The 55,541-nt window shown below is 74.1% G+C and carries 55 protein-coding genes (1 of these 55 running past the window's edge); 28 read left to right on the top strand and 27 right to left on the bottom strand.

Annotation, left to right across the window (positions count from 1 at the left end; all coding sequences use genetic code 11):
* Positions 1-912, top strand: partial view of a cytochrome ubiquinol oxidase subunit I gene (locus AB0J71_RS43625; protein WP_352326394.1) — the 3' portion only. Its footprint begins 462 nt before the window's first position; only the last 912 of its 1,374 coding nucleotides appear in the window; its start codon lies off the left edge, out of view; it ends in the stop codon at positions 910-912.
* Positions 913-919: 7 nt separating this feature from the next.
* Positions 920-1,888, top strand: a complete 969-nt coding sequence (gene cydB / locus AB0J71_RS43620) for a cytochrome d ubiquinol oxidase subunit II (protein ID WP_364420058.1) — start codon at positions 920-922, stop codon at positions 1,886-1,888.
* 50 nt (positions 1,889-1,938) lie between these two features.
* Here cydB and AB0J71_RS43615 read toward each other — a convergent pair whose 3' ends face one another.
* Positions 1,939-2,826 (bottom strand): SGNH/GDSL hydrolase family protein, encoded by an 888-nt coding sequence (locus AB0J71_RS43615; RefSeq protein WP_364420055.1) that lies wholly within the window; start codon positions 2,824-2,826, stop codon positions 1,939-1,941.
* A gap of 257 nt (positions 2,827-3,083) precedes the next feature.
* Here AB0J71_RS43615 and AB0J71_RS43610 point away from each other — a divergent pair, with 257 nt between their 5' ends.
* The 7 genes from AB0J71_RS43610 (at position 3,084) to AB0J71_RS43580 (ending at position 11,254) form a co-directional block, all read left to right on the top strand.
* A complete protein-coding gene (locus AB0J71_RS43610) occupies positions 3,084-4,151 on the top strand; it encodes a LacI family DNA-binding transcriptional regulator (protein ID WP_364420053.1) in 1,068 nt (355 codons plus the stop codon).
* A 108-nt stretch (positions 4,152-4,259) separates the two neighbouring features.
* Positions 4,260-5,522: an extracellular solute-binding protein gene (locus AB0J71_RS43605; protein ID WP_352326389.1), complete on the top strand. Its 1,263-nt coding sequence runs from the start codon at positions 4,260-4,262 to the stop codon at positions 5,520-5,522.
* Between the two features lie 3 nt (positions 5,523-5,525).
* On the top strand, positions 5,526-6,488 hold the full coding sequence (locus AB0J71_RS43600; RefSeq protein ID WP_364420051.1) for a sugar ABC transporter permease: 963 nt from the start codon (positions 5,526-5,528) through the stop codon (positions 6,486-6,488).
* On the top strand, positions 6,485-7,315 hold the full coding sequence (locus tag AB0J71_RS43595; protein WP_364420049.1) for a carbohydrate ABC transporter permease: 831 nt from the start codon (positions 6,485-6,487) through the stop codon (positions 7,313-7,315). Before AB0J71_RS43600 ends, AB0J71_RS43595 begins: the two co-directional genes overlap by 4 nt.
* 32 nt (positions 7,316-7,347) lie before the next feature.
* Positions 7,348-8,553, top strand: a complete 1,206-nt coding sequence (locus AB0J71_RS43590; protein WP_364420047.1) for a family 1 glycosylhydrolase — start codon at positions 7,348-7,350, stop codon at positions 8,551-8,553.
* A complete protein-coding gene (locus AB0J71_RS43585) occupies positions 8,550-9,722 on the top strand; it encodes a GDSL-type esterase/lipase family protein (RefSeq protein WP_364420045.1) in 1,173 nt (390 codons plus the stop codon). Before AB0J71_RS43590 ends, AB0J71_RS43585 begins: the two co-directional genes overlap by 4 nt.
* On the top strand, positions 9,719-11,254 hold the full coding sequence (locus AB0J71_RS43580) for a family 20 glycosylhydrolase (RefSeq protein WP_364420043.1): 1,536 nt from the start codon (positions 9,719-9,721) through the stop codon (positions 11,252-11,254). Before AB0J71_RS43585 ends, AB0J71_RS43580 begins: the two co-directional genes overlap by 4 nt.
* An 84-nt stretch (positions 11,255-11,338) precedes the next feature.
* Here AB0J71_RS43580 and AB0J71_RS43575 read toward each other — a convergent pair whose 3' ends face one another.
* From AB0J71_RS43575 to AB0J71_RS43565, 3 genes are all read right to left on the bottom strand, one after another.
* Positions 11,339-12,250: a hypothetical protein gene (locus tag AB0J71_RS43575; RefSeq protein WP_364420041.1), complete on the bottom strand. Its 912-nt coding sequence runs from the start codon at positions 12,248-12,250 to the stop codon at positions 11,339-11,341.
* Positions 12,251-12,467: 217 nt separating this feature from the next.
* Positions 12,468-13,112, bottom strand: coding sequence for a response regulator transcription factor (locus AB0J71_RS43570; protein WP_352329182.1), 645 nt, complete (start codon positions 13,110-13,112; stop codon positions 12,468-12,470).
* Positions 13,109-14,113, bottom strand: coding sequence for a histidine kinase (locus AB0J71_RS43565; protein ID WP_364420039.1), 1,005 nt, complete (start codon positions 14,111-14,113; stop codon positions 13,109-13,111). The genes AB0J71_RS43570 and AB0J71_RS43565 overlap by 4 nt, the downstream gene beginning before the upstream one ends.
* A gap of 446 nt (positions 14,114-14,559) precedes the next feature.
* Here AB0J71_RS43565 and AB0J71_RS43560 point away from each other — a divergent pair, with 446 nt between their 5' ends.
* The gene (locus tag AB0J71_RS43560) at positions 14,560-15,018 is read left to right on the top strand and encodes a CBS domain-containing protein (protein ID WP_352330979.1); all 459 of its coding nucleotides are present in this window, start codon (positions 14,560-14,562) and stop codon (positions 15,016-15,018) included.
* A 5-nt stretch (positions 15,019-15,023) separates the two neighbouring features.
* Positions 15,024-16,307 (top strand): ArsB/NhaD family transporter, encoded by a 1,284-nt coding sequence (locus tag AB0J71_RS43555; RefSeq protein WP_364393896.1) that lies wholly within the window; start codon positions 15,024-15,026, stop codon positions 16,305-16,307.
* 15 nt (positions 16,308-16,322) lie between these two features.
* On the opposite strand, the gene AB0J71_RS43550 is transcribed toward AB0J71_RS43555, so the two are convergent.
* On the bottom strand, positions 16,323-17,207 hold the full coding sequence (locus AB0J71_RS43550) for a phosphotransferase (protein ID WP_352331462.1): 885 nt from the start codon (positions 17,205-17,207) through the stop codon (positions 16,323-16,325).
* 359 nt (positions 17,208-17,566) lie between these two features.
* The gene (locus AB0J71_RS43545; protein ID WP_364420037.1) at positions 17,567-17,710 is read right to left on the bottom strand and encodes a hypothetical protein; all 144 of its coding nucleotides are present in this window, start codon (positions 17,708-17,710) and stop codon (positions 17,567-17,569) included.
* Between the two features lie 169 nt (positions 17,711-17,879).
* Here AB0J71_RS43545 and AB0J71_RS43540 point away from each other — a divergent pair, with 169 nt between their 5' ends.
* The 5 genes from AB0J71_RS43540 (at position 17,880) to AB0J71_RS43520 (ending at position 23,743) form a co-directional block, all read left to right on the top strand.
* Positions 17,880-18,863: a lysophospholipid acyltransferase family protein gene (locus AB0J71_RS43540; protein ID WP_364420035.1), complete on the top strand. Its 984-nt coding sequence runs from the start codon at positions 17,880-17,882 to the stop codon at positions 18,861-18,863.
* Positions 18,864-19,080: 217 nt separating this feature from the next.
* Positions 19,081-21,324 (top strand): MMPL family transporter, encoded by a 2,244-nt coding sequence (locus AB0J71_RS43535; RefSeq protein ID WP_364393889.1) that lies wholly within the window; start codon positions 19,081-19,083, stop codon positions 21,322-21,324.
* Positions 21,321-22,178, top strand: coding sequence for a lysophospholipid acyltransferase family protein (locus AB0J71_RS43530; RefSeq protein ID WP_364393886.1), 858 nt, complete (start codon positions 21,321-21,323; stop codon positions 22,176-22,178). Before AB0J71_RS43535 ends, AB0J71_RS43530 begins: the two co-directional genes overlap by 4 nt.
* Before the next feature lie 90 nt (positions 22,179-22,268).
* Entirely contained in the window at positions 22,269-22,520 is a 252-nt protein-coding gene (locus tag AB0J71_RS43525) for an acyl carrier protein (RefSeq protein WP_352331127.1), read from the top strand.
* Positions 22,520-23,743, top strand: a complete 1,224-nt coding sequence (locus AB0J71_RS43520) for a beta-ketoacyl-[acyl-carrier-protein] synthase family protein (protein WP_364393882.1) — start codon at positions 22,520-22,522, stop codon at positions 23,741-23,743. The genes AB0J71_RS43525 and AB0J71_RS43520 overlap by 1 nt, the downstream gene beginning before the upstream one ends.
* A gap of 51 nt (positions 23,744-23,794) precedes the next feature.
* Here AB0J71_RS43520 and AB0J71_RS43515 read toward each other — a convergent pair whose 3' ends face one another.
* Both AB0J71_RS43515 and AB0J71_RS43510 read right to left on the bottom strand, forming a co-directional pair.
* Positions 23,795-24,232, bottom strand: a complete 438-nt coding sequence (locus AB0J71_RS43515; protein WP_364420033.1) for a VOC family protein — start codon at positions 24,230-24,232, stop codon at positions 23,795-23,797.
* A gap of 72 nt (positions 24,233-24,304) precedes the next feature.
* Positions 24,305-25,492: a cytochrome P450 gene (locus tag AB0J71_RS43510; protein ID WP_352328649.1), complete on the bottom strand. Its 1,188-nt coding sequence runs from the start codon at positions 25,490-25,492 to the stop codon at positions 24,305-24,307.
* A 74-nt stretch (positions 25,493-25,566) separates the two neighbouring features.
* Here AB0J71_RS43510 and AB0J71_RS43505 point away from each other — a divergent pair, with 74 nt between their 5' ends.
* Positions 25,567-26,175, top strand: coding sequence for a TetR/AcrR family transcriptional regulator (locus tag AB0J71_RS43505; protein ID WP_364420030.1), 609 nt, complete (start codon positions 25,567-25,569; stop codon positions 26,173-26,175).
* A gap of 76 nt (positions 26,176-26,251) precedes the next feature.
* Here the strand turns inward: AB0J71_RS43505 and AB0J71_RS43500 are convergent, their stop codons facing one another.
* Positions 26,252-26,854: an ABATE domain-containing protein gene (locus AB0J71_RS43500; protein WP_364420028.1), complete on the bottom strand. Its 603-nt coding sequence runs from the start codon at positions 26,852-26,854 to the stop codon at positions 26,252-26,254.
* Between the two features lie 68 nt (positions 26,855-26,922).
* Here AB0J71_RS43500 and AB0J71_RS43495 point away from each other — a divergent pair, with 68 nt between their 5' ends.
* Together AB0J71_RS43495 and AB0J71_RS43490 are read left to right on the top strand one after the other, a co-directional pair.
* Positions 26,923-27,312, top strand: coding sequence for a RidA family protein (locus tag AB0J71_RS43495; protein ID WP_352328644.1), 390 nt, complete (start codon positions 26,923-26,925; stop codon positions 27,310-27,312).
* 32 nt (positions 27,313-27,344) lie between these two features.
* The gene (locus AB0J71_RS43490) at positions 27,345-28,757 is read left to right on the top strand and encodes an MFS transporter (protein ID WP_364420026.1); all 1,413 of its coding nucleotides are present in this window, start codon (positions 27,345-27,347) and stop codon (positions 28,755-28,757) included.
* Positions 28,758-28,842: 85 nt separating this feature from the next.
* Here the strand turns inward: AB0J71_RS43490 and AB0J71_RS43485 are convergent, their stop codons facing one another.
* The 3 genes from AB0J71_RS43485 to cseB all read right to left on the bottom strand — a co-directional run bounded on the left by AB0J71_RS43485 (position 28,843) and on the right by cseB (position 31,693).
* Positions 28,843-29,706 (bottom strand): serine hydrolase, encoded by an 864-nt coding sequence (locus tag AB0J71_RS43485; protein WP_364420023.1) that lies wholly within the window; start codon positions 29,704-29,706, stop codon positions 28,843-28,845.
* 104 nt (positions 29,707-29,810) lie between these two features.
* A complete protein-coding gene (locus AB0J71_RS43480) occupies positions 29,811-31,010 on the bottom strand; it encodes a HAMP domain-containing sensor histidine kinase (protein WP_364420021.1) in 1,200 nt (399 codons plus the stop codon).
* Positions 31,007-31,693, bottom strand: a complete 687-nt coding sequence (cseB, locus tag AB0J71_RS43475; RefSeq protein WP_352328635.1) for a two-component system response regulator CseB — start codon at positions 31,691-31,693, stop codon at positions 31,007-31,009. The genes AB0J71_RS43480 and cseB overlap by 4 nt, the downstream gene beginning before the upstream one ends.
* 370 nt (positions 31,694-32,063) lie before the next feature.
* On the opposite strand from cseB, the gene AB0J71_RS43470 reads away from it, so the two are divergent.
* Entirely contained in the window at positions 32,064-32,615 is a 552-nt protein-coding gene (locus AB0J71_RS43470) for an AAA family ATPase (RefSeq protein WP_364420019.1), read from the top strand.
* Here AB0J71_RS43470 and AB0J71_RS43465 read toward each other — a convergent pair.
* From AB0J71_RS43465 to AB0J71_RS43455, 3 genes are all read right to left on the bottom strand, one after another.
* The gene (locus AB0J71_RS43465) at positions 32,593-33,093 is read right to left on the bottom strand and encodes an anthrone oxygenase family protein (RefSeq protein ID WP_364420017.1); all 501 of its coding nucleotides are present in this window, start codon (positions 33,091-33,093) and stop codon (positions 32,593-32,595) included. The genes AB0J71_RS43470 and AB0J71_RS43465 overlap by 23 nt on opposite strands.
* A 130-nt stretch (positions 33,094-33,223) precedes the next feature.
* Positions 33,224-33,973 (bottom strand): methyltransferase domain-containing protein, encoded by a 750-nt coding sequence (locus AB0J71_RS43460; protein ID WP_364420015.1) that lies wholly within the window; start codon positions 33,971-33,973, stop codon positions 33,224-33,226.
* An 82-nt stretch (positions 33,974-34,055) separates the two neighbouring features.
* Entirely contained in the window at positions 34,056-34,925 is an 870-nt protein-coding gene (locus AB0J71_RS43455) for a LysR family transcriptional regulator (protein WP_364420014.1), read from the bottom strand.
* Positions 34,926-35,001: 76 nt separating this feature from the next.
* Here AB0J71_RS43455 and AB0J71_RS43450 point away from each other — a divergent pair, with 76 nt between their 5' ends.
* Entirely contained in the window at positions 35,002-35,151 is a 150-nt protein-coding gene (locus tag AB0J71_RS43450; RefSeq protein ID WP_352328775.1) for a hypothetical protein, read from the top strand.
* A 7-nt stretch (positions 35,152-35,158) separates the two neighbouring features.
* Here AB0J71_RS43450 and AB0J71_RS43445 read toward each other — a convergent pair whose 3' ends face one another.
* Positions 35,159-37,282: a SpoIIE family protein phosphatase gene (locus tag AB0J71_RS43445; RefSeq protein ID WP_364420011.1), complete on the bottom strand. Its 2,124-nt coding sequence runs from the start codon at positions 37,280-37,282 to the stop codon at positions 35,159-35,161.
* A gap of 423 nt (positions 37,283-37,705) precedes the next feature.
* On the opposite strand from AB0J71_RS43445, the gene AB0J71_RS43440 reads away from it, so the two are divergent.
* Both AB0J71_RS43440 and AB0J71_RS43435 read left to right on the top strand, forming a co-directional pair.
* Positions 37,706-40,999: a S8 family serine peptidase gene (locus AB0J71_RS43440; protein WP_364420009.1), complete on the top strand. Its 3,294-nt coding sequence runs from the start codon at positions 37,706-37,708 to the stop codon at positions 40,997-40,999.
* A gap of 112 nt (positions 41,000-41,111) precedes the next feature.
* Positions 41,112-41,465 carry a hypothetical protein gene (locus AB0J71_RS43435; protein ID WP_364420007.1) on the top strand — a complete coding sequence of 118 codons (354 nt, stop codon included), beginning with the start codon at positions 41,112-41,114 and terminating at the stop codon, positions 41,463-41,465.
* 6 nt (positions 41,466-41,471) lie between these two features.
* Here AB0J71_RS43435 and AB0J71_RS43430 read toward each other — a convergent pair whose 3' ends face one another.
* Positions 41,472-41,813 carry an Lsr2 family protein gene (locus AB0J71_RS43430; RefSeq protein WP_352330153.1) on the bottom strand — a complete coding sequence of 114 codons (342 nt, stop codon included), beginning with the start codon at positions 41,811-41,813 and terminating at the stop codon, positions 41,472-41,474.
* Between the two features lie 531 nt (positions 41,814-42,344).
* Positions 42,345-43,205, bottom strand: coding sequence for a hypothetical protein (locus AB0J71_RS43425; protein WP_364420005.1), 861 nt, complete (start codon positions 43,203-43,205; stop codon positions 42,345-42,347).
* A 140-nt stretch (positions 43,206-43,345) separates the two neighbouring features.
* On the opposite strand from AB0J71_RS43425, the gene AB0J71_RS43420 reads away from it, so the two are divergent.
* The gene (locus AB0J71_RS43420; protein ID WP_364420003.1) at positions 43,346-43,939 is read left to right on the top strand and encodes a hypothetical protein; all 594 of its coding nucleotides are present in this window, start codon (positions 43,346-43,348) and stop codon (positions 43,937-43,939) included.
* Between the two features lie 6 nt (positions 43,940-43,945).
* Here the strand turns inward: AB0J71_RS43420 and AB0J71_RS43415 are convergent, their stop codons facing one another.
* The 3 genes from AB0J71_RS43415 to AB0J71_RS43405 form a co-directional block, all read right to left on the bottom strand.
* Complete coding sequence (locus AB0J71_RS43415) at positions 43,946-45,160, bottom strand: sigma-70 family RNA polymerase sigma factor (RefSeq protein WP_364420001.1); 1,215 nt, start codon at positions 45,158-45,160, stop codon at positions 43,946-43,948.
* Complete coding sequence (locus AB0J71_RS43410; protein WP_364419999.1) at positions 45,157-45,525, bottom strand: YciI family protein; 369 nt, start codon at positions 45,523-45,525, stop codon at positions 45,157-45,159. Before AB0J71_RS43410 ends, AB0J71_RS43415 begins: the two co-directional genes overlap by 4 nt.
* A gap of 68 nt (positions 45,526-45,593) precedes the next feature.
* Complete coding sequence (locus AB0J71_RS43405; RefSeq protein ID WP_364393854.1) at positions 45,594-46,022, bottom strand: ATP-binding protein; 429 nt, start codon at positions 46,020-46,022, stop codon at positions 45,594-45,596.
* A 188-nt stretch (positions 46,023-46,210) separates the two neighbouring features.
* Between AB0J71_RS43405 and AB0J71_RS43400 the strand changes: the two genes are divergently transcribed.
* Positions 46,211-46,552 carry a hypothetical protein gene (locus tag AB0J71_RS43400; protein WP_352330404.1) on the top strand — a complete coding sequence of 114 codons (342 nt, stop codon included), beginning with the start codon at positions 46,211-46,213 and terminating at the stop codon, positions 46,550-46,552.
* A gap of 97 nt (positions 46,553-46,649) precedes the next feature.
* Here AB0J71_RS43400 and AB0J71_RS43395 read toward each other — a convergent pair whose 3' ends face one another.
* The 3 genes from AB0J71_RS43395 to AB0J71_RS43385 form a co-directional block, all read right to left on the bottom strand.
* Complete coding sequence (locus tag AB0J71_RS43395) at positions 46,650-46,967, bottom strand: transcriptional regulator (protein WP_364419996.1); 318 nt, start codon at positions 46,965-46,967, stop codon at positions 46,650-46,652.
* Positions 46,964-47,182: a hypothetical protein gene (locus AB0J71_RS43390; RefSeq protein ID WP_352330407.1), complete on the bottom strand. Its 219-nt coding sequence runs from the start codon at positions 47,180-47,182 to the stop codon at positions 46,964-46,966. The genes AB0J71_RS43395 and AB0J71_RS43390 overlap by 4 nt, the downstream gene beginning before the upstream one ends.
* A gap of 120 nt (positions 47,183-47,302) precedes the next feature.
* Complete coding sequence (locus tag AB0J71_RS43385; protein ID WP_352330409.1) at positions 47,303-47,872, bottom strand: helix-turn-helix transcriptional regulator; 570 nt, start codon at positions 47,870-47,872, stop codon at positions 47,303-47,305.
* A 47-nt stretch (positions 47,873-47,919) separates the two neighbouring features.
* On the opposite strand from AB0J71_RS43385, the gene AB0J71_RS43380 reads away from it, so the two are divergent.
* A complete protein-coding gene (locus AB0J71_RS43380) occupies positions 47,920-48,753 on the top strand; it encodes a class I SAM-dependent methyltransferase (RefSeq protein WP_364419994.1) in 834 nt (277 codons plus the stop codon).
* 44 nt (positions 48,754-48,797) lie between these two features.
* Positions 48,798-49,976: an acyltransferase gene (locus AB0J71_RS43375; protein WP_364419992.1), complete on the top strand. Its 1,179-nt coding sequence runs from the start codon at positions 48,798-48,800 to the stop codon at positions 49,974-49,976.
* 6 nt (positions 49,977-49,982) lie between these two features.
* Here the strand turns inward: AB0J71_RS43375 and AB0J71_RS43370 are convergent, their stop codons facing one another.
* On the bottom strand, positions 49,983-50,936 hold the full coding sequence (locus tag AB0J71_RS43370) for a zinc-binding dehydrogenase (protein WP_364393847.1): 954 nt from the start codon (positions 50,934-50,936) through the stop codon (positions 49,983-49,985).
* Positions 50,937-51,014: 78 nt separating this feature from the next.
* Between AB0J71_RS43370 and AB0J71_RS43365 the strand changes: the two genes are divergently transcribed.
* Complete coding sequence (locus tag AB0J71_RS43365; RefSeq protein ID WP_352331009.1) at positions 51,015-51,608, top strand: helix-turn-helix domain-containing protein; 594 nt, start codon at positions 51,015-51,017, stop codon at positions 51,606-51,608.
* A gap of 62 nt (positions 51,609-51,670) precedes the next feature.
* Here the strand turns inward: AB0J71_RS43365 and AB0J71_RS43360 are convergent, their stop codons facing one another.
* Together AB0J71_RS43360 and AB0J71_RS43355 are read right to left on the bottom strand one after the other, a co-directional pair.
* Entirely contained in the window at positions 51,671-53,932 is a 2,262-nt protein-coding gene (locus tag AB0J71_RS43360; RefSeq protein WP_364393843.1) for a SpoIIE family protein phosphatase, read from the bottom strand.
* 19 nt (positions 53,933-53,951) lie between these two features.
* The coding region (locus AB0J71_RS43355) for a response regulator (RefSeq protein ID WP_364419990.1) at positions 53,952-55,541 on the bottom strand (1,590 nt) is incomplete at its 5' end.

Here is a 55,541-nt window from a genome sequence, read left to right as displayed (position 1 = left end):
GGCTACCGGATCAACAACGGCCGCGCCGAGCTGACCGACATCTGGGCCGTCCTGACCAACTCGACCACGCTGGTCACCTTCCCGCACGTCCTGTTCGGCGCGTTCCTGACCGCGGCCGCGTTCGTGCTGGGCGTCAGCGCCTGGTTCCTGCTGCGCAAGCGGGACGTCTCCCTCTTCCGCACCTCGGCCCGGCTGGCGCTGGCCGTCAGCCTCGTCTCGGCGGTCGGGGTGTCGTTCTCCGGCCACTGGCAGGCCCAGATCATGACCGAGCAGCAGCCGATGAAGATGGCCGCCGCCGAAGCCCTGTGGGAGGACGAGACCTCCGCCGGCTTCTCCCTGTTCGCCATCGGCGACGTCGAGAACGGCCGCAACCACGTCAACCTGCAGATCCCGTACGGCCTGAGCCTGCTGTCCACCAACACCCTGGACGGCGAGGTCGAGGGCATCAACGACATCCAGGCCCGCTACCAGGCCCTGTACGGCCCCGGCGACTACCGGCCGATCGTCGGCCTGGCCTACTGGTCCTTCCGGCTGATGATCGGGTTCGGCATGTTGTCGGCGCTGCTCGCCCTGGCCGGGCTCTGGCTGACCAGGCGCGGCCGGCTGCCCGCGGGCCGCTGGGCCTACCGGCTGGCCATCGCCGGCATCGGCCTGCCGTTCCTGGCCAACAGCATGGGCTGGATCTTCACCGAGATGGGCCGCCAGCCGTGGACCGTCTTCGGCCTGATGCGCACCGCCTACGCCGTCTCGCCGACGGCGGACGTCCCCTCGGTGGCCATCACGCTGGTCGGCTTCACCCTGGCCTACGCCGTGCTCGCGATCATCGAGATCCGGCTGCTGGTCAAGTTCATCCGGATCGGGCCGAACGAGCAGGACGAGCCCGAGACCGCCGTCCCCGCGCTGAGCTACTGAGGAAATCATGGAAAACGTCTGGTTCGTACTGATCGCCGTGCTGTGGACCGGCTACTTCCTGCTGGAGGGCTTCGACTTCGGCGTCGGCATCCTGATGCCCGTCCTGAGCCGCGAGGAGGCCGACCGGCGGGCCGTCCTGCGGACGATCGGCCCGGTGTGGGACGGCAACGAGGTGTGGCTGCTGGTGGCCGGCGGCGCGACCTTCGCCGCCTTCCCCGAGTGGTACGCCACCCTGTTCAGCGGCTTCTACCTGCCGCTGTTCCTCATCCTGCTGGCGCTCATCGCCCGCGGCGTGGCCCTGGAGTACCGCAGCAAGAGCGACAGCACCCGCGGCTGGGACCGGGCGCTGTTCTGGGGCTCCCTCGTCCCTGCCTTCCTGTGGGGGGTGACGTTCGCCAACATCGTGCGCGGTGTGCCGCTGAACGCCGAGCACGAGTACACCGGCACGCTGCTGACCCTGCTCAACCCGTTCGCGCTGCTCGGCGGGGCGGCCACGCTGCTGCTGTTCACCCTGCACGGCGCGGTCTTCCTGGCCCTGCGCACCACCGGCGACCTGCGGCTGGCCGCCGGGCGGATGGCCAAGAGCATCTCCCCGGCGGCGTTCCTGGTGGTGATGGCGTTCCTGCTGCTCTCCGGCGGCGGCGGCGCGCTGCGGTGGGCCGCCGTGGCGCGGGTCGCGCTCGGCCTGGCCGGCGCGGTGGCCGCGACCGTGCGCGCCCGCGACGGGTGGGCCTTCACCGCCAGCGCGGTCGCCGTGGTCGCCCTGGTGGCCGCCATCTTCAGCGGCCTGTTCCCGAACGTCATGCCCGCCCTGGACCCGGCCAACAGCCTCACCGTGACCAACGCGGCCTCCAGCCCGTACACGCTGACCGTGATGACCTGGGTCGCGGCCATTTTCACGCCCCTGGTGCTGGCCTACCAGGCCTGGACGTACTGGGTGTTCCGCCGCCGCCTCACCGGCGCCGTCCGGACCTGACGGCCGGCCGGATCGTCGGCCGGATCGTCGGCGGGGTCCGCGCGGCGGCGTCAGCGCCGGGCGGCGTCCACCGCGGCCAGCACGGCGGCGGACATGGCCTGGTGGCCCGAGGCGTTCGGGTGGAGTCCCACCGAGTCCACGCCCTCCATCGGCTCCATCCACCGGACGCCGAGGGGCTTGCACAGGTCGTGGCCCACCGAACCGGTGTAGGTGTCGACGAATCGGGCGCCGCCCGCCGCGGCGCGGGTGGCGAGCATGGTGTTGAGGCGCTTCTCCACGTCCCGCAGCCAGGGGGCGTCGCCCTTGGCGATGGGGACGGTCGCATAGCAGTTGCTCCCGTCGTCCGGCATGATGACCGGATATCCGACGACGAGGACGTCCGCGCCGGGGGAGCGCCGCCTGATCTCCTGGAGCACGGCGTCGACCTTGTCGCCGGTGGCGGCGATGCGCCCGGCGAGCTGGTCGATGCCGGCCAGGGTGTAGCTGGCCTTGCACGGCGAACCGCCGGGGTTGAGCTTGCCGAGGATGACGCAGCGGCCGATGATGCCGCTGACGTTGATGTCGTTGCCGCCGATCCCCAGCGTGACCAGGTCCGTCTCCGGGCGGAGCGCGTCCAGCTGGGGCGGGGCGGCGCCCTGTGCGCCGGTCATGTTCTCCGTGGTCGCGCCGGCGCAGCTGACGTCCGTGAAGGTGGCGACGGCCCGCGCGGCCGCGGTCAGGGTCGGGTAGTTGCGGTCGGAACGGCCGCAGTCGGCGTCCGTCTGGGTCGGGATTCCCGGGCCCGCGGTGTAGGAGTCGCCGAGGGCCACGTAGTGGCCGACGGCGGTGTCGCTGACGGTGTCGCTGGTGGAGCCGTGCGCGGCCGGCGTCGCCAGGAGCGAGGAGACGGCCGCCGTGACGACCACCGCTGAGAACGTGAGGGACTTCTTCCCGAACATGGTCACCTTCTCTGGAGGGGGGTGAGGGCAGGGGCCGGCGCGGCGGCGGAGGCGAACGCCGCGCACGCAGGGCGAACCCGCGGGCGCGCAGCCATTTCCTACCAGGTGGTTAGTTTTGCCGGGGCGCGGGCGTCCCGTCAAGATCCGGGTCGTGGTTCGGGCGGGGTGATCATGGGCCGGGCGCGGCGCGTAGGGTGGTGACCCGAGCGGATACGATCCGTTCGCAGGCGACGCCGGGAAGGGCGGGTGATGGTCCGGTGGCGCAGAGGGCGACCGTCTACGACGTCGCTGAGCGGGCAGGCGTCTCCATCGCGACGGTCTCGCACACCTTCCGGCAGCCGGAGAAGGTCCGCCCGGAGACGCGCGAGCTGGTCCTGCAGGCCGCGCGGGCCCTCGGCTACGTGCCCAGCGGCAGCGCGCGTGGCCTCGCGAAGGGCCGCTCCCAGGCGCTCGGCCTGTACGCCTTCGACATGTTCCTGCCCTCCGACCTCGGCGCCCCGGACCTCGACGCGATGGTGGCGCGGGAGCTCGACGGCCTCGGTGACGTGCGGCGATTCCCGCTCTACGTCGACGAGATCCAGCGCGGGTTCGAGCTGGAGGCGCAGCGGCTGGGCCGCCCGGTGATGCTCGGGTCGGGGGCCAGCCGCGACTCGCTGGGCAGCTTCGACCTGGCCGGCAGCGTCGACGGCCTGGCGATCTTCCCGGGCGGCGCGGCGCGCGACCTGCTGGAGCACGTGGGGCGCGGCGTGCCCGTGGTGATCTTCAGCAGCCCGCCCATGCACGACCCGCTGCACCACATCACGGTGGCCAACGAGAGCGCCGTGCGCGAGCTCGTCGATCACCTGGTCGAGCGGCACGGCCGCCGGTCTCCGGCGTTCCTCGGCGAGCCGGCCGCGCCCGACATCGCCGCCCGGTTCGCCGGGTTCCAGGCCGCGCTGGCCGCGCACGGGCTGCCGGTCCCCGAGGAGCCGTTCGACGCCACCGCGCTGGCCCAGGACAGCCTGCGCTCGTTGCGGGCCGCCATCGCGGCCGGCGACGTGCCGGACGCCCTGGTCTGCGCCACCGACCAGCTCGCGCTCACCGTGATGGACCTCCTGGCCCGGCACGGCGTCCGGGTGCCGGACGACGTCGCGGTCACCGGCTTCGACGGGATCGTCGCCGGGCGGCTCTCGAACCCGACGCTGACCACGGTCCGCCAGCCGTTCGCCTCGATGGGCCGGCTCGCGGTGCGCATCCTGACCGACACCGCGTCGGGGGTGTCCCACCCCAGGTCGTACGTGCTGCCGACCCGCATGGTGCTCGGCCGCAGCTGCGGCTGCCCCTGACGAAGTTTTATCTCGATTGCGCAATGGGGCTGGATTTCTGGCGAGTTAAGCGCATAAATTCTCAGCCGTTCGGGGGAGGGAACACAGGCCGACAGGAAGGAACTGGCCGTGCGACACAGATCTACAGTGGCGGCCCTGGTCGCGATCGCTGCCGCGACGGCGCTCACCGCGTGCGGCCGGGCCGACGAGGGCGCCGGACGGGCTCAGCCGTCCTCCAGCGTCGCGGCCAAGGCCGCCGGCGCGATCACGATGTGGGCGATGGGCAATGAGGGCGAGCTGCTGCCCGAGTTCTTGAAGAAGTTCGAGGCCGCCAACCCGGGGGTCAAGGTCGACGTGACCGCCATCCCCTGGGACTCGGCCTACCAGAAGTTCCAGACCGCCATCGCCGCCGGGAACGTTCCAGACCTGGCCATGATGCCCGGCCTGCCGGTGTTCAAGGACGCCTTCGCGCCCGTGCCCGGCACCATCGACACGGCGGGCATGTACCCGGGAGCCGTCTCGACGGGAACGATCGGCGGCCGGCTCCTGGAGGTGCCCTGGTACGTCGACGTCCGCGCGCTCTACTACCGCACGGACCTCGCGCGCAAGGCCGGCTGGGACAAGCCGCCGGCCACCTGGGACGAGCTGCGGCGGATGGCGGCCGACCTGCAGCGCAAGGCCGGTGCGAAGTGGGGCATCCGGCTGCCCGCGGGCAGCACCGGATCGTTCCTGTCCTCGCTCTGGATGCCGTGGTCCAACGGCGCGGAGCTGATGAACGCCGACCAGTCCTCGTGGACACTCGACACCCCGCAGTTCGCCTCGGCGTACGAGTACCTGGCGTCGTACTTCAAGCAGCGCATCGCCGACCCGAACGCCGACACGGCGCCCGCCGCCGCGGTGAAGGACTTCCTGACCGGCACGACGCCGATGCTCGTCGCCGGCCCCTTCCTGCGCGGCGCCATCTCCCAGGCCGGCGGGGACGCGTTCGCGGGCAAGTACGCGACCGCGCCGCTTCCGGCGGGGAAGAGCTCGACCTCGTTCGTCGGCGGCGCGAACCTCGTGGTCTTCAAGGCCGCCAAGAACCCCGGCTCCGCCTGGAAGCTCGTCCAGTGGCTCAGCGAGCCGCAGACCCAGGCGGCCTGGTACAAGGTCAGCGGCGACCTGCCGGCGACCCAGAGCGCGTGGCAGGATCCGGCGCTGGTCGCCGACCCGACGCTCGCCGCGTTCGCCGAGCAGCTCAAGACGGCCAAGGCGCCGCCGCAGCTGGTCGCGTTCGACAAGGTCGGCGCGGCGGGCGACTCGGCGATCGAGCAGATCATCAAGGGCGGCCTGCCGGTGGCGGACGCGCTGCGCAAACTCCAGCAGCAGGCCGACGGCATCGGGGTGTCCTGAGCGGTGTCGAACCCCATGTCACCCGCCGCCCCCGGACGGGCGCGCGCCTCCCGTGACGCGCGCGCCCCCCGGGCCGCGGGAGCCAACTCCGAACGCCGGCGCCGGCAGACGACGATCGCCTGGCTGTTCGCCGCGCCGTTCGTCGTCGTCTTCGCGGTGTTCATGGTCCTGCCGATCGCCGCTTCGATCGGCTTCTCCTTCACGGACCTGACCGCGCAGGACATCCAGTCGCCCTTCAACGTGGACTTCGTCGGCCTGCAGCAGTACGCGGAGGTCCTCACGGATCCGGAGTTCCAGAACGCCGCCGGGGTGACGGCGCTGTTCGTCCTCGTCGGCATCCCCGCCACGGTGGCGCTCGGGCTGGGGCTGGCGCTGGCGCTCAACTCGGGCGTCCGCCGGCTCAGGCCGGTCTACCGCGTCGCCTTCTACGCGCCGGTGGTCACGAGCGTCGTCGCGGTCTCGGTCATCTGGCGCCACATCCTCGCCCGCGACGGGCTGCTCAACATGGTCCTCGCCCTGGTCGGCGTCGACGGGCCGGACTGGCTGAACAGCACCACCTGGGCCCTGCCCTCGCTGATCCTGATGGCCGTCTGGCGCAACACCGGGACCCTCATGGTGATCTTCCTGGCCGGGCTGCAGGCCGTCCCGGCCGACGTCAACGAGGCGGCGGCGATGGACGGCGCCGGGCCCTGGCGCCGCCTGCGCAGCATCACGCTCCCGCTGCTGCGCCCCACGATCCTGCTGGGCTGCGTGCTCATCTCGGTCGGCTACCTGCAGTTCTTCGAGGAGGCATTCGTGATGACGCAGGGCGGGCCGCTCGGCTCCACGCTGTCCATGACGTACTACACGTTCAACGCCTTCGGCTTCGGCGACTTCGCCAAGGCGTCGGCGGCGAGCTACATCATGTTCGTCGTCATCGCGGCGGTCGGCGTGCTGCAGTTCCGCCTGCTCAGGAGGGCCGCATGAGCCGGCCGGGAGGCCTGACGGCGCGCTCGCTCAGCTACGTGGTGCTGACCGCGGGCGTGGTGGTGTGGCTCGCGCCGTTCGCCTGGATGGTGCTGGGCGCGTTCAAGACGCAGGACGAGATCTTCGCCGACCCCCCGACGTGGTGGCCGCACTCGCCCACCGGCGGGAACTTCGCCCGCTGGCTCACCGAGCTGCACTTCGGCACCTTCTTCGGCAACAGCCTCCTCGTCGCCGTGCTCACCGTGCTCGGCAACCTGCTGTTCTGCTCGATGGTCGGCTACGCGCTGGCCAAGATGGACTTCGCCGGGAAACGCGTCCTGCTCGGCGTGGTGCTGGTGACCATCATGGTGCCCGGCGTGGTGACCTTCGTCCCGCTCTTCGTGATCGTCGCGAAGATGGGCATCCTCGACACGTACGGGGCCCTGGTGCTGCCGTTCCTCACACAGCCCGTGGGCGTCTTCCTGATGCGCCAGTTCATGCTGGACATCCCCGACTCGCTGCTGGAGGCCGCGCGCATCGACGGCGCCTCCGAGGCGAGGATCTTCACCCGGGTCGTGCTGCCGCTGTGCGGCCCGGCGCTGGCCACCCTCGGCATCCTCACCTTCCTGGGCTCGTGGAACAACTTCCTGTGGCCGCTCGTGGCGAGCCAGACCGAGTCGATGTACACGCTGCCGGTGGCGCTCTCGCTCTACTCCACCGGCCAGTACGCGACCGACTACGGCACGCTGCTCGCCGGCGCCGTTCTGATCATCACGCCGATCCTCGCGCTGTTCGTGTCCCTGCAGCGCTACTTCGTGCAGGGCATCGCCACCATGGGCCTCAAATGACCACACCTCCGACACCCAAGACAGGATCCAACATGGCGACTTCGCAGCCGCTGACCTTTCCCGACGGTTTCCTGTGGGGCGCGTCGACGGCGGCCCACCAGGTGGAGGGGAACAACGTCGGAAGCGACTTCTGGCAGGCCGAGCACGACGGGAGCCCGGGACTGCCCGAACGCTCGGGGGACGCCTGCGACAGCTTCCACCGGTGGCCCGAGGACCTGGACATCGCCCGCGACCTCGGTCTGAACGCCTACCGGTTCAGCGTCGAATGGGCCCGCGTGGTCCCCGCGCCCGGTCACCCGTCGCCGGCCATGCTGGACCACTACCGCCGGATCATCGAAGGCTGCGGGCAGCGCGGGCTGACCCCGGTCGTCACCCTCCACCACTTCACCAGCCCCGCGTGGCTGAGCGCCGTCGGCGGATGGACCTCGGGGGAGGCGATCGCGCACTTCGCCGACTACGTCCGCGCGGTGCTGCCGATCCTCGACGGCGTGCCCTGGGTGTGCACGATCAACGAGCCCAACATGGTCGCCCTGGTGGCCGCGCGCCGCAGGTACGGCGCCGGCGAGCCCGTCCCGTCCTTCGTCCCGCCGGACCCCGCCGTGACCGCCGCGCTGGCCCGCGCGCACGAGCAGGCCCGCGACCTGCTCGCCGCCGTGCCCGGACTGCGGTCGGGATGGACGGTGGCCAACCAGAACGTGCAGGACCACGGCGCCGGCCCCGACCGCACCGCCGAGCTGTCCTACCTGGTCGACGACCAGTACATCGACCTGGCGAAGGACGACGACTTCATCGGCGTGCAGGCCTACAGCCGCCTGCGCGCGGGCGGGGAAGGCGTCATCGCCCCAGGCCCGGACGACAGGCGCACGATGATGGGCTGGGAGTACTACCCCCTCGCCCTGGAGGACGCGGTCCGGCACACCGCCGCCCGGCTCGGCGGATCGACCCCGCTGCTCGTGACCGAGAACGGCATCGCGACCGGCGACGACGACGAACGCGTCGCGTACACGACCGAGGCCGTCAGGGGCCTGGCCCGCGCCATGGCCGACGGCGTCGACGTGCGCGGTTACCTGCACTGGTCACTCCTGGACAACTACGAGTGGGGGTCGTGGACGCCCACCTTCGGCCTCGTCGCGGTCGACCGGACCACCTTCCGGCGCACGGTCAAACCCAGCGCCCGCTGGTTCGGACGGCTCGTCCAGGACCCGGCGGCCGTCCTGGGCGGGAAGGCCGCGTCGTGACGGACCTTCTGGACGTGACCCTGGACGCCGCCGACCTGGCCCCCCTCGTCGACGGCGCGGCCGTCCTCGACCCGGGAGCCCACGGCGGCCTGCGCCCGCGCCGGCTGCCGCCATGGGCCCGCGCACAACACGACGATCCCTGGTTCGACCTCATGGAACAGGCGCCCACCGGCGTCTCCCTCCGCTTCGCCACCAGCGCGGCCCTGCTGCGGCTGCGCCTGCACACCCGGTCGATCCGGCCGGCCGGCGCCGGGACCGCCAGGCCGCACAGCCTCGCCGTCGTCGTCGACGGCGCGCTGGCGGACCACGTCGCCATCCCCGAAGGGGACGTCGTGGTCATCGGCGCCGACCGGCAGGTCACCGGCCGGGAACAGCGCGATCCGTCCGAGGTGACGGTGGCCCTCGTGCCCGGCGGCGGGGAGAAGCAGGTCGAGATCATGTTGCCGCACGACTGCGCGGTCGAGGTCATCGGCCTGGCCGCCGACGCCCCGATCTCGCCGCCGTCCGCCGGCGGTTTCCCGCGCTGGACGCATCACGGCAGCTCCATCAGCCATGGGCTGCAGGCCGCCACGCCCGACGGCACCTGGCCGGCGCGGGTCGCCCTGGGCACCGGCTGGCGCCTGCGCAACCTGTCGTTCGGCGGGAACGCGCAGCTCGACCCGTTCGTCGCCCGCATGATCAGGGACACCCCCGCGGACCTGATCACCCTGAAGGTGGGCATCAACCTCGTGAACGCCGACTCGATGCGGGCCAGGACGATGCTGCCCGCCGTGCACGGCTTCCTCGACCTGATCCGCGAGGGCCATCCGACCACGCCGGTGGTCCTCATCACCGCCATCGCCTGCCCGGCGCACGAGCACACGCCGGGACCGACCGTCGACCGCGGCGGCACGGCCGCCGGGGCGGACCGGGCCCTGGAGGCCGACGAGGGCGCCCTCACGTTGGCCGCCACCCGCCGGATCATCGAGCGCGTCCACGCCGGGCGCGCGGCCGACGACCCCCACCTGCACCTGGTGGACGGCCGTACCCTGCTGGGCGAGCAGGACGCGCGCCTGCTGGGCGACGGGCTCCACCCCACGGAGGAGGGGCTGGACCTCATCGCGCGGCGCTTCCAGGACACGGTGGCCGGCATGCCGGCCCTGGCGGGGCTGCTCGGAGGCCGGCGATGAGGGCCGCGCTGGTGCCGTGGCCGCACGCGGTCGCGCTCGACCACGCGACGACGATCGTCCTGCATCCCGGCCGCGTCGAGATCCGGGCGGACGATCGTCTGGACGACGCCCGCGCGTGGCTCGAAGGCGAGTTCGCCCGCCTTCCCGCCACCCCCGCGGCGGGCGACCCGCCCCCGTCGCGCGTCGTCCTGCTGATCGGGGAGGCTCCCGGCGACGTGCCGCCGGCCGGCGGCGTCGCGCCGGAACAGCTGCCCCCGGACGAGCGGCACACCGTGACGATCGCCCCGGGGGAGATCACGATCACCGGCCCGAGCCCGCACGCGGTCCTGCGGGGCGCCGCGACGCTGGTGCAGCTGGCGGAGTCGGCGGCGGGCCGGCTGCCGGTCGGGCGCATCACCGACGGCCCCGCCCTGGCGTGGCGGGGCCTGATGCTCGACGTCGTCCGGCATCCGTTCCGCCCGGACGAGATCCGCCGCGTCGTCGACCTGCTGACGCGATACAAGCTGAACGTGCTGCACCTCCACCTCACCGACTCCGGCGGCTGGCGGCTGCAGTCGGCGGCCCGTCCCGCGCTGGACGCGACCTCGCCCGGCGAGCTGATCACGCGGCGCGAGCTGGCGGAGCTGACGGCGTACGCCGCGGCGCGCGGGGTGACGATCGTGCCCGAGATCGACCTTCCCGGGCACGCCCACGCCGCGATCCGCGCCTACCCGGAGCTCGCCGGCGACGGGACCGCCACCCGCCTGGGCTACGTCGATCCGGCCATGCCCGGGGCCGAGTCCTTCATCGCGGAGACCGTCACCGAGTTCGCGCAGGCGTCCCGTGCCCGGTTCGTGCACGTCGGGGGGGATGAGCCGTTCGGGATGCCCGTCACGGCGTACACGCGCGCGGTCGGCGTGGCCGTCCGCGCGGCCCACCGCGCCGGCAGCCGGGTCGTGGCCTGGCAGGAGACCGTACGCGCCGGGGCGCTCGGCGACGGCGACCTCGTGCAGCTGTGGATCGGCGCGGAGACGAGCATCGACGCCGACGCCAAGAAGGCGGAGCTGCCGGAGTCCGCGCACCCGTTCGTCGACCAGATGGTGGCCTTGTTCGCCCTCGCGCCGTCCGACGGGCCCGCCGCGGCGGCCGCCGGGCTGCCGGTGCTGCTGTCCTCCAGCGACGTGCTGTACTACGACCGCCCGTACGCTGAGCCCGCCGCGGACGCCGAGGGGGAGGCGCGCCGGGCCCGGCTCGGGTTCCGCGACTATCCGGCCAAGACGCTCCGGCAGATGTTCGACTGGACCCCGCGGTCGTTGGTGGCGGGGCTCGACGTCCGCGTCGCCGGGGTGGAGGCTGCGATCTGGTCGGAGACGATCACGTCCTTCGACGATCTGGCGTTCCTGCTGCTCCCTCGTCTTCCGGCCGCGGCCGAACGATCCTGGACGCGCGAGCCGGCGACCTGGGAGGACCACCGGGCACGCCTGCGACCGCACGCCGCCACGTGGGAGGCGACGGGATGGGGAGCGGCGTACCGGCCCGCGGCGGAGCCGTGACCCCGCCGCGGCCCCGGAAGCTCGCCGCGATCCCAGGGCTCGTGGCGGGCGCGGAGCCCGTCGCGGTCCGGGGGCTCGTCGTGGTCAGGCTTGCACGGGCGATCCGCCGAGCTCGGTCACCGTCAGGGCGCGCAGCAGGTGCGGGTGCAGGCTCTCGGCCCGCGTGCGGGACAGGCCGGCGGCGAGCGCGGCGTCGGTGAGCGCGGCCCGCGTCCAGGCCAGGTCGACCCGCCGGCCCGCCTCGCCGGTGAGCAGCGGGTGGTCGGCGGGCCGGTCGCCGCACAGGCGGCGCAGCGGGCGGCGCAGGTAGGGGGCGAGCGGGAAGGCGACGATGTCGCCCCGCCCGTCGTGCAGGGTGATCAGCACAGGGTCGCCGGCGCCCACCAGGTGCACGTCGCACGGGGTCAGCCGGGCCAGCGCGTCGACGGACGCGCCCGTGGACTCCAGCAGCCCGACGGCCACGGCCTCGGCTAAGCGCCCTTCCTCGGCCAGCAGGGCGACCCCGCCGCGCAGCAGCCGCCGCTCGGCCGGGGTGGGCGGGTGCGCGACCGGCGCCGGGAGAGCCGGCCCGTGCCGTCCGGCGAAGGCGTAGAACGAGGCCAGCACCGCCCGCCGGCGGATCACCGTCGCGCGGGCCAGCGGCCGGCCGGACGGCGCGAGGCCGGCGGTGAGCGCGGCCAGGCAGTAGGCGTCGACCTGCGACCCGGCCCCCAGCACGTCGCCGCCGGGATCCTGCCCGCGCAGCCACCGCAGGTAGGAGGCCAGCACCCGCAGCCGCGTCCGCCGCAGGGCCGGGGAGGGCCGCTCGCGCAGCCAGGCCGCCGCCACGCCGGCCGCCGCCGGAGCCAGCCCCTCGACGACGTCGACGTCGGCCGCGGGGACCTCGCCGCCGTCGCCGGGACCGCGCCGCGGACGCAGCCCCTCGATGCGGGAGACGAGGCCGCGGGCCTCCTGACCGGTGAACGCGCCCCGGGACGCGACGGTGTCCTCGGCCATGCTCAGCACACGACCGGCACGGCGACGGGATCGGCGGCAGGGTCGGCGGCGGCCCGTGCCGGGACACAACAGGACGAAAGGGAGGCGTGGAGGACATCGCTGCTCGCGCCCAACGGACCCATCATGATCTCGATCGTCTCATGGAACTGCGCCCGCGCACTCCATCCGGCCGGGCCGCCGGGGCCGCGGGAGCCAGGGGCGCGGCCGTCCGCCGAGGTCAGGGTTCGATCAGGCCGGCGCGGATGGCGTAGCGGGTCAGGTCGAGCCGGTCGTTGAGGCCGAGCTTGGCCAGGATGTTGCTGCGGTGGCGGTCGACGGTCTTGGGGCTGATGACCAGGGTGTCGGCGATGGCCTTGGTGGAGTGGCCCTCGGCGATGAGCTTGACGATCTCCTCCTCGCGGGCGGTCAGCAGGGTGTCGGGCAGCGGGTCGCCGTGCCGGTGGCGGTGGAGGTAGTCGCGGATCAGCGCGGTGACCGCCCCGGGGTACAGGAACGGCTCGCCGCGCATCGCCGCCCGGCACGCCTCGATGAGGTCGCGGTCGGCCACCGACTTCAGCACGTAGCCGCAGGCCCCGGCCTTGAGCGCGGCGAAGAAGTACTGCTCGTTGTCGTACATCGACAACATCAGCAGCCGGATGCCGGGCCGGCGGCGGGAGATCTCGCGCGCGGCCTGCAGGCCGGTCATGCGCGGCATGGCGATGTCCAGGACGACCAGGTCGATGTCGTGGGTGCGGACGGCCTCGACCGCCTCGGCCCCGTCGGCCGCCTCGGCGACCACGGTCAGGTCGGGCTCGGCGTCGAGGATCAGGCGGACGCCCTGGCGGACGAGCGCGTGGTCGTCGGCGAGCAGGATGCGGGTCATCGGGCGTTCTCCTTGGCCGCGCCGGGGACGGTGAGGACGATCTCGGTGCCGCCGCCGGGCGGCGAGTGCACGCTCAGCCGGGCCCCGATGAGCAGGGCCCGCTCGTGCATGCCGCGGATGCCGGCGCCCGGCTCGCCGATGCCGCCCCGGCCGTCGTCGGTGACGCGCAGGACCAGGTCGCCGTCGTCGGGCGTCAGCGTGAGCGTCGCCCTGGTCGCCTGGGCGTGGCGGGCGACGTTGGTCAGGCTCTCCTGGGCGATGCGGTAGAGCACCAGCTCGACCTCGGAGCTGAGCGGCGGCAGCCCCGGAGCCAGTCTACGCGTGACCTCGACCGTGCCGGTCTGCGACAGGTCGGTGGCCAGCGCGGTGAGGGCGCTGGTCAGCCCGAGGTCCTCCAGGACGCCGGGACGCAGCCGGTGGGCGACCTGGCGCACCTCGTCCAGGCTGGTCCTGATCGCCTCCTGGGCGTGGCCGAGCTCGTCGGCCAGCTCCGCGGGCGCCCGGTCGCGCACCCGCTTGAGCGCCAGGAGCGCGACGGTGAGGCTCTGGCCGATCTCGTCGTGCAGCTCGCGGGCGATGCGGCCGCGTTCGGCCTCCTGGGCGGCCAGGGCCTGGGCGCTGGCCACGCTGCGCTCCTCCTCCAGCCGGTCGAGCATCTGGTTGAAGGTGTCGGTGACGCCGCGCAGGTCCCGGTTGCCGGCGGGCAGCCGGTCGTGGGTGTGCAGCAGGTCCACCCGCCGCATGAGGGCGGTCAGGGAGGTCAGCGGGGCCAGGCTGGCCCGCACCAGGAACGCGTTCGCCGCCAGGATCAGCGCCAGGCCGATGAGCAGCACCGGGATCTCGGTCAGCAGCACCGGTGAGGAGACCGTCGCGGGGGACAGCGCCAGCACGAACGTGCCCGCGGCGAAGACCAGCGCGTTGATGACGAACAGGCGGCGGAACAACGCCTGGGCCGGGGTGCGGCCAGGCGGCTCCGGCGCGGTGGCGACGGCGTCTCTCATGCCCTTAGCCTGGGCGTTCGCCGCCCGCGCTGTCCACTGACCCGGCCCGGATACGGCCCCGCCCCCACCCGATATGGGGGCTGGACCCGATGGGCGCGGCCCCCCGCGCGGTGATGGCATGGTCTCCCCGGAAAACAGGGACGGACCGTAAGGAGGTGGGCGATGCGTGGCACGGACCTTCTCCGAGCCGCGGCGGCAGGACCGCTTCTCCTCCTGCCCGCCCGCGGGTCGCGGTCCGTCCCCCGGGGCCATCTGACGCGCGGGCCGCGCCGGGGGCCGGCCGCCGTCCCGTGGCCGGGGCAGAGCGCCTGAGCCGTCCTGGCCGCCTTTGTGACCTTCGCCCATGCCCCCGCTGGAGGCTCCCCATCAAGATCCGTCATACGACCGCGCCCCGAACCGGCGCGAACCGTCGTCTTCCCACCACTCCGACCACCGTGGACGGTGCCATGCGAGCACAGGACATCGCCGTCACCCTGCCGACCGTGACGGCCCGAGACTCCGTGGGACGCGCCGTGCGCCTGATGGTGGTCAACCGGCTGCCCGGGCTCATCGTGGTCGACGAGCGGGGCAGGCCGGCGACCGTGCTGCCGGGCACGCAGGTGCTGCGGCTGGCCATCCCCGGCTCGTACCAGGAGGACCAGGCCCTGGCCCGCACCCTCGACGAGAGCGACGCCGAGCTGTTCTGGCAGGAGCTCGCCCACCTGACGGTCGGCGACTGCCTGCCCAGGCCGCCCGCGCGGCCCGTCACCGTGCCGCCGGACGCGACCCTGCTGGAGGTGGCGGCGCTGATGGCCCGCACGCGTAGCCCGCTCGTCGCCGTCCTCGGCCCGGACGCCACCCTCACGGGGGCGATCACGCTGGAACGCCTGCTGACCAGCCTGGCCATCACGAGCCTTCCGGACTGATCCGCATGAGCGCGATCCTGGCCCTATCCATCTTCGTGGTGGCGTTCTTCTTCATCGCCACCGAGAAGGCCGACAAGGTCAAGGTCGTCCTGGTGGCGGCCGGCCTGATGACCGTGCTGGGGCTGACACCGGGGGAGGAGGTGTTCTCCTCGGGGCACGCGGGCATCGACTGGAACGTCATCTTCCTGCTGCTCGGCATGATGATCATCGTGGGGGTGATCAAGCAGACCGGGCTGTTCGACTACCTGGCGATCTGGGCGGCCAAACGCTCGCGGGGACGGCCGTACCGGCTGATGGCGATGCTGATGGCCATCACCGCCGTGGCCTCGCCGTTCCTGGACAACGTCACGACGATCATGCTGGTCGCGCCGGTGACGGTGATGGTGTGCGGACGGCTGCGCATCCCGGCGCAGCCGTACCTGATCGCCGAGGTGCTGGCCTCCAACATCGGCGGGGCCGCGACGCTGATCGGCGACCCGCCGAACATCATCATCGGCAGCCGGGCGGGGCTGACGTTCAACGACTTCCTCGTCCACATGGCGCCCGCGGTCGTGGTGATCTTCGCGGTGTTCGTGCTGCTCACCTACCCGCTGTTCCGCCGGTCGTTCCACTACAACGCCGAGCACGTCGCCAAGGTGATGGCGCTGCAGGAGCGGCGGGCCATCACCGACCCCGCACTGCTGGCGCGGTCGATGACGGTGCTGGCCGCGGTGGTGACGGCGTTCGCGCTGCACTCCGTCCTGCACCTGGCGCCCTCGATCATCGCCCTGGTCGGCGCGGGGGTCATGCTGCTGGTCTGCCGGGTCGAGCTCGGGGACGTGCTGCGCGAGGTCGAATGGCCCACGCTGGTGTTCTTCGCCGGGCTGTTCGTCATGGTCGCCGGCCTGGTGCACACCGGCATGATGGAGACCATCGGCCGCGCCACCATCGACCTGTTCGGCGACAACTACTTCGCCGCGGCCACCTCGCTGCTGTTCGGCTCCAGCGTGCTGGGGGCCTTCTTCGACAACATCCCGTACGTGGCGACGATGGCGCCGGTGGTCGAGGAACTGGCCGCCGCCGCACCGGACGCGTCCACCGGGCAGGCGCTGTGGTGGGCCTTCGCCTTCGGCGCCGACTTCGGCGGCAACGGCACCGCGGTCGCCGCCAGCGCCAACGTCGTGGCCCTCGGGATCGCCGCCCGCACCGGGAACCCGATCTCCTTCTGGCAGTTCACCCGGTACGGCATCGTCGTCACCCTGGGCAGCACGGCCCTGGCCTGGGTGTACGTCTGGCTGCGTTACTTCTGACCCGGGCCGCCCGGGTCAGGGGCGCAGCCGGTGGAACAGCTCGACCCGGGCCCGGTGGTAGTCGAGGTCCTCCTCGTCGTGCGGCACGCCCGCCGCGGCGGCCTTGCGGAAGTAGGCGTGCTCCCTGCGCAGCTTGTGCCGTACGAGCTGGGCGAGCGACTCGTCGTCGAGGGGGGCCGCCGTGCCGCCCTCCTCGTGGTAGGCCGCCACGAACTCCTTGCTGGGCCCGGTCAGGTCGTCGCCCCACTCCAGCGCGGCGGCGGCCAGCTCCAGCTCGGGGGCGCCGACGAAGGTCTCGTCCCAGTCGAGGACGGCGACGATGCGGCCGTCCCTGGCCAGGGTGTTGCCGGTGTAGTAGTCGCCGTGCAGCGGGTGGCGTACGGGATGCCCGGCGTGGAAGGCCGCCAGCCAGCGGTCGAGGACCGGGTCGTGCAGGTCGGCGGCGTCCGGGGGCGGGTCGCCGTACAGGCCGGACTCCTGGAAGGCGGGCACGGGACGCGGGCCGGGACGCAGACCGGCCAGCGCGCGGTGGAGCCTGGCCAGCAGCCGCGCGCCCGCCTCCCGCTGGGCGGGGACGTCGGAGTCGGGCCACTCGCCCTCGACGTAGGGCCAGCAGGAGACCGCCCGCCCCGCCACGACGACCACCGTCGCGCCGCCCGCGGTGGCCAGCGGGGCGACGGCCTCGGGGAGCGTGGTGGCGGCGTGCCGGGCGACGGCGTGGCACCACTCCGACTCGGCCACGCCGCGCGCGGCCGGCCCCACCCGGACGACGTGGTCGCCGAGGCGGTAGGCGGCCGACTCCTCCCCGCCGTGCAGCCGCTCGCCCTCTCCTTCGGCGCCCCAGGCCCGGGAGACGGCGGCACGGATCTCGGGGGTGAGGGGCGTCTTCGCGTAGATCACCTTGTCAGGTTATGGGGTTCAGGTCATGAGCCGGGACGGCTTGTGGAGTGTTCTGCCAAGGTCGGGCGACACGTGGCGCAAATTCGGCGCTCTCCGCCGGATGGCGCTTAACCTGCACTAACAGGATCATCATCCGCTTGTCACCCTGCCGTCAGGGCCGCCGGTGCCGAGCCCGCTCCGAATTCGGGACGCTCATGATCGTGCAGTCGCAACAAGTCGCACAAAGCTCACATCCGCCCGATACCCGCCCGTCCCGGCGACGAGGCACCCGCACGCCACCCGGCACCGCACGCCGCGCCCTGGGGCCGGCCGTCACCGTCCCGCTCGGCCTGCGGCGGGTTGTCGCCGTCCCGCTCGGCTCACGGCGGGTTGTCGCCGTCCCGGTCGGCCCGCGGCAGGCTGTCGTGGTCCCTGTCGGCCCGCGGCGGGCCGTTGCCGTCGGGGCCGGCTCGTGGGCCGTGGGGCAGTTGGCTGATGGCGTCGTGCCCGGTCAGGGGCAGCACATCGTCCGGGCCGCGTCCGTGTGCCGGGCCTTCCCGGGCCGGCTGCGCGCACGCCTTGGAACGGTCCAGAGTCAGGGGCCGGTCCGGTGCGACCTGCCGCCCGCCGTCGTCCCGCGCTGCCGTTAGCGCCGCTCGGGCCGGCCCGCCGATCACCGTCTGGGAGTCCCGCGTGTCCCATCCGACTCCGCCCGCAGTGCCCACTGCTGTGCCGTCCGCCACGCTGCCCGTGGTGCCGTCCGTGGTCCCGTCCGTCGTGCCGTCCGTCGTGCCACCCGTAGGGGCGGGGCGGGGGCGGGCGACGTGGCGGCACGTCGCCGGCTCCGGCCGGCGCGTGGAGATCAACCCGTGGCTGGCGCGGGCGCCGTGCTCGGTGCGCGCGTGCCTGCCGGAGGAGGCCGTCGCCGCCGGGCGGGCGCGCCGCGCGGCCCGGCTGTGCGCCGCCCTGCTGGTGCTGCTGGCCGCGTTGCCCGCCTTCCTCGTCGTGGGAGCCGGGCCGAGGCGCTGGCGGGCCAGGACCGCGCAGGCCGCGGCCCGGCTGCTGCTGCGCGTGCTCGGCGTCCGGGTCGAGGTCGCCGGTCCGGCGGACCTCGCGGGGGAGGGGGCCGGGGTGCTCGTCGTGGCCAACCACGTCTCGCTGCTCGACCCGCTGGTCATGCTGGCCGCGCTGCCCTGCCGCCTGCTGGCCAAGCGGGAGGTGCGCCGGTGGCCGCTCATCGGCACGCTCGGCGCGGCCTGCGGGGCGCTGTTCATCGACAGGGAACGCCTGTCCACGCTGCCCGCCGCGGTGGGCCTGGTCCGCGACGCCCTGCTGGCCGGGGAGGCGGTCGCCGTCTTCCCCGAGGGCACCACGTCCTGCGGGCGCGAGGTCGGCACGTTCCGGCCCGCGGTCTTCCAGGCGGCGATCGACGCGGGGGCGGCGGTGTGCCCGGCCGTCCTGCGCTACTACGAGGGCCCGAGCCCGTCGAGCCGGGGGAGCTGGGTGGGCGAGGACTCGGTGACCGGGTCCGTCGTCCGGGTGGCCGGGACGCGGCGGCTGCGGGCCGAGGTGCGGCTCACCCCGCTCCTGCCGCCGCCCGCGCCCGCCCGCGGGCCGCGCGGACGGGCCGCCCTGGCCCGCGCCGCCGAGGAACGCGTACGCGCCGGCCTCGACTGAATGCCCAAGCCAACCGCACAGGCCCGACCGCACAAGGCCCGACCGCACAAGGCCCGACCGCACAGGGACCGACCGCACAGGGACCGACCGCACAGGCGCGCGCCGCGGGGGAGCGCGTGCGCGGCGGCCTCGACCGACCGTTACTCGACGTAAGGATTCACCGATGTGGGGCAATTCGCCGCCGTCCGGCCGTGGGCGGAGGTGGCCGCGACGGGTCGTGCTCTGGGGCGCGGCCGTCACGTTCGCCGTCTCGCTCATGGCCGGCCTGGACGTGCACGACCGGCTCGTGCTGGGCGACATCGTGCCGCTCGGATCGCAGTCCCTGCGCGCGGACGACATCCTCCAGGACGCCTTCCACGCGGGCAACGCCGACCTGGTCCTGATCGCCCGCGCCGCGCGCCCGGTCGACGACCCCGAGATCGACGCCGCCGGGACGCGGCTCACCGAACGCGTCTCGGCCGACCCGGGCGTGTGGCGGGTCACCTCGTACTGGCGCGGCCACGAGCCCAGGCTGCGCGGCGGTGACGGGCGCGCGGCGGTCGTCCTGGCCCACCTGCGCGGCGACAACGCCGCCCGCAACGCCGCCGCCCGCCGGATCGTGGAGTCCCTGCACGGCCGCTACGGCCCCCTGTCGCTGACCGCCACGGGCGAGGCCCAGGTGCGCGTCGAGGCGCAGGACCGCAGCGAGACCGACCTGCGCACCGCCGAGCTGATCGCCGCGCCGCTGACCCTGGCCATCCTGTGCGTGGTGTTCGGCAGCCTGGTCGCCGCCCTGCTGCCGGTGCTGATCGGCGCGCTGGCGGTGATCGCGACCATGGCGGTGCTGCGCCTGCTCACCGAGGTCATGGAGATCTCGGTGTTCGCGTTGAGCATCTCCAGCGCGCTCGGCTTCGCCCTGGCCGTCGACTTCAGCCTGTTCATCGTCACCCGCTTCCGCGAACAGCTCGCCCAGGGCCAGGACGCCGCCCAGGCGGTCGCCGTCACCATGCGCACCACCGGCCGGGCCATGGCCTGTTCGGCGGCCACCGTGGCGCTGTCCATGTCGGCGCTGCTGCTGTTCCCGTTCACCATCCTGCGCTCGCTGGCCGTCGGCGGGATGACGATCAGCCTGACGGCGGCCGCGGCCAGCCTCGTGGTGCTCCCGGCCGTGCTCACCCTGCTCGGCGACCGGGTCAACCGGCTTCCCGTGCCCGGCCCGTGGAACGCCGCCCGCCGGTCCGCGCCGCCGGTGGAGGACGGGCCCTGGTACCGCCTGGCGGTCGCCGTCATGCGCCGCCCGCTGGCGGTCGCCGTGCCGACCACCGCGCTGCTGCTGGCCATGGGCGCGCCGTTCCTGGGCGCCCGCTTCGGCACCCTGGACGACCGCATCCTGCCGCCCGACGCGCCCGCCGCCCGGGCGGCGCAGGCGCTGCGCGCGGAGTTCGGCGGGCAGCAGGTCGTCGGCGGCACCATGATCGTGCTGCCGGACCTGCGGATGACCGGGCAGAGCTCCGCCGGCCCGCTGGACGGCTACGCCAGGCGCCTGGCCGCGACCGACGGCGTGCTCCGGGTGGACACGGCCGGCGGCTCCTACAGCCGGGCCGCCGCCGTCCCGGGGCCGGGCCGCCGGTTCACCGGCGAGGCGGGCACCTGGCTGCTCGTCACCACCGCGCACGAGCCGTACTCGGTGGCCAACAGCGAGCTCGTCCGGCGCCTGCGCGCGATCCCGGCCCCGGGCCAGGCGCTGTTCGCCGGGCCGGGCGCCGAGCTCGACGACATCAGGCAGAGCATCGCCGGCACGCTGCCCACGGCCCTGGCGCTGATCGCGCTGGCCACCCTGGCCATGGTGACGCTGCTGACCCGCAGCGTCGTGCTGGCCGTCAAGGCCCTGGTGATGAACGTGCTCAGCCTCACCGCCACCTTCGGCGCCCTGGTGCACGTCTTCCAGGACGGCCACCTGCGCGGGCTGGTCGGCGACTTCACCGCCACCGGCAGCATCGACGCCCTCATGCCCACGCTGATCTTCTGCGTCGCCTTCGGCCTGTCCATGGACTACGAGATCTTCCTGCTGTCCCGGATCACCGAGGAGTACCGCGACCGCGGCGACACCGCCACCGCGGTCGCCACCGGGCTGCAGCACACCGGACGGCTGTTCACCTCGGCCGCCGTCATCTTCGCCGTCGTCATGGCCGCCGTGGCGACCTCCGGCCTGGCCGTGCTCAAGATGATCGGGGTGGGCATCGCGCTGGCCGTCCTGGTCGACTGCACGCTGATCCGCACGCTGCTCGTGCCCGCCGTGATGCGCCTGGCCGGACCCGTCAACTGGTGGACGCCCCGGCTCCTGCGCGGCAGGCGGGGCAGCGGCGGCGGCTCTCCCGGCGACCCGCCGCGCGTCCCCGTCGGCGCGGCGGCAGGCGGGCCGCCCGGGCCGGGCGGTCCGGACGGGACGGAGCCCGCGGCACCGCCGGCGGGCACACCATGACGACCACCCGCGACCAGGACCACCGCCACGAGCGGCCGCCGTCCGGGCCGGGGCTGTCGCCGTGCACGCCGGACGCGTGCGTGCGCCCGCCGGTCGCCGCCGCCGGGCCGGTCCGCCGGGCCGCCCGCCTCCTGGGCTGCGCGCTGGCCCTGGCGGTCGCCCTGACGCTGTCGGCGGCGCCCGCCCGCCGCGCCGGGGCCCTGCGCGCACGCCTGGCCCGCAGGGCCATGGGCCTGATCGTGCGCACGCTCGGCATCACGGTACGGGTCCCCGGCGGCGTCCCGGTCCTGGACGGCCACGGCACCCTGCTGGTGAGCAACCACATCTCGTGGGCCGACCCGCTGATCATGGCGGCCCTCACGCCGGCCCGCCAGCTCGCCAAGCGGGACATCGGCCGGTGGCCGCTGGTCCGGTCGCTGGCCGCGGCCCACCGCACGCTGTTCATCGACAAGGACCGCCCGGCCGGGCTGCCCGCCGCGATCACGGCCGTCGCCGCCGCGCTGCGCGACGGGGACGCCGTGCTGGCCTACCCCGAGGGCACCACCTGGTGCGGGCAGGCCATGGGAGCCTTCCACCCGGCCCTGTTCCAGGCCGCCGTCGAGGCGGGCGCGACCGTCCGGCCGGTGGCGCTGCGCTACCGCGAAGCCGGCATGCCCTCCACCCGCGCCGCCTGGATCGGCGCGGACTCCCTGCCGCTCTCGCTGCTGCGCGTGGTCGCGACCCGGAACCTGGTGGCCGAGGTGACGTTCCTGCCCCCCGTACGCCCCGCCCCCACCGGACGGCCGCGCGCGGACCGGGCGGCGCTGGCCGCGCTGACCGAGTCGCGGGTCAGGGACGCTCTGGGCCCGGCTTGATGGACATTTGAGGTGTCATACCCGGACCCGCCCGCGCTCCTGGAGCACACTCGGACACGCCCCCCATCCGCCGAGAGAACGGACGGCACCATGACCGACGACCAGATAACAGACACGCTCCGCGGCCACTGCGCGCGGGTCCTGGGCGTCAGCCCGGCCCAGATCGGCCCGCACACCGACCTGCGCGAGGAACTGGACGCCGACAGCCTGGACTTCGCCGAGCTGTACGCCGTGGTCGAGGACGAATGGGGCACCTTCGCCGACGACCGGCTCCAGCGGGTGCGGACCGTCGCCGACATGGCCGCCGTCATCCGCCGCCACCTGACGGCGGTGGGCGGCTGATGCGACCCCGCGTCGCGGTGACCGGGCTCGGCCTGCGCACGCCCGCCGGCTCCGGTCCCAAGGAGCTGTGGAACGCGCTGCTCGGCGGGCGCTCGACGGCACGGGCCATCACGTCCTTCGACACGTCCGCGCTCGCGGTGCGCTTCGCCTGCCAGGTGCCGGAGCTGGACGTCTCGGCGTACCTGACCGACCGGCAGGCGCGGCGGCTGGACCGGGCGTCGCTGCTGGCGGTGTGCGCGGCGGGCGACGCGCTGGCCGACGCCGGTCATCCGCGGGTGCCGCCCGAGCGGCGGGCCGTGGTGGCGGGCAGCTCGTTCTGCGGCACCGAGACCTACGAGTCGGCGCTGCTCGACACGCCCGGTCCGGCCGCGCTGCGGCTGTCGCCGATCTTCATCCCGAAGATCATGCCCAACGCCGGCGCCGCCGCCATCGCCATGCGGTACGAGATCCGCGGGCCGAGCATGTCCGTGGTCACCGCCTGCGCCTCCGGCGCGCACGCCATCGGCGAGGGCGTCCGGCTGATCCGCGACGGCTCGGCCGACCTGGTCGTGGCCGGGGCCGGGGACGCCAACGTCACCCCCGGCATGCTGCACGGCTTCAGCCGGTGCCGGGCCCTGTCGGTGCGCAACGACGACCCCGAGGCCGCCTGCCGCCCCTTCGAGGCCGACCGCGACGGGTTCGTGCTGGCCGAGGGGGCCGCGTTCCTCGTCCTGGAACGCCTGGACGACGCCGTGCGCCGCGGGGCGCGCGTGCACGCCGAGGTGTCCGGCTACGGCCGCACCAGCGACGCCCACGACCTGACGGCCCCCGCGCCCGGCGGCGAGGGCGCCCGGCGGTGCATGGACGCCGCGCTCGCCGACGCGGGCCTGGCGCCCGAGGACATCGTGCACGTCAACGCCCACGGCACCGGGACCGAGCTGAACGACCTGGCCGAGGCGCAGGCGATCGGCCGCGTCTTCGGGCCCGCCGCCGTGCCCGTGAGCTCCACCAAGGGGGTGACCGGGCACGCCCTCGGCGCGTCCGGGGCGATCGAGGCCGTGGCGTGCGTGCTGGCGATGGCCGAGTGCACCGCCCCGCCGACCGCCAACCTGGACCGGCTCGACCCGCGCTGCGACATCGACGCGGCGCCCGTGCCGCGCCCGATCGCCAGAGGGCCGGTGATGTCGAACTCGTTCGGGTTCGGCGGCCACAACGCCACGCTGGTCTTCTCGCCGGCGCGCTGACCGCTCCCGCCGGACGGCCAGCCCCGCCGGACGGCCAGCCCCGCTGGACGGTCAGTCCCGCCGGGAGACGAACACGCAGAACGGGTGCCCGGCCGGGTCGGCGTAGACCCGCAGGGGCTCCTCCTCGTCGTCGATCCGGTCCAGCAGCAGCCGGCCGCCCAGGCGCAGAACGCGTTCGTGCTGCTCCAGCAGGCTCTCGACCGAGGAGACGGTCAGGTCGAGGTGGAGTTGCTGGGGCACCCCGGGCTCCGGCCAGGTCGCCTCAGGAAGCGTCTCGACCTGCTGGAAGGCGAGCTGCGGCGCGCCGTCCCTGGTGCGCAGCACGAGCCAGTCGCGGCCGCGTTCGTCGTCGGCCCCCGCCTGCGGCGGCTCGTCGCCGGGCCGGTAGACCAGGTCCAGCAGGGACCGGTAGAACTCCGCCAGCGCCCTGGCGTCGGTGCAGTCGAGCACCACCTGACACAACCTGATCCTGCCGTCCGTACCGGTCATGCGCGCCTCCGTGGTCGTCCTTCGTCCGTCATGCTCTCTGCACGGCCGGAGGGCACGTCAAACGCGGCGGCCTCACCAGGTGACCGGCAGGGACGCCAGGCCGTAGATCGTGGCGCGCGGGCGCAGCGGCACCTCCTCGGCGGGCACGGCCAGCCGCAGCCCGGGGAAGCGGCGCAGCAGCGCGGGGAAGGCCAGCCGCATCTCCAGGCGGGCGAGCTGCTGGCCCAGGCACTGGTGGATGCCGTGGCCGAAGCCGAGCTGCGGCCCGGCCTCGCGGGTGACGTCGAAGCGGTGGGGGTCGGGGAAGCGGGCCGGGTCGCGGTTGACGGCCGGCAGGGAGAGCGTCACGGTCTCCCCGGCGCTGATCGTCCGCCCGGCGAGCGGCACGTCGGCCCGCGCGACCCGGATCGGGCCGATGTGCACGATGCTGAGGTAGCGCATCAGCTCCTCGACGGCGGTCGCCGCGACGCCGGGATCGGTGCGCACCAGCTCCGCCTGCTCCGGACGGCTCAGCAGCAGGAACGCGCCGAGGGCCAGCATGTTCGCGGTCGTCTCGTGGCCGGCGGTCAGCAGCAGGGTGGCCACCCCGGTCAGCTCCTCGTGGTTCAGCTCGCCGCCGGAGACCAGCTCGCCGAGCAGGTCCTGGGCGGGCTCGGCCCGCTTGCGGGTGACCAGCTCGGACAGGTAGCCCATCAGCTCCGCGCCCGCCGCCCCGCGCTGCTCGGCGGAGTTGTCCAGGTTCACCGCGCGCGCGGTGGTGTCCTGGAAGCGCGCGCGCTCGTCGTACGGGACGCCGAGCAGTTCGCAGATCACCAGCGACGGGATCGGCAGCGCGAACGCGCCGACCAGGTCGGCGGGCGCCCCGGCCGTGGCCATCTCGTCGAGCCGGCCGTCGACGATCTCCTGGATCCTCGGCTCCAGGAGCCGCATCCTGCGCATGCTGAAGCGGCCGGTGAGCAGCCGCCGGTAGCGGGAGTGCTCGGGGTCGTCCATGGCGATGAAGAAGCCCGGCGGGATCACCAGGTCGGCCAGGCCCTCGGGCGGCGCCAGCTCCTTGATCGGGGGCGCGGCGCCCTGGGAGGTGTTGCTGAAGCGCGGGTCGTCGAGCACCGCGCGGGCCTCGGCGTGGCCGGTGACCAGCCAGCCGGGACGGCCGTCGGCGTAGATCATGCGATGCAGCGGGCCGTGCAGCCGGGCGAGCTCCGCGGGCGGCTCGAACGGGTTCTCCCGGTCGAGCGGCAGGCTCTGAAGGATGTCCATGCGTCCCAGAAAACCGCAGAGACTGCGAATTTGCAACCTATGCATAAAAGCAGGGCATGCAGTAGGGTGGCGCCGTGGAAGGTCATCGCGAACGCAAGAAGGCCCGCACCCGCCGCGCGCTGCTGGAGGCCGCCGTCCGGCTGTTCGCCGAGCGGGGGTACGAGCAGACCACCGTCGCCGACATCGCCGCGGCGGCCGACGTCGCGCCCCGCACCTTCTTCGCCTACTTCGCGAGCAAGGAGGACGTGCTCTTCCTCCAGGCCGGCGACCGCGAGCGGGTGATGCTGGAGGCGATCGCCGGGCGGCGGCCCGGAGAGCCGCTGGGGGAGCTGCTGAGCCGCATGTTCGAGGCCATGGTGCGCAGCCTGGCCGAGGACGACGAGCTCGGCTTCGCGCTGTCGCCGCTGCGGGCGCGGCTGATGGCCGCCGAGCCCGTGCTGCGCGCCCGCGGCCTGACGCTCATGATGGAGACCCAGCCCCGGCTGGCCAGGGCGTTGTGCGAGGTCTATCCGGGGCTCGACCCGGTGTCGGCGGGGGCGGCGGTCGGGAGCTTCATGGGCGCGCTGGCCGTGGCCGGGATGGTCGCCCAGGAGCAGGGCGGCTCCGAGGACGACGTCCTGGCCGCCGGGCGGCGCGGGATCGAGATCGCGGTCAACGGCCTGTCGATCCTCGACCGGCCTTAGCCCGCGCGGGGCCGCCCCGCGTCCACTCGCCGGGCGTCACGGCTCCAGGCCGCCGTCACGGCTCCAGGGCAGGCTGTCACGGCTCCAGGGCCTGGCGGGCGCGCAGAGCGCGGAGTTTGTGGCGGTTGCCGCAGCGTTCCATCGCGCACCAGCGGCGGGCGCCGGGCCGCGAGGTGTCGACGAACACCAGCGGGCAGTTGTCGCTCGCGCACTCGCGGATACGCTCGGCGAACGGCCCGGACAGCAGTTCGATCATCTCCCGCGCCATGGCGGACAGTGCCTGAACGGCCCGCACCGGTGACGCCCATCCCGCCGTGACGCCGTCGGCGCCGAGTTCGGGCGCCAGGGGCGCGGCCGTCGCGGCCCGGTTGATGGCCGTGATCGCCTCGGCGGGCAGGGGGCGGCGCGCCGCCCGGGCGTGAGCCGCGTCCCAGATCGCCCGGCGCAGGGCCTTGGCGTCGGTGAGCTCGCCGGCGGTCACGGGGACCGTCATGACCGCCGTCAGGGGTGGCTGGGCGAGCCATTCGGCCAGGTCGGCCGGCTCGTGGAGGGTCTCGAAGATCGCGTACTGGCCTTCGCCGCCGGTGTGGGCGAAGTCGAGGCAGAGGGCGCCGGCGTCGAACCGGAACGACCCGCCCTTGGGATCGTGCAGCACCCGTCCGGTTGCGTTCACTCGCATGACACCACTATAACTGGTGTCGCACCAAAACCCCTTTAACTGGTTTCAGAACACGAGGAGAGAACACCATGGCCGTACGGCACATCAACCCCGAGGGACTTCACCGCAGCCCGGCCTTCAGCCAGGCCGTCGTGGTCGAGCAGCCGGCCAAGACGATCTACATCGGCGGCCAGAACGGCGTCGGCCCCGACGGCAAGGTCGTCGGCCCCACGGTGGGGGACCAGGCCAGGCAGGTGTTCCGCAATCTCAGGACGATCCTGGAGAGCGAGGGAGCGACCCTGGCGAACGTCGTGCACTGGCGCATCGCCGTGCTGGAGGGCCACACGTTCGACGAGGGAGTGGCCGCCTTCCAGGAGGTGTGGAACCGGGCCGACGCCCCGCCGGCCATCACGGTGCACGTCGTGGCCGGCCTGAACCCGGGTTGCCTCGTCGAGGTCGACGCCGTCGCGGTCGTGTGACCACGCGGGGACCGTCGACGACATCTCGGATCATGACGAACACCGCGGACGCGCCACCGGCCGGGCGGAGCACCGCCCGGCCGCCCGCCCCCCTCTGGCCGATCGTCGCCCTGGTCTGCCTGGCGCAGTTCATGACGGTCCTCGACGTGTCGATCGTGAACGTCGCGCTGCCCGCCATGGACTCCGACCTCCGCCTGGGCGCCGAGGGGCTGCAATGGGTGGTCAACGCCTACCTCCTCACCTTCGCCGGGTTCCTGCTGCTGGGCGGCCGGGCGGCCGACCTCTACGGCCGCAGGCGCACGTTCGTCGCGGGCCTGACCGTGTTCGCGGTCGCCGGCCTGGCCGGCGGGCTCGCCACCACGCCGGAGCTGCTGATCGCCGCGCGGGCGTGCCAGGGGCTCGGCGCGGCCGTGGTCGCCCCGGCCACGCTGACGATCCTCACCACCACGATCCCCGCCGGGCCGGCGCGGGCCAGGGCCGTCGCCACCTGGGGTGCGGTCGGGGCCGTCGGCGGGGCGGCGGGCTCGCTCGCCGGCGGGCTGCTCACCGACTACCTGTCCTGGCGCTGGATCCTGCTGATCAACGCGCCGATCGGGGTGGTCGCGGTCGTCGCCGCGCTGCGCCTGCTCGCCGAGAGCCGCGACGCCGGCGCCCGCGGGCTCGACCTGGCCGGCGCGATCACCGTGACGGCCGGGCTGTCGGCGCTGGAACTGGGCATGCTGCAGACCCCCGCGTACGGCTGGGGTTCGCCGCGCGCGCTGGTCCCGATGGGCGTGGGCGTGCTGGCGCTGGCCGCGTTCGTCCTGGTGCAGGCCCGGTTCGCGCGGGCGCCGCTGATGCCGCTGCGGATCTTCCTGGCCCGCTCGGTGTCCGGCGCGCTGCTCGTGCAGTTCCTGCTGGGCGCCGCGGGGTTCGCGCTCTGGTACTTCCTGTCGCTGCACATGCAGCAGGTGCTGCGCTACAGCGCGTTCCAGGCGGGCCTGGCGTTCCTGCCGCACACCCTCGCCGTCGTCGTCGCCGCCAAGGCCACGCCGTGGCTGGCCGGCCGGGTCGGGCTGCGTCCGCTGCTGGCCACGGGCGCGCTGATCGCGGCGGCGGGTTTCGCCTGGCAGGCCACCGTCACGCCGGAGAGCGGCCTGCTCGCCGGGATCGTGCTGCCGGGCGTGCTCATCACCGGCGGACTGGGGCTCACCTCGGCCCCGATCGCGCTGACCGCCACGGCCGGCGTCGGCCCCGGCGAGGCGGGGCTGGTCTCCGGCATACTCAACTCCTCCCGCCAGGTCGGCGGCTCCCTCGGGCTGGCCGCGCTGACCACGCTGGCCGCGGCCCCCACCGGCGCGCCGCCCGCCGGGTACGCCCTGGCGTTCTGGGCCTGCGCCGGCGTCGTGACCGCCGGGGCGGTGGCCGTGCTCGCTCTCCCCAGAGTCTCGCGCGAACGTCCGTGACAGGCGATCGCGTCCGCGGTCGTCAACCCGACACCCCAGCTGGGCATTGTCAGCGGACTTGACTGCTGATCCCCGCCCGGTCGCCTCATCGCGACCGGTCGAGCAGCCACTGCTCGACCGCCGCGCTCATCCGCCCGCCCGCCTCCAGCGCCGCCGCCTTGGCGGCGGCCGGGTCGGTGTGCGCGGCCTGGCCGAGGATGACGCCGAGCACCAGGTGACCTCGTACGCGCGAGGCCCACATCAGGTTGCCGCCCGCGGCCGTGCCCGAGCCGGTCTTGATGCCGATGACGCCGTGCCTGTTCAGCAGCGTGTTGGTGTTGTGCAGCCGCCTGGCGTCCCCCGGGACGGACGTGTCGGTCTGCGCCACCACCGCCCGCAGCACCGGGTCGCCCATCGCCGCCCTGGCCAGCCTGAGCTGGTCGGCGGCGGTGCTGACGGTGGTGTCCTCGTTGCCGCTGGCCCCCGTGTACGTGCTGTCCGCCATGCCGAGGCGTCGTGCGGCGGCGTTCATCCGGGCCACGAAACGCTCCTGGGAGCCGGCGTCCCAGCGGGCCAGGAGCCGGGCCACGTTGTTGCCCGAGGGCACCATCATCAGCTCCAGCAGCCGCCGCAGCCGCACCGTCCGGCCCTGGACGAGCGGGACGGTCGACTCCAGCCGCGACAACGACTCCTCGGCCGCCGCGCGGTCCACGGTGATCAGCGGGCCCTCGTCGCCGGGCCGCAGCGGGTGGCGGCGCAGGATCACGTACGCGGTCATCACCTTCGTCACGCTGGCGATCGGCACCGGCCGCAGGTCGCCGCTGACGCCCAGGCTGCCCACGCCCGCCACCTCGACCGCCGCCTGCCCCTCCCGCGGCCACGGCAGGGACGCCTCCCCGGTGACCTTGGGAGCTCCGGCACAGCCCGACAGAACGCCAGCCAGCAGCAGAAACATCAAGGAACGTCGCATACCGGCCAGGTTGCGCGACCGGCGTGTCCGTGCGGCCGTGGCCGGGCATCCACCCGCGCTCAGCCGTGTATCAGCCCCGCATCAACCCGGGCGTCAACCCGGCGTCAACCCGGCGGGAGGCGCAGGACCACGACCGCGCCGCCGTCCGGAGCGTTGGCAAGGGTCAGCTCGGCGCCGATGACCCGGGCCTGGCCCAGCGCGATCGTCAGCCCCAGGCCGTGGCCGTGGCCCCGCTCGGCGGCGCCCGTGCGGAACCGGCGCGGCCCGTCGGCCAGCAGCTCCGGCGGGAACCCCGGCCCCCGGTCGCGCACCTCGACCACGTGGTCGCCGACCGCGATCTCCACCGGCGCCGCGCCGTGCCGATGGGCGTTGAGCACGAGGTTGGCCAGGATCCGGTCCAACCGCCGCGGATCGGTCTCGGCCACCGGGTCCCCGTCGGCCAGCACCCGCGCCTCGGCCCCCACCCGGGCCGCCGACTCCGCGGCCAGCGCGGCCAGCGGCACGCGCACCCGCTCGGCGACCTCGGCCCCGGCGTCCAGCCGGGACACCTCCAGCAGGTCCTCCACCAGCGTGCGCAGCACCCGCACCCGGTCCCGCACCAGGTCGGCGACCTCGCCCTCGTCCAGCAGCTCGACCACGGCGACCAGGCCCATCAGCGGGGTGCGCAGGTCGTGCGCGACGTCGGCGGTGAACCGCTGCTCGGCCAGCAGCCGGTGCTGCAGGCTCGCCGCCATCGAGTCCACGGCGGCGGAGATGCGGGCGATCTCGTCCCGGCCGCGGGCGTTCGTCCGGGCCGCCAGGTCGCCCCCGGCGATGCTGCGGGCGGTGCGCGCGACCCGCCGCAGCCGCCGGTTGGGCAGCTCGGCCGCCAGCACCGACAGCGGCACCACCCCGGCCAGGGCGAGCAGCCCGGCCTTGGCCATGTTCCGGTCGAGCGCCTGGAGGCCCAGCAGTTCGGAGCCCATCGCGATCTGCACGCTCGTCGCCTCCTCGCCGCCGTCGCCGGACGGCTGGACCGCCCACATCCACGGCTCGTCCCGGTGGTCGAGCCCGTACCAGACCACCCGCCGGCCGGGCCGCAGCCGGTCGGCCAGGGCATCGGGAAGCTCGGCGACGGGCACGACGTCCTCGGCGGTCCCGGCGGCCAGCGACCTGTCCAGGGCCGCCTCGGCCCGCGCCTGGCCGAGGTCGAGCGCCCGCTGCCAGGTCGCCCGGTGCACCAGCAGCCCCACCACGGCGGCGACGACGGTCGCGGCGAGCGTGACGAGTGCGGCGATCTTCCAGCGCAGCGAGGCCAGGTTCACGTGACGGCCAGCTTGTAGCCGAACCCGCGCACGGTCTCGACGCGCTCGGCGCCGATCTTCCTGCGCAGCCGCTGCACGCACAGGTCGACCACGCGGCTGTCGCCGTCCCATCCGTAGTCCCACACGTTGCGCAGCAACGTCGCCCGTTCCAGGACGATGCCGGGATGGGCGGCGAACTCCAGCAGCAGCCGCAGCTCGGTCGGCGACAGCTCGACGCGCCGGCCGGCCCGCCGCACCTCCAGCGCGCCGGTGTCGACGCTCAGGTCCCCGAACTCCAGCACGGCCGCCCCCGCCTCGGGCCCGGCGGCCGGCGTCCTGGTGAAGGTGGCCCGGCGCAGCAGCGACCGGATCCTGGCCACCAGCACCGGCAGGTCCACCGGCTTGACCACGTAGTCGTCGGCGCCGCCCTCCAGCCCGGCCACGATGTCCAGCCCGTCGCCGCGGGCCGACATCATCAGGATCGGCACCTGGCTGGTCTCCCTGATGCTGCGGCACACGCTGATGCCGTCGAGGCCGGGCAGCATCACGTCCAGCAGCAGCAGGTCGTGATCGCCTGTACGGGCGGCCTCCAGCCCGTCGAGCCCGTCGGCCGCCGTGGTCACCCGGTAGCCGTACCGTTCCAGGGCCATGCCCAGCGACGTGCGGATCACGGTGTCGTCCTCGACGAGCAGCAGGGATGTCATGAAATCGCACCATACCTAGCGAAGTGCACTGACCGGCCCGGGCTCGGTTAGGCTCGGGGTGGACGATCGCGGCCAGGACGCCGAAGCCGTTCCTGCTCCGCTCGGCCCTCATCGCCTGATAGTCGGCCGGGTCGGCTGTCCCGCCGGAGCCCCTCCGCAGCCGGTCAGCACCCCCGGACCGCGCATCAGCGCACGCATCAAGGGCTCCTTCGCCGTGGGGACGCGCCGCCGTCCGCGACGCCTCGGCCAGTCTTGGGCCCTCTTCCGTCCGCCCGGCCTCGGCCGGGTGTCACCGGGCGCTCGGCCGTGTATCAGCCGCGTATCAGCGCCCGTAGCCCGTCATCTATCCCCACCGAAATGGAGAACAACCGTGCCGAACCACGTTCTCACCGGCACGCCGGGCGCCGGGAAGACGGCCGTCCTGCGGCTGCTGGAGGTCCGCGGGTACAGCGTCGTCGAAGAGGCGGCGACGGACGTCATCGCCCTCGGCCAGGCGCTCGGCCGCGCGGAGCCCTGGCGCGAGCCCGCCTTCGCCGAGGAGGTGGTCAGGCTCCAGCGGCGGCGCCAGGAGGCCGCGCCCGCGGGCGGCGAGGCCCCCGTCTTCTTCGACCGCTCGCCGGTCTGCACGCTGGCGCTGAGCCGCTTCCTCGGGCATCCCGCCTCACGCCTGCTCGCCCGCGAGGTCGAGCGGGTGGTGGAGCGGGGGACCTACGACGGGAAGGTGTTCTTCGTCCGCAACCAGGGGTTCGTCCGCGCCACCTCGGCCAGGCGGATCGGCTACGAGGAGGCGCTGGACTTCGAGCGCCTGCACGAGCGGACCTACCGCGACCTCGGGTTCGAGCTCGTCGAGGTGCCCGCCGGGCCGCTGGCCGGCCGCGTCGCGCTGGTCGAGCGCGCCGTCAGGCCACCCGGCCGCTCTTGACCAGCGCCCAGCACAGCGAGGCGAACGCGCCGGTGGTGGTGATCGTGCGGACGAGGTTGTAGCCGGCCCACTTGGCCTCGTCGAACGCGCGGCGCACCGCGGCCAGGTCGGCGATCCGGTCCGGGTCGCCGGCCGCCTTGAGAGCGTCGTTGAGCGGCACGTTCACGGCCACCGTGAGCACGAAGGCGACCAGGTAGAGCACCAGCGCGACGATGATCCAGGGCAGCACCGCGCGCACGTCCTGGCCGAGGTGCAGCGCCGCCGCCAGGCCCGTGAAGGCCAGCGCGCCGACGAAGCTGAGCATGAACCAGGGGTTGAGTATCGCCCGGTCCACGGCCTGGAACGCTCCGACGAACGTGCGGTCGTCGGTCGCGCCCAGACCGCGCATGATGGTGTGCGAGTACAGTCCGAAGACGCCCGCCGCGAGCCCGGTCGCCATGGTCGCCGCGATGAGCACGACGGTGCGCAGAACCGACATCAGTGTGTCCCCCTGTTCGTCCCGCGCCCGACGTCCCGGACGCGCGAGGACAAGTCAACGCGACACCGGGGGAGCGCGGCCATGGCCGAGACGCTCCCGCGCATACGCCGGACTCCAGGGGACGCCGTGGTCAGGGCGCGGGCGGGTTCCGGCGCGCGGTGACCAGCGCGAAGGACAGGTATTCCCCCTGGTCGGCTTCGAGCATGGCGATCGTCGCGGTCTCCTGCCGGGCGCGGGCCCACAGCAGCCAGTCGTGCCATCCGCCGTCCTGCAGCCGCGCGGACGTCACCGTGACCAGCTCGGTGATCTCCCACTGGAAGCGCCACCACCCGGGAGTGTGCCAGGCGATGGCCTCCCAGCCGACCAGGGCCTTGACGTGCGCGGGGATGTGCCCGAGCTCGCGGACCTCGCGGGTCATGCCGGGCGTGGCGACGCCGAGCTGCCCGCCGGGCCGCAGGAAGCGGGCCAGGTAGGGCAGGTAGGAGTCGGCCGTGCCGAAGTACTCGAAGGCGTCCACGCTGACGATCGCGTCGAAGGACTCCGGCTCGAACGGCAGCGCGTGCGCCTCGGCCCGTACGGCCCGGACGCGGTCCGTCACGCCCGCCGCGGCGAAGACGGCCGCGGCCTTCTCCGGCGCGACCCACAGGTCGGCGGCCACCACCTCCACCCCGAACTCGCGGGCCAGGAATACCGAGGTCGCCCCCAGGCCCGAGCCCAGGTCGAGCACCCGCATGCCGGGCCGCAGGTCGAGGTCGCGGGCCAGGTCCTCCAGCAGCCACAGCGGATGGGGGCCCATGTCCAGCCCGAGCACCCATTCCGGGTCGTATGTGGAGGACAGCGGATAGACGTCGGGGCGCACGAGATCCTGGATCGCTGACACAGCGGGCCATCCCACCACGAAGCCCCCGCCCGTTCAACCGGTTATCTGCCGCCGGGGCCGGGCCCCGCAGGTGCGATCCGGGTCACCGGGTCAGGTGCGCCAGCAGGGCGGCGGCGGCCGGGTTGGCGGGAACGGGCGCCCGGCCGGCCGGCACGACCGTCCTGGCCGGATCGGGCTGGCGGATGCGCACGGTCGGCAGCCCCTCCCGCTCGGCCACCCGCCGGGGGACGATCGCCACCCCGATCCCGGCGCGCACGAGGTCGACCAGCAGCCGGATCTGGGTGACCTCGCAGGTGATCTGCCGGTGCAGCCCGCACCCGGCGGCCAGCCGGCGCACCGCGGTCTCCAGCCCGGTGCCGGCCTTGAAGTCCACGAACGGCTCCTCCGTCAGCTCCGACAGCAGGGCCCGCTCGGCGCCGGCCAGCCGGTGCTCGGGCGAGGTCATCAGCACCAGCTCCTCCTCCCAGGAGTCGAACACGGCCAGCCCCGCCGGCAGCTCGGCGCCGTCGAGCGCCAGGTAGGCCAGGTCGAGCTCGCGGGCGAGCAGCGCGTCGAGCAGCCCCGCCACCGGCGCGTCGCGGACCGAGATCTGGATGCCCGGCCGCCGGCGGTGGAAGGCGGCCAGCTCGGCCGGCAGGTCGACGCTGGTGAGGGTCTGGATGGTGCCGATCGCCACCCGGCCGGTGGCCAGTCCGGACACCGCGGACACGGCGTCGGCGGCCGCCGCGGCGTCGGCCAGCAGCGCCCGCGCGGCCGGCAGGAAGGCGTGCCCGGCCGGGGTGAGCACCGGCCGCCGCCCGGTGCGCTCGAACAGGTCGGCGCCGAGCTCCCGTTCGAGCTTGCGGATGGACGTGCTGAGCGCCGACTGCACGATCAGCTCGGCCCGCGCGGCGGCGGTGAAGCTGCCATGGGTGGTGACGGCGACGAAGTGGCGGAGCTGACGCAGTTCCATCCATCTACGATAGCGATGGCAGCCAGCGAGACGATGTGTTGGATCGATCAGTGCCTGCCAGGACATCCTGGTCCGCATGGAACGACACGTCCCCGTCCTGTGGACGGCCGCCTACTGCTCCCGCCGTCCCGCCCCGGTCCGGCTCGCCGGGCGGGGGCTGCTCAAGCTCCTCGACTTCGTCCGGGCGCTCGCCCTGGCCGACCACCGCACGTTCGTCTCGCACTGAACGGGTCTCAGCCCGTGTTCTCGCGGTGCCGCAGCAGCAGCAGCGCGATGTCGTCGGTGTGCGGGGCGTGGTCGAGCAGCGTCCCGGCGACCTGCTGGAGCTGCTCGCGCGGGGCGCTGGTCAGGTACGCCGCCAGCGTCCCGATGGCCTCGTCCAGGTCCACGCCCGGCGCCTCGACCAGCCCGTCGGTGTAGAGGGCCAGGACGGCGCCCGGCGGGAACGGCACCTCCACCGTGGCGTACTCGGCGTCGGCGTCGATGCCGAGCAGCAGGCCCGCCGGGATGTCGATGATCTCGGCCGGCATGTTGGGCGGGCGCAGCAGCGGCAGCGGATGACCGGCGTTGGCCGCCCGCAGCGTGCGCAGGCGCAGGTCGAAGTAGATGAGCAGGCAGCTGGTGAACAGGTCGGTGTCCAGGTCCATGAGCAGCCGGTTGGTGTGCTGGAGCACGTCCCCGGGGCTGGCCCCGACGGCGGCGTGGGCGTGGATGGCGGTGCGCACCTGGCCCATGAGCGCCGCGGCCGTCATGTTGTGCCCCTGGACGTCCCCGATGACGGCCGCGGCGGTGGTCTCGTTGAGCCGGATCAGGTCGTAGAAGTCGCCGCCGATGCCGACGCCGCGGGTCGCGGGCACGTACCGGGCGGCCACTTCCAGGCCCGGCATGTCGGGCAGGCTGCCGGGCAGCAGCGAGGTCTGCAGGCTGTGGGCCAGCCGGTCCTTGGTGTCGTAGAGCAGCGCCCGGTCCAGGGCCTGGCCCATCAGCCCGGCCAGCGTGGTCAGCGTCGCGCACTGCTCGGCGGTGAACGGCCGCGGGTGGTCGAAGGCCAGCAGGCAGACGCCGAAGGTGTCGTCGGAGACGGTCAGCGGCAGGAAGGCCCAGGCGGCCATCCCGTCGTCCTGGGCGACGTCGGGGAAGGCCCGGTTCAGCTCGGCCCGGTCGGCGAAGAAGGCGGCCTCGCCGGTGCGGACGACCTGCTCGGCGGGGCTGGGCGCGGCCAGCGTCTGGCCGTCGAACCGCTCCAGCACCTCGGGGACGTAGCCGTGCGACCCGACGATCCGCATCCGGCCGCTCTCCGCCCTCATGATCGCCATGGCCTGCGCCCTGAACACCGGCATGACGTGCTCGGCGATGAGATCGACGACCTCCCGGACGTTCAGCGCCCGGGTCATCGCCGAGGCCATGTGCAGGAAGTTGTAGAAGACGTCGGCCCGCGGCAGCCCCGCGTTGTCCGGCATGAAGGCGCGCGCGGGCCGCTGCGCGCACAGGTCGGCGCCCGAGGGGGTGATGCGCAGGCTCAGGCCCGTCGGGTCCGGGTGCAGGACGAACTCCAGCTCGTGGCCGTCCGGCCGGCGGGCCGAGCAGGAGGCGACCCGCTGGCCGACCACCGCCGCCCGGCAGCGGTCCTGGAAGGCCGGGTCCTTCAGCCACGTCGCCGTCTCCCACAGCGGCGTGCCCAGCAGCTCCGAGACGGTGGTGCCGAGCAGGTCGGCGGCGGCGGGGCTGGCGAAGGTGACGACGCCGTCCAGGTCGAGCGCGACGGAGCCGTCCCGCAGCCGGTCCAGGTAGCCGGCCGCGGCCACGGCCTCGTACGGGTCGGGCATCGGCGGCGGCACCGGGGTCAGCACCCGCGGCTCGCCGCCGGGACGCAGCGGACATCCGCTGTCGGCGGCCTGCTCCAGGACGGCCGCCAGGCGCTCGCTCGTGGCGGCGATGACGTCCTGCTCCGGCCCGCTCAGCTCGGCCGGCCGCCCGTCCGGCCAGAGCAGGATCCACGAGCCCCACATGCGGGAGTCGCTGTGCAGGGGCGCGGCGGCCGAGGCGAAGGCGTACGGGAAGGCCAGGGCCGTGCCGGGGAAGCGGCGGGCCAGCTCCTGCGCGGTCGGCACCCACACCAGCCGCCCCTGGCGGACGGCGGCGGCCACGGGCGCCCCGCCGTCCAGCCGGACGGTGGTCCACGGCCTGACGAGCTGCGCGGGCAGCCCGATCTCCGTCTCCATCACCAGGACCTGCGGGGAGCCGGTCAGCAGGTACACCGCGCCGATGTGCGCGCCGGTGTCACGGGCGGCCTGGGCGAGCTGCTCGTCCAGCGCCGAGGTGTACGGCAGGGTCCCCTCGTCGGCGTGGCCGCCCACGGACTACCTCGTTCCGTGCTGCGCTGACGTCGGCGCCGCGTCCCGTTGATCGCCCATAGGACAACTGTAGATATCCGTATTGGGGGTGAAGCTCACCGTTGCCGGAATCTGGGGAAGAGGAGGGACGAATATGAGCTTTGCGGCGGGCGACGGTCGGGTGGGGCCAATTGGCCGGAACGTGACAAAGCGACGGGGTTCTCGGCCCGTTGATCGCTGTCTACACTCCGGTTCGGACGCCAACCCACCCCGCCCACGGGGAGGGGAGGCGGTCCAGCTCGTCACCCGCCGGGGAGGGTCATCGATCTCTCCGGCATGCGCGCGTGGGGGTGACATGACGTCCTCGGCCGGGGCGGCGGGTTCGTGCAGCTCCTCGGCCAGGAGGTCTTTGTGTTGTCCCGTTCGTTCTCATCCCGTTTACGCCGGTTGACATCGTTAGCCGTCGGGCTCGGCGTCGTGCTGACCATGAGCCCGGCCGTGGCGCGGGCCACGCCGGCCCCGCCCGGCAAATGGCGGTCGGTGCCGCTCACCGGCGCCGAGGTGGTCGAAGGCGCCAAGTCCTCCACCGGCAAGCTCGCCAGGAGCGACGCGGCGCTGCTGAAGGTCACCTCACCCGCGCCGGTCAACGTCATGGTCAAGCTGGACTACGACTCGCTGGCCGCCTACCAGGGCGGGCTGGCCGGACTGCCGGCCACCAGCCCCGCCGTCACCGGCAAGGCCCTCGACACCAGAAGCGCCGAGGCCAGGAAGTACGGCACCCACATCCAGGACGTCGAGAACGCCTTCCTGGGCGAGCTGGCCAAGAAGGTCCCCGGAGCCGTCGTCGGCCAGCGGGTCAGGACCGTCTACGGCGGCATCGCCCTGCGCGTCCCGGGCAACAAGGTGGCCGACGTGCTGCGCCTGCCCGGCGCGGTCGCCGTCCAGGAGGACAAGCCCCAGCAGCTGCTGACCGACTCCAGCCCCGAGTTCATCGGCGCCGACACCATCTACGGCAAGCTCGGCGGCAGCTCCTCCGCGGGCAAGGGCGTGATCGTCGGCGTGCTCGACACCGGCGCCTGGCCCGAGCACCCGTCGTTCGCCGCCGCCCCCGGCCTGCCCGCCCCCGGGCCCACCAAGGACGGCACGCCGCGCGTGTGCAACTTCGGCGACAACCCGCTGACCCCCGCCAGCGACCCGTTCACCTGCAACAACAAGCTGATCGGCGGGCAGCCGTTCATGGAGACCTACAACGCCGTCTACGGCGGCGAGGTCTACGGCGACAGCGCCCGCGACTCCAACGGGCACGGCACCCACACCGCCAGCACCTCCGCGGGCGGCCCGGTCGCCGACGCGAACCCGCTGGGCATCAGCCGCGGCCCGATCCACGGCATCGCCCCGGCCGCCGAGGTGTCGGTCTACAAGGTGTGCGGCGCGCAGGGCTGCTTCCCCTCCGACTCGGCGCAGGCCGTGGCGCGGGCCGTGCTGGACGGCGTACGCGTGATCAACTTCTCGGTCTCCGGCGGCAGCGACCCCTACAGCGACCCGGTCGAGCTGGCCTTCCTCGACGCCTACGCGGCCGGCGTGCTGGTCTCGGCCTCGGCCGGCAACTCCGGCCCCGGCGCCGGCACCACCGACCACCGCGGCCCCTGGGTGACCACGGTGGCCGCCTCCTCGCAGTCCAGGACGTTCCAGTCCACGGTCACGCTGTCCGGCGGCGGCGCCACGGCGACGATCAAGGGCGCGTCCATCACCGCGGGCCTGGCCTCGCCGCTGCCCGTCGTCCTGGCCTCCGCGCCGCCGTACTCGCGGCCGGCGTGCGACGTCCCGGCCCCTCCCGGGCTGTTCAGCGGCAAGATCGTCGCCTGTGAGCGCACCCCCAACCGCGTGCTGAAGAGCTTCAACGTCAGGCAGGGCGGCGCGGCCGGGATGATCCTCTACAACACCTTCCCGTTCGACGTCTTCACCGACGCCCACTGGCTGCCGTCCGTGCACGTGGACAAGCCCGAGGCCGACACCCTGCTGGCCTTCCTCGCCGCCCACCCCGGCGCCACCGCCTCCTTCACGCAGGGCGCCAAGTCCACCTGGCAGGGCGACGCGATGGCGCACTTCTCCTCGCGCGGCCCCGGCGGCGACTTCCTCAAGCCGGACGTCACCGCACCCGGCCAGCACATCATGGCGGGCATGACGCCGACCCCCGAGTCGCCGCTGGAAGGCCCGCCCGGCAACCTCTACCAGGTCATCTCCGGCACCTCGATGTCCGCGCCGCACGTGACCGGCTCGGCGGCGCTGGTGTTCGCCCTGCACCCCACCTGGACGCCCGGCCAGGTCAAGTCGGCCCTGGAGACCACGGCCAGGACCGCGGTCACCAAGCAGGACAGGACCACCGCGGCCGACCCGTTCGACATGGGCGGCGGGCGCATCGACCTGACCAAGGCCGGTGACCCCGGACTGACCCTGGACCAGGACGCCGCCGGCTTCGTCGCCTCGGCCACCGACCCCATCAACCGGATCGACCTCAACCTGCCCTCGGTGAACGCGCCCACCATGCCCGGCGTCATCACCGCCAAGCGCACCGTCACCAACACCACCGGCTCGTCGCTCACCTTCACCGCCTCCGGCACCACCGTGAGCGGAGCCGCCGTCGCCGTGCTGCCGCCGCTGTTCACCGTCGCGCCCGGCAAGAGCGCCAAGCTGAGCGTCGTCGTCACCGCGCCGGAACTGCCCGAGGGCCAGTACTTCGGCCAGGTCAACCTCAAGCAGGTCGGCGGCTCGCGCGCGCTGCACCTGCCGGTGGCGTTCTACCGCAAGCAGGGCGCGGTGCCGGTCGAGCAGACCTGCGCCCCGGACACCATCGCCAGGAACACCGGCGAGTCGACCTGCACCGTCACCGTACGCAACACCACCTACGAGGACGCCGAGGTGACCGCGCTCAGCACCCTGGACGCCCGCCTGCGCCTCAACAGCGTCACGGACGCGACCAAGGTCGGCACCCAGGTCGCCACCACCAAGGCGACGCTGGCCGCCACCCAGCCCGCCCGGCCGGCCATCGCGCCCGGCGCCGGACCGGCCGGCTACATCCCGCTGGACGCCTTCGGCGTCACGCCCACCCCGATCGGCGACGAGCAGGCGCTCAACTTCACCGTGCCCGCCTTCCAGTTCGCCGGACGAAGTTACACCCGGCTAGGCGTCACCTCCGACGGCTACAGCGTCGCGGGCGGGGCCACCGGCGACGACGTCTCAGCGACGCCGCAGACGCTGCCCGACCCGCCGCGGCCCAACGGCGTGCTCGCCCCGTACTGGACCGACCTGGACGGCACCGCCGCGCCGGGCGTCCTGGCCACGATCCTGACCGACGGGGTCAACGACTGGCTGGTGGTGGAGTGGCGGCTGAACCTCTACGGCACCACCGACCTGAAGGTCTTCCAGCAGTGGATCGGGCTCAACGGCGTGGAGGACATCAGCTACGCCTACGACCCGGGCAACCTGCCCGGCTCGCCGCCCGCCGCCTACGGCCTGACGGTCGGCGCCGAGAACGCCGAGGGCAGCGCCGGCGCCCAGATTTCCGGGCCGCCCACCCAGGATCTGGTCGTCACCAGCACGCCGGGCGCGCCCGGCGGCAGCCTGACGTACTCGATGAAGGTCAAGGGGGTCAGCGCGGGGGTCGGCAGGATCACGACCGCCACCTCGACCCCGCAGGTCAAGGGGATCACCGTCGAAGTGGACAAGATCACCGTCCAGTGAGCCCGCCGGTGGCCGCGGGCGGCGCACCCGCCCGCGGCCACCGCGGCACGGCTTCCGAGCTCCCTCAGAGCTCGGCCCGGTGCTGCTCGGCGGGGTCGGTGTCCTGCTCGCCATGCACGTGATCGGCGCCCTCATGGCGGTCGCCGCCGGGCTCAACCCGACGTTCCCGGACGCCCTCGGCCCCCAGGCGCGGCTGTCGGCGCCGCTGCCGATGATGGCCGCGCAGGTCGTGCCGGCCGTGGGGGCGACCCGGAGCCGCCGCGGCGTCGCGATCCCGGCCGCCGCCCTGCCGGCGGTCGCCGGGGTGCTGGCCTTCGTGTCGGGGTTCTACGACGGCGGTTACGCCGCCGAGCTCACGGCCGGGCAGCGGGTCTACCAGATCGCCCTGGTCTCGGCGCACCTCGCGGTGGCCGTCGTGGCGGCGCTCAGGCTCGCCGGACTGCTCCGCCGGCCCGCGCGCTCCTGACGTCTCCTAGTGGGCGGCCTCGTACTTCTCGACCACCGAGGCCGCGATCCGGCCGCGCTCGCTGACGGGCAGGCCGTTGGCCTTGGCCCACTGCCGGATCTCCGAAGACTTCTCCCGGCTCAACGCGCGGCTGCCGGTGACGGCCGCCCGGCGCCCGCGCCCACCGCGATCCACGCGAACAGGACGGGCCTTCACGATGAAGGGCGCCAGTGCTTTCCGCAGCGCGTCCGCCTTCTCCTCATGAAGGTCAATCTCGTAGCTGCTGCCATCGAGTGCAAAGACGACGGTCTCATGAGCCTCCCCACCGTCTACATCGTCGATGAGAATCTCTTGAATCTGCTTAGCCATGGTGGCACTCCATGCTCGATACGGTTGTTGCGTACTGTAGCGCCCTTCAGTAGCGTGCGGGCAACTTACCTCGGCCCGGCGCCGGTGAACGCGGAGAACTCGCCGGGCACACCGCCTGTCAAAGGCATTTCAAACGCGGCCGGAACCGCGCGTGCCCGGGGTGTCCCGGCGGCCGCCTTGCGTATCTCACCTGGGAATGCCCGCGTCATGTTCCAGGTCGCGAGGCGGGCGGGCGGTCGCGGCGGGCCCGAGGCCGCCCGGCGCGCGCACCCGCGCGGGGCGGCAACGGGAAGGCGGCGGCCGCAGCGGCGGGCATCTTATCGAAGATGAATTCAAAGGTGTGCTTCAATGTGTCGGCGCCGCACCCGCGTGCGCGCCGCCGTCGCTTCCCGGCTTCGGCACACGGTTTTCCGGCGTCCCGCGAGCTGTGCGCCGGCCGGGCCCTATGGCGTCAACTCCGGGCAAGGCGCAGAAGTGCAAGTGCGAATGCGACGGGCCCGGCCGTCTTCCGCCCTTTTGTTTCTGGCCGATTTATCGGGCGGGGCGGCCGAACCACTCCGTGACCCGGCGGAGGGCGGCGTCCGGGCCGTCGAGGTCGAGCAGGAGCTCGGGGGCGGCGAGCGCGGCCACCTCCTCGAAGGCGTCCTGATGACAGGTCAGCCGCCAGCCGGGCCAGCGCTCGGCCGGCCGCGACGGGGGCAGCGAGCAGTCCAGCGACCACCAGTCGAGCGTGCGGGCGGCGGCGTCGAGGTACACGCCGTTCCAGGGCGCGGCCTCCAGCACCGCGAAGGGCGTCGCCTGCTCCTGGGGGCGCAGCAGGGCGGCGGGACCGGCGAGCAGCACGCGGGCCAGGCCGGCGCCCCACCAGCCGGCGAACGACAGCCGCCCGGCGGTGTCCCGTACGGCCACGAGGGTGTCGGCGACCACCGACAGGTCGTCGTCCTCGGCCGGGCCCTGACCCCATTGCGGCGGCAGCGGCGCCGGCGGGTCGTCGAGGCCGGCGACGGTGTCGTAGCCCAGCCCGAGATGCTCCATGACCTCGTGGAGGCCGCGGGCCGCCCACCTCACCGTCCAGCCGGGCCACCGCGCGGCGAGCAGGTCCAGCCACGCCCGGATCTCCGACACCGACGTGCGCCACACGGGCCCGCGGATCTCCAGGGAGCAGTGGACGAGCAGCAGGCGGCGGGGCACGTCCAGCACGGCCACGGCCTGCCAGCGCACCGCGTCGCCCCAGCCGAGGGCGTGGCCGTGCTCCTGCTCGCGCACGAAGGCGGCCAGCCGGTCGGGGCCGCGCAGCAGGTCGCCGTGGAAGGTGCCCGCGCCGCCCCGGCGTGACCAGACCCGATGGCCGCCCGCGTCGACGATCACGTAGTGCGCGTGCGCGGTGCCCATGCCGCCCAACCTAGCCCGCGCCCGGCGGGGGCGGACTCCGGATGATCCGCAACGGCTCCGCAACGGCTCCATGGCGGCCCCATGGCGGCTCCGCGGTGGCTCCGTGGCGGGGACGGGCCGGGGCCCGCGACAATGAAGCGATGCGCTACCTGGATGCGGCGGACCCGCTGGCGGTGTCGGCGGCGGCGGCCGTGCGGCTCGGCGACCTCGACGGCGTACGCCGTCTGCTGGCCGGGCATCCCGGGCTGGCCCGCGTCCGGCTGGGCGAGGCGGGCGGGGTGTCCAGGACCCTCCTGCACGTCCTCACCGACTGGCCGGGCCACGTGCCGCGCGGTCCCGCCCTGGTGCGGGAGCTGGTGGCGGCCGGGGCCGAGGTGGACGCCCGCTTCGCCGGCCCGCACGCCGAGACGCCGCTGACGTGGGCCGCGAGCTGCGACGACGTCCCCGTGCTCGACGCCCTGCTGGACGCCGGAGCCGACGTCGAGGCCACCGGCGCGGTGATCGGCGGCGGCACGGCGCTCTCGGACGCGTGCGCCTTCGCCCAGTGGGACGCCTGCCACGGCGGGCAGTCGCAGGCCGCGGCGTTCCTCCTGGAACGCGGCGGCGACCTCGGCTGGGTGGGCTACGACGACCTCACCCCGCTGGACGCCGCCCGTCGCGCCGGCGCCGACGACCTGGCATCCTGGCTCGCAGCACACGGCGCCCGCCCAGGCCCCCGGCACCCCGCAGGCTGACCCCGCTCAGGGCCTCGCGTCGCGGGCGGTCTCGGTGGCGCGGGTGAGGAGGGCGCGGCGTTCCTGGTCGCTGTGGGCGACGGCGGCGGCCCGCCGGAACAGCGCCGCCGCGCGCGCCGGGTCGCCGTCGCGGGCGGTGAGGTCGGCCTCGGCGGCGATGGCCAGCGGATGGCCGTCGAGCTCGGCGCGGGAGCGCTCCAGCAGCGCGAGCCCGGCCCGCGGCCCGTGGGCGTACCCGTGCGCGACGGCCCGGTTCAGCTCCACCACGGGCGTGGGGTGGAGCAGGGCCAGCTCGTCGTAGCAGCGGGCGATCCGCGACCAGTCGGTGCCGGGCAGCGAGGACGCCGTGGCGTGGCAGGCGGCGATGCGGGCCTGCAGCCCGTACGGGCCGCCGCCCTCGACGGCGGCCAGCAGGGCGAGCCCCTCGCCGATCGCCGCCCGGTCCCAGCGGGAGCGGTCCTGCCGGTCGAGGGGCACCAGGTCGCCGGCGGCGTCGCGGCGGGCGTCCCGGCGGGAGTGCTGCAGCAGGAACAGCGCCAGCAGCGCCGTCACCTCCTCCTGCTCCGGCATGAGCCGCCGCAGCAGCCGCGCCAGCCGGATCGCTTCCTCGGCGAACGCGGGCTCGCCGCCGGCGTCGTAGCCTTGCGTGAACAGCAGGTAGAGGACGGCCAGCACCCCGGGCAGCCGCTCGGAAAGGGCCGCCCCCTGCGGCACCCGGTACGGGATGCCCGCCTCGGCGATCTTCCGCTTGGCCCTGGTCAGCCGCCGGGTCATCGCCGACTCGGTGACCAGGAAGGCGCGCGCGAGGTCGGCAGTGGGCACGCCGCAGACCGTCCGCAGCGTCAGCGCCACCCGCGACTCCAGCGCCAGCGCCGGATGGCAGCACGTGAAGACGAGCCGCAGCCGGTCGTCCACGACCTCCTCCTCCCGCCCGTCGCCGGGCCCGTCCTGGACGGTCAGGGCGAGCGCCGCCAGCTCGGCCAGCTTGCGGCGCTCGATCGAGACCCGGCGCAGCGCGTCGATCGCGCGGTTGCGCGCCACCGTCATGAGCCAGCCGCCCGGGTTGGACGGCACGCCCTCCTCCGGCCACCGCCGCACGGCCAGCGCCAGCGCCTCCTGGGCGCAGTCCTCGGCGAGGGTCCAGTCGCCGGTGACCCGGATGAGGGCGGCGACGATCCGCGGGTACGCCTCCGCCGCCGCCTCCTCCAGGCGCCCTCTCACTGCTCGAAGTCGGCGAACGGCCGCAGCTCCAGCCGTCCGTGCCTGGCCATCGGGTGGCTGCGGGCGACCTCGACCGCCTCGTCGAGGTCGGCGCAATCGAGCAGGTCGAAGCCCACGATCACCTCCTTGGTCTCGGCGAACGGCCCGTCGGACAGGACCAGCTCGCCGCCGCGCACTCGCACGGTGGTCGCGGCCGACTCCGGCGCCAGCACCGCGCCGCGCACCCGCCGCCCGCGGGCGTCGTTCTCGGCCACCCACGCCTCGACGTCGGGCAGGTTCTCCTGGTCGGTGTCGGGCTCGGTGTCGGTGCAGACGAACATCATGTACTTCATCTCGTGCTCCTCGGTCGGACGGCGTCTCACCATGGTGACGAACGGGACCGACGGAACCGGACGGCGTCCCCCGAAAATTCTTTCGCGGCGACGGAGAAGGGTCAGGCCGACACTGCGCGGCGCGCGTCCAGGCGGCCGGCCCGGGGACGGGCCCGCAGGTCCAGGGTGAGCAGCGAGCCGAGCCCGGTCTGCTCGAGGACGACCTCGTCGCAGAGCTGCTGGATGACCCACAGGCCGTACCCGTGGGAGGCGGTCGGGTTGAGGCGGGCCGAGGCCAGGTGCTCGTGGGTGAGCCGGCCGGCGACGTCGAGGATCTCCACGACCACGCCGTCGGCGCCGCCGCGGGAGGTCACCATGCCCGTCCGGCCGCCGTGGTCCAGCACGTTGGTGACCGCCTCGTTGACGGCCACCACCAGGTCCTCCAGCCGGTCGGCGGACAGCCCGCAGTGGCGGCCGTGGACGCGGATCAGGTCCCTGATGAGGGCAAGGTCAGTGCTGATGGGGCACTGGAGCTCGAACTGAAGGGTCATGATCGTCTCGCGTGGCGGGGTCGGATGGGGTGGCGGGCCAGTCTCCAGCTTTCCCACCGGCGGCCACTCAAACGTGTACCGCCGTCGTTCGCAAGTCGGCGGCATGAGGGACGCAGGACCGGGTAGCGCCATAAGTGCAGAAACTTCCGGCACGCCCACGGTCCCCAGACGAACCCGGAGGCTGACGAATGCGGCACGGCGACGGCGACCAGAGCACGGGCATCGACCATCGCAAGGGGAGCGGCCAGGTCACGGGAAGCGGCGGGCTGGGCAGGGCCGCGCTGTGGCCGGCCTCGGTGCTGACCGCGGCGGTGACCGCCGACCTGCTGCGGCGCCGGTTCGCGCCGGCCCGGCTGCGGCTGGCGGAGGCCGCGAGCGAGCTGCTCGAACGTACGGGTGTGCGCCCCGCCAGGCCGCGCCTCACCGACCGGGAGCGGCTGGACCGCCAGTTGCTGACCTGGCGGCAGGCCCACCCGGAGACCGGGTGGCCCACCGGCCGCATGGGCCCGGCCGGGACCGGCGGCGGCTGACCCGGCGTCCCCGCGAGGTCCGCCCTGTCAGCAGGGGCCCGTAGGGTCTGCGGGCGGTCCGGGTCAGGTGGGCCCGTTGGGGGTGCGGGCGGTCCGGTCAGGTGGGGCCGGCGGCGCTCCGGCGGGCCGTCTCGGCGATCGCCCGGAGCGCGTCGAGGTGCCCGGCCAGCGCGCGGCGGCCCTCCTGGGTCAGCGAGAGCCACGTGCGGGGGCGCTTGCCGACGTACCCCTTGCGCACGTGCACGTAGCCGGCCTCCTGAAGGGCGGAGACGATCCGGCTGACGCTGGCGTCGGAGATCTCGGCGTAGTCGCGGACCGCGGCGAACTCCGCCTCCAGCGCGCCCGACAGGAACGCCATGACGGTCAGCCGGGTGGGGTGCTGGATGACCTCGTCCAGCCGGGGGTCAGCGGTCATGGCCGTCGCGTGCCGTGACCGCCCACAGCGCGGCCCCGCCCAGCACGGCGGCGCACGCCGCGCCCGCGCAGCAGCCCGAAACCGGCCGCGAACAGCAGCCCGCGCGCCGGGGCGAACCAGCCGGGGGCGGCCGGCCGCGAACGGGCCGCCGCCCGCGCCGCCTCGGCCGCCCGCAACGCCTGATGGGCCGCGTGGGCATCGACGTGATCGCGCATCGGACCTCCTCGGTAGAAGTACTTTCACCGTAGCATCTACTTTTGCCTCGCAAAAGTACTACCGCTGCCGCCCGGCCACGACGTGTGCCGCGACCGGGGCCCGGCCGGTCCGCCGCCGCGCTACGCCTGGCCCGTGTGCAGGTGGGAGCGCTCGCCGTCGTGGTCGAAGATGGTGAGCAGCTCCACCGGCCCGTCGTGGGCGCCGACGGCGTGCGGGGTCATGGTCGAGAACTCGGCCGCGTCGCCCGCCGGCACCAGGACGGTCCGCTCGCCCAGCAGCAGGCGGGCCGTCCCGGACAGGACGGTGAACCACTCGCGCCCGGGATGCGCCTGCGGTTCGAGCGGCCGGTCGGGGGTGATGCGCATCTTGGCCACCGTGACGCCGTGCAGCGAACGTTCCCGCGACAACAACCACACGGTCATCCCCGGGTGGTCGCAGGGCAGCGGCCGGATCACCACGTCGTCGTCCTCGGTGGACTCGACGAGCTGGTCGAGCGTCGTGCCGAGAGCCCGCGCGATGGGCACGAGCTGGTCGAGGGCGATCCGGCGGTGGCCGGTCTCGATGCGGCTCAGGTTGGACGGGCTCAGCCGGCACCGCGCGGCCAGGGCGTCGAGCGACCAGCCCCGGGCCAGCCGCAGGCCGCGGATGCGCCGCCGGACGACGGCGTCCAGGTCGACTTCTTGCGTCATAGGCAAGAGTGTATGCCGCACACGCAGGAGCCCCCTACGGTGAAGGCATGGAAGCACATCACCACCACGGACACCACCACGAACGCCACCACGGCGACGAATCCGCCCTGGCGGACCTGCTCGACCTGGACGCCGAAGTGCTCGGGCCGTTCCTGGACGAGCTGACCGCCTGGGTCGGCGAGCAGACCGGCCGCACCCCGCACACGGTCGCCGACCTGGGCGCCGGCACCGGAACCGGCACGCTGGCCCTGGCCCGGCGGTTCCCCGCCGCCGAGGTCGTCGCGGTCGACCGGTCGCCGGTCATGCTCGACCGCCTGCGCGCGGTGGCGCGCGGCCAGGGGCTGGGGGAGCGGGTGCGGGTGGTCCAGGCCGACCTGGACGCGGCCCTGCCGCCGATCGGCACGCCCGACCTGGTGTGGGCGGCGGCGTCGCTGCACCACGTCGAGGACCCGGCGCGGCTGCTGCGCGAGGTCCACGCCGCGCTGCGCCCCGGCGGGCTGCTGGCGGTCGTCGAGATGGACGGCATGCCGCGCCTCCTGTCCGACGAGGCCGGGGCGGCGCTGGAGGCGCGCTGCCGGGAGGCGCTGGCGGGCAGCGGCCCGGACCCGTACCCGGACTGGGGGCCGGTCCTGGCGGCGGCCGGGTTCGAGGTGGCCGCGCGGCACGACTTCCCGATCGAGGTGCGCCCGGCGCCGCCGGGGGCCGTCCGCTACGCGCGGGCGGTGCTGGGCGGCTACCGGTCGCGGCTCGATGGGCACCTGGCCGCCGACGACCTGGCCGCCCTCGACCGGCTGCTCTCCGCCGGTTCGCCGGAGTCCCTCGACCGCCGCGAGCTCGTCGTGCGCGGCACCCGGACCGCCTGGGCGGCCCGCCGTCCCTGACTCCGGGGGAGCCCGGGTGTTGCCAGGGGGACCGATACGTTGGGATGCGTGACGACTGCTCCCTTTGGCACCCCCAGGTCGTTCGTCCCGAGGCGTCCAGGCTCGCCTGGCTGGACGCCCTGCGCGGCATCGGCGCGCTCGCCGTCGTGGGCGAGCACCTGACCACCTGGGCCATGCCCTGGCTGCGCCCGACCTTCTTCAACCTGGGCGTGTACGGCGTCCTGGTGTTCTTCCTGGTCAGCGGGTACATCATCCCGTCGTCACTGGAACGGCACGGCGACGTGCGGGCCTTCTGGATCGGCCGCCCCTTCCGCCTCTACCCGCTCTACCTCGCCGTCATCGCCGTGGTCCTGGCCCTGTCCTGGTGGATCCCGGTACGCGCCGAGGTGCCCAGGGACGCCTCCTCGGCCGCGGCGCACGCCACGATGCTGCTGGACGTCGTCGGCGTCGCCGGGGTGATGAACACGATGTGGACGCTCTCCTACGAGATGGTCTTCTACCTGATGGTCACCGCCCTGTTCGTGACCGGCGTCCGGGACCGGCGCGGCCTGGTCGCCGTCGCGTTCGGGGTGACCGCGGTCGTGGCGGGCCTCGCGCTGGGCGCGGCGCCGCTGACCGGCGGCTGGTTGTCGTGGGTGTCGTTCGCGGTGTTCGCCGCCGGGCTGGCCGGCGTCGTCTCCGGCCGGCTGCGCAACCTGGCGGCGTGCGCGCTCGGCGTCATGGCCCTGGCCCTGCTGCTGCTGAGCAGCCGCGTCCCGTGGTTCGGGGCGGCGATCCTCGCGGTCATGTTCACCGGCACGGCGATCCGCCGGTGGGAGAGCGGCCAGGGGTCGTTGTGGCCGGTGGCCCTGGCCGCCTCGCTGGTGACGGTCGCCCCCGTCCGGGCGCTCAGCGCCGGGTGGTGGTGGGTGCAGCCGGACGTGTGGGGCACGACCGTCGCCCTGGCCGGGCTCACGTTCGCGGCCGGTCTGGCCTGGCGGGCCCGCCGGGTGCCCGCCGTGCTCACCTGGCTCGGGCTGATGAGCTACTCCCTCTACCTGGTGCACCTGCCGGTGCTGCTCGTGGTGATGGAGATTGCGGGGGAGATGCGCTGGTCGCCGCTGCCCCTGCAGATCGGCGTCAGCGTGCTCTTCCTGGCTCTCGTGCTGCCGGGCAGCCGGCTGACCTACCGTTTCCTCGAACGCCCGATGCAGCGGCTCGGCCGCCGTCTGACCGCCTCCTAGGCGCTTCTACCGGCGCGGGTCGAGCACGAGCTTGCCGGTCGTACGCCGTTCCCTGAGCTCGGCGTGCACCTGCCGCACCTCCGACATCGGACGGTCCCCGCCCACGACCACCCGCAGCTCGCCCGCGATCACCTGCGCCGCCATCTCCGCGTACGCCCCGGCCAGGACGGCGGGCCGCTGGAAGGCGTTGAGCAGCCAGAAGCCGCTGACGGTCGCCGAGCGGGGCTGGAGCGCGCGCGGCGAGACCGGCTGCGGCTCCACCCCGCCCGCCATCCCGTAGAAGGCGAGCCGGCCGAACGGCGCCAGCGCCGCCAGGCTCTGGTCGGTGACCCGGCCGCCGGTCATCTCCAGGACCACGTCCACGGGCTCGCCGCCGTTGGCCGCGCGCAGCGCCGCGGTGAGGTCGTCGGCGGCCGGGTCGACGGCGGCGTCCGCGCCCAGCGACAGGGCGAGCTCCCGCTTGGCGGGCGTGCTCGCCGTGGCGATCACCCGGCCCGCGCCCGCCGCCTTGGCGAGTTGCACCGCCAGCGAGCCGACGCCGCCCGCCGCCGCGTGCACGACCACGCTCTCCCCGGCCTGCACCCGGCCGGTGTGGCGGACCAGCCACCACGCGGTCAGCCCCTGGGCCAGCAGGGCCACCGCCGCGACGTCGTCGAGCTCCTCGGGCACCGGGAAGGCGGACGCCTCCGGGATCGTGGCCTTCTCGGCGTACCCGCCGCGCTCCAGCAGGGCGGCCAGGCGGCGGCCGTCGGCAGTCCTGCCGACGACCTCACCGCCCGGGACGACCGGCAGCGTGGTCGCCGCCAGGTAGGCGTTCTCGCGCATCAGCGTGTCGGCGAAGTTCACGCCGCAGCGCGAGACGTCCACGACGACCTGGCCGGGGCCGGGGCGCGGCTCGTCCACCTCCCGCACCCGCACGACCTCGGGACCGCCGAACTCGGTGATCTGCACGGCTCGCATGGCAACTCCAATGGAATCCAGTTTCAAATGGTACTGAGTACCATAAGGGACGCCGTCCGCAAGCGCTAGACTGAGCCCGTGACCGAGTCCTCCCTGCGCGCCCGCAAACGACGGCGAGCCCGCGACGAGATCATCGAGGCGGCCTACCAGCTCTTCGCCGAGCGCGGCTACGACGAGGTGACGGTCGCCGACATCGCCGAGCGCGCCGAGGTGGGCCGCACCACGTTCTTCCGCTACTTCGGCGACAAGCAGGAGGTCGTCTTCGCGGGGGAGCACGACTGGCTCGACGGCCTGGCCGCCCACCACCGCGAGCTGCGCGGCGACCGCCCGCCCGGCCTGCCCGAGGCGCTCGCCCAGGTGCGCGAGCTCACCCTCGCCCTGTGCGCCAGGGCCACCCTCGACCCCGTCCGCTACGTCCTGCGCGAACGGCTGATCGCCGGGCATCCCGAGCTCGGCGACCGCACGGCGCGCAAGCAGCGCCGCTTCGCCGAGACCATGACCGAGGTCCTGCGCGAGCACGGCGCCACCCCCGAGACGGCGGCCCTGGCCCCGCAGCTCGCGCTGGCCTGCTACACCGCGGGCCGCGCCGTCGCCGGCGACGACCCGGCGGCGCTGGCCCCGAGCGTGGCCGCGGCCTTCGACCGGCTCGGCCTCCTCCCGCCCGCCCCCTGACCCGCCTGACCCGTCCGTCCCCTGATCCGCCTGACCCGCCGCCCGGCCCCCTCGCGCCCGGCTCAGCGCACGTGCACGCCGATCAGGCAGGTGTCGTCGTCGGTGTCGGAGTTGCAGTGGGTGAGCAGGTCGTCGAGCCGGTGGTCGAGGGTCGTGGCCGTCCGCGAGGCGACGGCCAGCAGCCGGTCCTGGGCGTGGCGCAGGTTGTGGTCGCGCCGCTCGATCAGGCCGTCGGTGTAGAGCAGCAGCGTGTCGTCGGCCTCCAGCTGCAGCCGGCCCTCCTCGTAGACGGCGTCGGCGAACGCGCCGAGCAGCGGCCCCTTGATCATCGGCAGCTCCGTGCCCTGCGCGCCGCGCAGCAGGATCGGCGGCAGGTGCCCGGCCCTGGCCCAGCGCAGGACGCGGGTGGCGGGGTCGTACAGGCCGCAGATCGCGGTCGCCGTCATGCGGTCGGCGAGGTGGCGGGCGACCAGGTTGAGCCAGCTCAGCAGCCGGGCCGGGCCCGCGCCGGTGGCGGCCAGGCCGCGCAGCGCGTTGCGCAGCACCACCATGCCCGTGGCGGCCGCGACGCCGTGCCCGGCCACGTCGCCCACCGACAGCAGGATGCACCCCGAAGGCAGGACGACCGCGTCGTACCAGTCGCCGCCGACCAGGTCCTCCTTCTGCGCCGGACGGTAGCGGACCGAGATGCGCAGCCCGAAGGAGTCCATGCGGCCGTGCGAGGGCGGCATGATGGCGTGCTGGAGCTGGAGGGCCAGGCGGTTGCGGGCGGCGGACTGCCGTTCGGTGTGGGCCAGCCTGTCGCGGGTCACGGCCAGCGCGACCTCCGTCCAGTGCTGGGGCGAGACGTCCTGGTAGGCCCCCCGCAGCGCGGTCAGCCGGCCGTCGGGGGCGAACACCGGCTCGGCCACCACGCGCAGATGGCGGGCCACCCCGTCGGGGCGTTCCAGCCGGAACGCCGTCGCGGCCGGCCGCCGGTGATGCAGCAGCGTGCGCAGGAAGAGGCCCACGGCCACCTCGTCGTCGCGGTGCACGTGGTCGCGCAGGCGCTCCAGCGGGACCGGCCGGGCGTCCGGCGGCAGGCCGTACAGGGAGAACATCTGGGCGTTCCACATGATCTCGCCGGTGAGCGCGTTCTCCTCGAAGCCGCCGATGCGGCCCAGACGCTGGGCGTGCTGGAGCAGGCGGGCCTGGTCGTCGTGGTCGCGCCGGACCAGCAGCACGCTCCCGCCGTGGCGGGTGATGCTCACCTCGGCCGTGGAGGCCGCGGTGAAGGGCATGTCGGCGGCGCGGAACGGCTCGCCGGTGGCGTGCACGTGCTCGATCGCGGCCAGCAGCTCCCCGGCCGCGAACGGGTACGCCTCCAGCAGCAGCCCGCCCGCCCGCACCGCCGACGACCCGTTGGCGTGGTGGACGCGGAAGTCGGCGAGATGCCCCTGCGGGTCGAGGTGCGGCACCAGGACGAGCGCCGGGTCGGACATGGAGTCGGCCAGGGCGGCCAGCTCGGCCAGGGCGGCGCCGGCGCGCGCGGGCGGGCCGGGGGAGTTCAGGGTGAGGGCGCACAGATCGGCCAGCGCCTCGATCTGCCGTTCCAACCTGGGCGTGGGCTCGGGACAGTCGCCCGGCCAGCAGATCTCCAGGACGCCGAGCACCCGCCCGCCCAGCCGGGCCAGCGCGGTGACGCGGCCGCCGGTCAGCTGGTGGCGGCCGATCGAGGGCGGCCCCTGCGGGGTGTGCCACAACGTGCGGCGTTCGAGCAGCGTGCTGGTGGCGGGCGTGACCAGGCCCGGCGGGACCTGCCGCCAGAGCCCGGCCTCCTCGGCGCTGAAGCCCGCCTGCCCGGCCAGCGTCAGCGACGTGTCCGGCCCGGCCGCCCACACCGCGACCGCCGTCGCGCCGATCGGCAGCAGGGCCGTCTCCAGCACGGCGTGGGCCGCCGCCTGCACGTCCGTGGCGCCGAGCGCGGCGCTCTCGGCCGTGCGCAGCCGCACCGCCGCCTCCGCGTGCCCGGCGGCCGGCTCCGGATCGCCGTCGAGCCCGGCGGCGCCGCTCAGGGACGCGTCGGCGATGGGGTCGCCGGCGGCCCGGTTGACGACGTCGGCCGCCAGCTCGACCGGCGAGCGCCCGGTCCGGGCCGCCAGCGTGGCAAGCTGGTCGGCGGCCTGCGCCGGGGCGCAGCGCAGGCGCTCGACCAGGATGCCCTTCGCCAGCTCGACCAGCGCGCGGTCGTCGGCGGCGCGGCGGACCTCGTGCAGCTCGGCGCGCAGGCGTTCGACGGTCGCGGCCAGCCTGGCCAGGCCCGTCTCCTCGGCTGAACTCCCCATGGCGCGACTCCTCACCGGGTCAGGCCGGATCCATCCAGTGCTGGATGCGTTCGATCAGCTGGTCGGCGTCGACCGGTTTGGTGACGTAGTCGCTGGCTCCGGCCGCCAGCGACTTCTCCTGGTCGCCCGGCATGGCCTTGGCCGTGACCGCGATGATCGGCAGGTCGGCGTAGCCGGGCATCTCGCGGATCGTCTCGATCGCCGTGTAGCCATCCATCTCGGGCATCATCACGTCCATCAGGATCAGGTCCGTCTCGGGGTGGGCCGTCAGTGTGTCGATGCCCTTGCGGCCGTTCTCGGCGTGCAGCACGTCGATGCCGTGGATCTCCAGCATGCTGGTCAGCGCGAACAGGTTGCGCGCGTCGTCGTCCACCACCAGGACCGTGCGCCCGGACAGCGTGTTGTCGATCTCCCGGCCCGACGCGGCCCCCACCGTCCGGGACCTGACCAGCGGCAGCACGTCGCCGGGCTGGTCGGCGGTCAGGTGCAGGGCGATGCGCTCGCGCAGCTCGTCGAGGCTGGACAGCAGCTCCAGCGGCCGGTCGCCGATGCGGGCCTCCTGCGACGGGCCGGAGCGCCAGTTGTTGTAGGCCAGCACCGGCACGCCGTGCAACGCCGGATCGCCGTCCATGGCCTCCAGCAGGCCGTAGGCGGCCCGGTCGGGCAGGTCTAGGTCGAGCACGACGCAGTGGCACGGCTCGGCGGCCAGCAGCCGCGCCGCCTCCTCCGCGTCCCTCGCCTCGACCACCTGGACGGTCCCGCCGAGCGGGTCGGGCGCCCCGGCCAGGCCGCTCACCACGCTCTCGGTCACCAGCGACAGCAGCCCGTGCGGCCGCTCCTCGATCACCAGCAGCCGCCGCGGCTGACCCGCCACCGGCAGCGCGACGGCCGCGGGCGCGGGCCCCTCGGCCCCGGGCTGGGCGACCGGCAGGTACAGGGTGAACACGCTGCCCTGGCCCGGCGTGCTCTGGACGGTGATCGCGCCGCCCAGCAGGTAGGCGATCTCGCGGCTGATGGACAGGCCCAGGCCGGTGCCGCCGTACTTGCGGCTGGTGGTGCCGTCGGCCTGCTGGAACGCGCCGAAGATCACTTCGAGCTGCTGCTCGGGGATGCCGATGCCGGTGTCCACGACGCGCAGGGCGATGGCGGGGGCGTGCGGGCGCACCGCGGCGGGCAGCTCGCCGTGCGCGGCCGGCTCGATGCGCAGCTCGACGCCGCCGGTCTCGGTGAACTTGACCGCGTTCGACAGCAGGTTGCGCAGTATCTGGCGCAGCCGCGAGTCGTCGGTCAGCAGGTCGGCGGGCACGCCCGGCCCGGTGGTGATCCGGAAGTCGAGGCTCTTCTGCGACGTCATCGGCCGGAACGTGGCCTCGACGTAGTCGAGAAGCTGGCGCAACGGCACCCATTCGGGGTTGATGTCCATCTTGCCCGCCTCGACCTTGGACAGGTCGAGGATGTCGTTGATCAGCTGGAGCAGGTCCGAGCCCGCGGAATGGATGATCCCGGCGTACTCCACCTGCTTGGGCGTCAGGTTGCGCGTGTGGTTCTGGGCCAGCAGCTGGGCCAGGATGAGCAGCGAGTTGAGCGGCGTGCGCAGCTCGTGGCTCAT

It is taken from the genome of Nonomuraea sp. NPDC049637, assembly GCF_040675235.1.
Taxonomy (GTDB): domain Bacteria; phylum Actinomycetota; class Actinomycetes; order Streptosporangiales; family Streptosporangiaceae; genus Nonomuraea.
This window is presented reverse-complemented; position numbering and strand designations above follow the sequence as displayed.

Coding starts and splice junctions, on each gene's coding strand:
- AB0J71_RS43395 (WP_364419996.1), bottom strand. CDS start 46,967: ATGACCGCTGACCCCCGGCTGGACGAGGTCATCCAGCACCCCACCCGG.
- AB0J71_RS43430 (WP_352330153.1), bottom strand. CDS start 41,813: ATGGCTAAGCAGATTCAAGAGATTCTCATCGACGATGTAGACGGTGGG.
- AB0J71_RS43565 (WP_364420039.1), bottom strand. CDS start 14,113: ATGAGAGACGCCGTCGCCACCGCGCCGGAGCCGCCTGGCCGCACCCCG.
- AB0J71_RS43575 (WP_364420041.1), bottom strand. CDS start 12,250: ATGGCCGAGGACACCGTCGCGTCCCGGGGCGCGTTCACCGGTCAGGAG.
- AB0J71_RS43410 (WP_364419999.1), bottom strand. CDS start 45,525: ATGGTGAGACGCCGTCCGACCGAGGAGCACGAGATGAAGTACATGATG.
- AB0J71_RS43580 (WP_364420043.1), top strand. CDS start 9,719: ATGAGGGCCGCGCTGGTGCCGTGGCCGCACGCGGTCGCGCTCGACCAC.
- AB0J71_RS43590 (WP_364420047.1), top strand. CDS start 7,348: ATGGCGACTTCGCAGCCGCTGACCTTTCCCGACGGTTTCCTGTGGGGC.
- AB0J71_RS43525 (WP_352331127.1), top strand. CDS start 22,269: ATGACCGACGACCAGATAACAGACACGCTCCGCGGCCACTGCGCGCGG.
- AB0J71_RS43555 (WP_364393896.1), top strand. CDS start 15,024: ATGAGCGCGATCCTGGCCCTATCCATCTTCGTGGTGGCGTTCTTCTTC.
- AB0J71_RS43400 (WP_352330404.1), top strand. CDS start 46,211: ATGCGGCACGGCGACGGCGACCAGAGCACGGGCATCGACCATCGCAAG.
- AB0J71_RS43420 (WP_364420003.1), top strand. CDS start 43,346: ATGCGCTACCTGGATGCGGCGGACCCGCTGGCGGTGTCGGCGGCGGCG.
- AB0J71_RS43455 (WP_364420014.1), bottom strand. CDS start 34,925: ATGGAACTGCGTCAGCTCCGCCACTTCGTCGCCGTCACCACCCATGGC.
- AB0J71_RS43385 (WP_352330409.1), bottom strand. CDS start 47,872: ATGACGCAAGAAGTCGACCTGGACGCCGTCGTCCGGCGGCGCATCCGC.
- cseB (WP_352328635.1), bottom strand. CDS start 31,693: ATGACATCCCTGCTGCTCGTCGAGGACGACACCGTGATCCGCACGTCG.
- AB0J71_RS43370 (WP_364393847.1), bottom strand. CDS start 50,936: ATGCGAGCCGTGCAGATCACCGAGTTCGGCGGTCCCGAGGTCGTGCGG.
- AB0J71_RS43500 (WP_364420028.1), bottom strand. CDS start 26,854: ATGCGAGTGAACGCAACCGGACGGGTGCTGCACGATCCCAAGGGCGGG.
- AB0J71_RS43485 (WP_364420023.1), bottom strand. CDS start 29,706: ATGCGACGTTCCTTGATGTTTCTGCTGCTGGCTGGCGTTCTGTCGGGC.
- AB0J71_RS43405 (WP_364393854.1), bottom strand. CDS start 46,022: ATGACCCTTCAGTTCGAGCTCCAGTGCCCCATCAGCACTGACCTTGCC.
- AB0J71_RS43450 (WP_352328775.1), top strand. CDS start 35,002: ATGGAACGACACGTCCCCGTCCTGTGGACGGCCGCCTACTGCTCCCGC.
- AB0J71_RS43435 (WP_364420007.1), top strand. CDS start 41,112: ATGCACGTGATCGGCGCCCTCATGGCGGTCGCCGCCGGGCTCAACCCG.
- AB0J71_RS43360 (WP_364393843.1), bottom strand. CDS start 53,932: ATGGGGAGTTCAGCCGAGGAGACGGGCCTGGCCAGGCTGGCCGCGACC.
- AB0J71_RS43495 (WP_352328644.1), top strand. CDS start 26,923: ATGGCCGTACGGCACATCAACCCCGAGGGACTTCACCGCAGCCCGGCC.
- AB0J71_RS43510 (WP_352328649.1), bottom strand. CDS start 25,492: ATGGACATCCTTCAGAGCCTGCCGCTCGACCGGGAGAACCCGTTCGAG.
- AB0J71_RS43560 (WP_352330979.1), top strand. CDS start 14,560: ATGCGAGCACAGGACATCGCCGTCACCCTGCCGACCGTGACGGCCCGA.
- cydB (WP_364420058.1), top strand. CDS start 920: ATGGAAAACGTCTGGTTCGTACTGATCGCCGTGCTGTGGACCGGCTAC.
- AB0J71_RS43570 (WP_352329182.1), bottom strand. CDS start 13,112: ATGACCCGCATCCTGCTCGCCGACGACCACGCGCTCGTCCGCCAGGGC.
- AB0J71_RS43375 (WP_364419992.1), top strand. CDS start 48,798: ATGCGTGACGACTGCTCCCTTTGGCACCCCCAGGTCGTTCGTCCCGAG.
- AB0J71_RS43520 (WP_364393882.1), top strand. CDS start 22,520: ATGCGACCCCGCGTCGCGGTGACCGGGCTCGGCCTGCGCACGCCCGCC.
- AB0J71_RS43465 (WP_364420017.1), bottom strand. CDS start 33,093: ATGTCGGTTCTGCGCACCGTCGTGCTCATCGCGGCGACCATGGCGACC.
- AB0J71_RS43380 (WP_364419994.1), top strand. CDS start 47,920: ATGGAAGCACATCACCACCACGGACACCACCACGAACGCCACCACGGC.
- AB0J71_RS43595 (WP_364420049.1), top strand. CDS start 6,485: ATGAGCCGGCCGGGAGGCCTGACGGCGCGCTCGCTCAGCTACGTGGTG.
- AB0J71_RS43530 (WP_364393886.1), top strand. CDS start 21,321: ATGACGACCACCCGCGACCAGGACCACCGCCACGAGCGGCCGCCGTCC.
- AB0J71_RS43515 (WP_364420033.1), bottom strand. CDS start 24,232: ATGACCGGTACGGACGGCAGGATCAGGTTGTGTCAGGTGGTGCTCGAC.
- AB0J71_RS43390 (WP_352330407.1), bottom strand. CDS start 47,182: ATGCGCGATCACGTCGATGCCCACGCGGCCCATCAGGCGTTGCGGGCG.
- AB0J71_RS43425 (WP_364420005.1), bottom strand. CDS start 43,205: ATGGGCACCGCGCACGCGCACTACGTGATCGTCGACGCGGGCGGCCAT.
- AB0J71_RS43490 (WP_364420026.1), top strand. CDS start 27,345: ATGACGAACACCGCGGACGCGCCACCGGCCGGGCGGAGCACCGCCCGG.
- AB0J71_RS43615 (WP_364420055.1), bottom strand. CDS start 2,826: ATGTTCGGGAAGAAGTCCCTCACGTTCTCAGCGGTGGTCGTCACGGCG.